This is a genomic window from Sphaerisporangium sp. B11E5 (genome assembly GCF_039871875.1).
Taxonomy (GTDB): Bacteria; Actinomycetota; Actinomycetes; order Streptosporangiales; family Streptosporangiaceae; genus Sphaerisporangium.
In genome coordinates this window covers 1-57122 of record NZ_JBDPMD010000044.1, presented here as the reverse complement: position 1 = coordinate 57122, position 57122 = coordinate 1, and the positions used below count along the sequence as shown (strand labels likewise).

Sequence of the window (57122 nt, the reverse complement as noted above, 5' to 3'; positions counted from 1 at the left end):
CCGTCAGCTCAGCGACCTCGGGCTGCGTGACGTCCAGGTCACCTTCGACGGCGACCGGGCCGAGCACGACCTCATCCGGGTCCGCAGGACCGGGGGCGGCACCTTCGACGACATCGTGCGCAACATGGCCGCGGTGACGGAGGCCACCCCGCTGCGGTGGGGCCTGCGGGTGAACGTCTCGCACCACAACTACGCGGGTGTGGACGGCCTGGTCGAGCGCCTCGCCGCCGGGCTGGACCCCTCGCGGTGCTCGCTGTACTTCGCCCGTGTCGGCGACGTGGGCATCGGCTACGGCAACGACCTGGAGTTCTCCGGCGGGATGGCCGCCAACTTCATCAGGTGGCAGCGCCGCGCGCTGGACCTCGGTTTCCACGTGCCGCGCCCGCGCACGGTCAACCCCTGCCAGGCGTGCTCGTTCGCCGACGGCAGGTACGGCGCCGTGGTGAACGCCGACGGCACACTGTCGAGCTGCTGGGAGACGGCCGGCAAGCCCGGCTGGCAGGTCGGCACGGTGCGCGACGGCTACCTGCCGCGCGAGCGGACCGAGGGCAAGTGGATCTCCTGCGAGGAGTTCTACCAGTACGCCGACGATTTGTCGGCGCTGACCCGGTTCCGCGACACCGTGGACGCCGCGCTGCTCGACTACCTGAGCGCCACCGGACGCCTCGGCGGGCGTGCGCGCCAGGACACGTGAGGAGCACCGTGCGCTACCCGGACGCCCCGCGGCTGGACGCGGCGGACGAGTTCCACGGCGAGGTCGTCGCCGACCCCTACCGCTGGCTGGAGAACCCGGCCGACCCGCGGACCCGCGCCTGGACGGCCGCCCAGGAGGAGCTGTTCGCCTGTGAGCGCGCCCGGTGGGCGGACCTGCCGGCGTGGCACGCGACGCTCGCCGAGCTGAGCCGGGTGCCGCTGAGCTCGCCGCCCCGGCCGCGCGGCGACCGCATGTTCGTCAACCGCCGCGAGCCCGGCGCCGACCACCCGGTGCTGGTGGTGCGCACGGGCGAGACCGAGCGTGTGCTGGTCAGCCCGCTGGCGCTCGACCCCGGCGGCGGCACGGTGCTGGAGGCGTGGCATCCCTCGCTGGAGGGCGGCCTGCTGGCGTACCAGCTCTCGTCGGGCGGCACCGAGGACTCGCTGCTGCGGGTGCTGGACGTCGCCACCGGGGCCGTGGTGGACGGGCCGGTCGACCGGGTGCGGCGCACCCCGGTGGCCTGGCTGCCCGGCGGCGGCGCGTTCTACTACGTGCGGCGGCTGCCCCCCGAGCTGAACCCGGGCGAGGAGCGCTACCACCGCCGGGTGTACCTGCACCGTGTGGGCACCGGCCCCGGCGAGGACGCGCTGGTGTTCGGCGAGGGCCAGGACAAGACCCGGTTCTACACCGTCGCGGTCACCCCGGACGGCCGCTGGCTCAGCGTGTCGGCGACCACCGGCACCGGCCCCGCCACCGACCTGTGGCTGGCCGACCTGAGCGACGGCGCCCTGGACCGGCCGCGGTTCCGCCCGGTCCAGCAGGGCACCGGGGCACGCTCGGCCCTGCGGATGGCGCCCGGCACCGCGCCGGGCGACCCGCTGTGGCTGCGCACCGACCACGACGCGCCGCGCGGCCGGGTCGTCGTGGCGACGCCCGCCGACCCGTCTCCCGCGCGGTGGCGCACGCTGATCCCCGAGCGGCCGGACGCGGTGCTCGAGGACTTCGTCCCGCTGACCGGCGACGGCCTGCCCCGGCCGCTGGCGCTGGTCTCGTGGACCCGGCACGCGGTCTCGGAGATCACCGTGCACGACCTGGCCGACGGCCGCGAGCTCGCCACCGTGCCCCTGCCCGGCAGCGGCACCGTCGGCGCGATCTCCACCCGGCCCGGAGGGGGCCACGAGGCGTGGTTCGGCTACTCCGACCACACCACCTCCCCGGTGAACCTGCGTTACGACGCCCGCGCCGGCGCCGTCGAGCCGTGGCCGCGCCCGGCCGGGCCGCGGTGGTCGGCCCGGGTGCGGACCTCGCACGTGACGTTCCCCTCCAAGGACGGCACGCCGGTGCGCATGTTCGTCCTGTCCTCCCGGGGGGTGCCGGACCGGCCGCGGCCCGCGATCGTGACCGGCTACGGCGGGTTCGGGGTGTCCATGTCGCCCGGGTACATGCCGCAGGCGCTCGCCTGGATCGAGGCCGGCGGAGTCTACGCCGTCGCCTGCGTGCGCGGCGGCGGCGAGGAGGGCGAGACGTGGCACCACGCCGGCACCGGGCCGCGCAAGCAGAACGTCTTCGACGACCTCGACGCCGCGACCGACCACCTCATCGAGCGGGGCTGGACGGCGCCCGGCATGATCGGCGTCACCGGGGAGTCCAACGGCGGGCTGCTGGCGGGTGCCGCGCTGACCCAGCACCCGGAGAAGTACGGCGCCGTGGTCTGCGTCGCTCCGCTGCTCGACATGCTCGGCTACGAGCGGCACGGCATGGGGCCGAGCTGGCGGCCGGAGTACGGCAGCGTGGCCGACCCCGAGGACTTCGCGGTGCTGCGCGCCTACTCCCCCTACCACCGGGTCCGTGAGGGCGTGCGGTACCCGCCGGTGCTGTTCGCCGCCGCCGAGGGCGACACCCGGGTGGACCCCTCCCACTCCCGCAAGATGTGCGCGCTGCTCCAGCACGCGTCCACCGGCCCGGGCCCGGTGCTGCTCCGCGTGGAGCGCGACGTCGGCCACGGCGCCCGCGCCGCGTCCCGCACCACCGCGCTGCTCGCCGACGCCTTCGCCTTCCTGGCCCGCCACCTCGGCCTCGCCACGCCCGCGGTCGCCGCCCCGGCGGCGGCCACGGCGGCCGGGAGCACCGCCCGGGCCGCCACGGTCCCGGCGTCCGCGGGCACCACGCCGGCATGAACGTCCTGCTGTGCCCGTTCAGCGACCCGGGTTACCTGTACCCGGCGCTCGCGGTGGGTGTGGAGCTGCGGCGGCGCGGCCACACGGTCGCCGTGCTCGGCCGCCCCGGCGCGGCGCGTGCCGCCCAGGAGGCGGGGCTGACCGCGCTGGACGCCGCCGCGTACGGCGGGACCGGCGCGTTCTCCGTCGGCCGCTGGATGATGACGGGACACGAGCAGTACCGGGCCGTGGTCGCCGCCGCCCGGGACACCGGGGCGGACGCGCTGGTGGCGTCGGTGCTGAGCCACGGGGCGCTGCTGGCCGGTGAGGCGCTGGACCTGCCGGTCACCGTGCTCGGTTTCGCCGCCCACCTGTGGCCGTACCGCGCGGGCGGGGACGGCGAGCCTGAGCACCTCGCGCAGCGGGAGTGGCGGCTGGGTGAGCTGCTGCGCCACTACCGGGCCCTGCGGGAGCGCACCGGCCTGCCCCGGCGCCACGACCGCCCGGCCGACCGGCCGCTGATCGGCGCCGGCCTGCTGCTGCGCGGCGACCCCGCCCTGGAGTACCCCGGCGCCGTCCTGCCGCACGGGGTGCGCCACGTGGGCCCGTGCCACTGGGAGCCGCGGCCCGCCCCGGCCGAGACGTGCCGGGTGGCGGGGCTGCTCGCCCGTTCCGGCAAGCCGGTGGTGTACGTGCACCTCGGCCGGGAGTTCGGCGGGACGAGCCTGTGGCCGCGGCTCAACGCGGCGTTCACCGGCGGCCCGTACCAGGCCGTGGTGGAGCTCGGCCGCTCCGGCGGCCCGCGGGCCGCCCCGCGGGCCGACATCGTCACGGTCCGCGTGCCGTACATGGGTCCGCTGATCGAGCTGTCCGAGATGGTGCTCACCAGCGGCACCAGCTCCCCCGTGCTCGCCGCCCTGCGCCACGGCAGGCCGCTCGCCGTGGCGCCGGCCGGCTCGGAGCAGCCGCTGCTCGCGGACGCGTGCGAGCGCGCCGGCGTCGCCGTCCGGTTCCCCGGTGAGGGCACCGCCGCCGCGCTCACCGGCGCCCTCGATCGCGCCCTGACCCGCGAGACCGTGCGGCGCCGCGCGCGGTGGCTCGGGGCCCGGCTGCGGGACGCCGGCGGCGCCGCGGCCGCCGCGGGCCACGTCGTCTCGACCGTCTCGAGCGCACCGGCGACCCCGACGGGAGCCCGCCCATGACCACGCCGAAGGCCCGGCCGTCGCCGTTCGACAAGAGCTTCCCCGCCGACCCGTACCCGCTGCTCGCCGGGTACCGCGCGGAGTGCCCGGTGACGCGGGTGCTGACGCCGTCCGGCCGGCCGGTGTGGATCGTCACCCGGGACGCCGACGTGCGGGCCGCGTTCACCGACCCGCGCCTGTCCCTGCAGGGTGACCAGGACCACTCGGGGCCGCGGCGCCGGGCGCTCGACGTCAGCCTCGTCAACTACGACCCGCCGCACCACACCCGCATCCGGCGGCTGGCCGTGCCGTGGTTCACGCCGCAGCGCGTCGAGGCGTACCGGCCGGTGGCCGAGGCGGTCGCGGCCGGGCTGCTCGAAACGCTCGCCGACCGGCCGGTGGCCGACCTGATGGCGGACTTCGCGCACCCCTTCTCCTTCCAGGTCATGTGCGAGCTGTTCGACCTGGACCCCGCGGTGCGCGGCGACCTGTACACCTGGGTCGCCTCGGTGTTCCCTGTGCGGGACCGCGAGGCCGCCACCGCCGGCATGGACCGGCTCGACGCGTTCTTCCACGAGCTGACGCGGCGGCGGCTGGCCGCGCCGGGCGACGACGTGCTGTCCTCGATCCTGCGCGCGTGGGACCCGGCCGGCGGGGTGGAGGAGCGGGAGGTCGTGTCGCTCGGCGCGTCGCTGCTGCTCGCCGCGTACGAGACCACCGCCCAGGTGATCGGCATGTCCCTGCGGGAGCTGCTGACCCGCCCGGCGGACCTGGCCGCGCTGCGCGCCTGCCCGCACGCGCTGCCGAACGCCGTGGACGAGCTGCTGCGCTTCCACCCGCCGGGGCCGTTCGCCACCCTGCGGTTCGCCAGCGAGGACGTCCCGGCCGGGGACGCGGTCATCCCAGCGGGTGCCCGCGTGCTGCTGTCCATCGCCGCCGCCAACCGCGACCCCGAGCGGCACCCCGACCCCGACCTGCTGGACCTGGACCGGGCCGGCGCCGCCAAGCACATGACGTTCGGGCTCGGCCCGCACTACTGCCCGGGTGCCCCGCTGGCCCGGCTGGAGCTCGGCGTGGCGCTGGCCGCGGTGCTCGGCCGCCTCCCCGGCATCACCCTGGTGCCGGGCCCCGCGCGCTGGCGGGGCAACATCCTCAACCGGGGCCTCGCCGAGTTGCTCGTGCGCCCGCACGGGGAGCCCCCCGAGGAGCGCGCCTGGTGAAACGGCACACCCACCGACGAAGGTGACCACATGAGCGAGCTCCCGCCGCTGAGGCGCAACTTCCGCTTCCAGATGTTGTGGATCGGCGCGGCGACGTCGGGCTTCGGCACGACGCTGACCTGGCTGGCCTTCCCGCTGCTGATCCTCGCCATCACCGGCTCCCCCGCGCTGGCGGGTCTGGTCAGCGCGTTCCGCATCACCACCAACCTGCTGGTGTCGCTGCCCGCGGGGGTGTGGGTGGATCGGTGGGACCGGCGCCGCATCCTGATCGCCGCCGAGGCGGTGCGGTTCGCCAGCCTGACCGCGCTGACCCTGGCGATCCTCGCCGACCAGGTGGCGTTGTGGCAGATCGCCGTGGTCGCCGTGATCAACGGCACGGCCGACGCGTTCTTCAGCCCCGCCCGCGCCGCCGCCATCCGCGCGGTGGTCGCCCCCGCGCAGCTCTCCTCGGCGTACGCGCAGGAGGAGGCGCGCAGCCACGCGGCGTCGCTTGCCGGCCCGCCGCTCGGCGGTTTCCTGTTCGCCCTCGGCCGGGTCGTGCCGTTCGCCGTGGACGCGCTGACGTACCTGATCTCGCTGGTGTGCGTCGTGCTCGCCAAGGTGCCCCGGCACCCGGAGGCCGCGGCGCGGCGGCAGAAGACCCGCATGCGGGCCGACATCGCCGAGGCGGGCGGCTGGTTGTGGCGGCAGCGGGGGCTGCGCGCCGGGCTGACGTTCTCCCTGGTGTCCAACCTGGTGGCCAACGCGTTGCTGCTGCCGGTCATCGTGATGATCGAGGCACGCGGCGGCGACCCGACGGTGACCGGGTTGGTGCTGGCCGGCATGGGGCTCGGCGGGCTGCTCGGCGCGATGGTGTCGGCGCGGATCGGCGCGCTGCTGCCGCCGGGACGGCTCATGCTCGCGGTGGTGGGGTTCTTCGCGCTGATGGTGTGCGCGACCGCGCTGCCGTTCGGCGCCTACTGGCCCACGGTCCCGCTGTTCCTCGCGATGGTCGCGGTGCCGGCGCTGAACGTGGCGCTGCAGGTACTGGTCGCCACCATGGTGCCCGACGCGATGATGGGCCGGCTGACGTCGCTGTTCGGCACGGCCAGCATGGGGCTGACGCCGCTCGCGCCGCTGGTCGGCGGCGTGCTGGCGCAGTACGTCGGCGGGCCGGGCGCGCTGCTGGTCATCGGCGGGCTGCTCGCGGTGAACGTCGCGGTCGCCGCGATGGGCCCCGGGCTGCGCAGCCTGGACGGCCCCGCGCCCGGCGGCGACCCGGCTCCCCCTGACGACGGCACCGCTCCCGGTGAGCTCGTGCTGAGCGGCGCCGGGGAGGTCGTGCCGCACGGCTCGCCCGACGAGGAGCCCGTGGCGGAGGGCTCAGGCGCCGCCGACCCGGTGCAGCTCGACCGCGAAACGATGCGCGAGCGGTGACATGGTGTACAGCATGGCGTGCGCCGTCACCTCGTGGTCCGGCACCGAGAGGATGTTGGCCTCCAGCAGCGACTCGATGACCCGCTCGGCCGGCAGCCCGGTGGCGTCCAGGGTGCCGACGAGCTGGTCGTGGCTGAACGGCGGCGGCTCCAGCGCGCCGAGCGTGCGGAACGCCGCCCAGGGTGTCCACGACGGCCGGTTGTAGCCGTCCTCGAAACGTTCCCGCAGCGACAGGTCCCCGGCGACGAACTCGTCCAGCACGCTCTCGGCCCGGCCGAGGCGGTCGGCCAGCCGGGCGAGCGGCACGTGCGGCAGCCCGGCGAACCGGCCGCCGAGCACCCGCAGGATCAGCGGTGACAGGCCGTACCGCTCGAAGATGGCGGTGACGGCGGCCGGGTCGCCCAGCACCCGCTCGGCGCCGATCATGCGGCGCAGGAACTCGGTGCCCTCCTCGGCCGACAACTCCCCGAGGCCGACCCGGGTCACCGACTCCAGCCCGCTGAGCCTGCTGCGGCTCGTCACCAGCACCCTGCTGGCGCCGGCGCCGGGCAGCAGCGCACGGACGCTGGCCTCGTCGGGTGCGTCGTCCAGGATGAGCACGATGCGGCGGTTGGCCAGCCAGGACCGCCACACCGAGGCCAGGACGTCCTCGTCGCGCACCCCGGGCACGCTCACCCCCGCGGCCTCCAGCAGTTCCCGCTGGATCTCCGGGATCGGCCGCGGCGCGCCGCCGCGGCGCCGCAGCGGCAGCACCACCGCGCCGTCGGGGAACATCGGGGCCACCATGTGCGCGACGTGCACCGCGAGCGTCGTCTTGCCGATGCCGAGATCGCCGGTGATCAAGGTGACCGGGGACGGCTCGTCGGCGATGCGGCGCACCTCACGCTCGCGGCCGACGAAGTCCGCGACGTCGCGGGGAAGCTGGTTGACCGCGGCCTGGACCGGCTTCGCCGGGGCGCCGCCGCCCCGGGGCAGGGCGGGTGCGCCCGCGCCACGCAGGATGTCCTGGTAGAGGGACTTCAGCACCGGGCTCGGGTCGATGCCCATCTCGGCGGCCAGGTGGCGGCGCAGGCCCTCGAAGTGCGACAACGCCTCGGAGGTGCGGCCGCAGCGGGCCAGCGCGGTCATGCGGGCCGCGGCGATGCGCTCGCGGGTGGGGAACCGCGCCGCGACCAGATCAAGGCCGTTCAGCGCCTCCACGTGCCGGCCGAGCTCGATCTCCAGCTCGGCCCAGTCCTCGTACACCGACAGGAACAGCTCGGTGAACCGGCCGACCTCCCGGGACACCAGCGGCACGTGGGAGAACTCGGCCAGCGGCTGGTCGCGCCACAGCCTGACGGCCTCGCCGAGCAGCTCGGCCGCGACGCCGGGGGCGCCGCCGCGTACGGCGCCCCGGCCGGTCCGCGCGGCCTCCTGGAACCTCAGCAGGTCCACCTCGTCACGCTCGGCGCGGAAGCTGTAGCCCCAGCCCTGGAAATCGATGCGGTCACCGACGATCTTGCGCAGCGCGGAGACGTACACCTGGAGATTCTTGCGCGCGGTGCGCGGGGGAATATCGCCCCACAACGCGTCGATCAACTGAATGGAGGGGACGACCATATTGACACGGCATAACAATATGGCCAGGAGCAACCGCTGTTTCGGCGCCCCGATGACGGCCCTGACACCTCCGGCCCGGACCTCCAGCGGCCCGAGTATCGAGCATTGTAATGGTGCTCCCTGACTCATGCCTCCCCCTCGATGTGACTACGCGGCGACCGACGGTCACCGGCCCAGGGGGCCGTTCCGGGTGCCCAGCATGAGGAAATCGACGACACCGATCGGCGGCGGCCGGTCCGCGCGCCGTGACGCCTGAAGGTGCAGCTCGCGTACCATCCGCGCGGCGGCGAGCGACACCGCGCGGTCACCCGCCCTCGACTCGTACCACCGCCAGTCGCCGTCCGCGTTGACCTCCAGGAACACCACGTCCTCGCCGTCCAGCAGGACGTCGAACGCTCCAAAGGCGAGGCACCAGCGCGCGGACAGCCGTCGCACCGCCTCGGTGACCGCGGGCGGCGAGGGCACCGGGGCGACGGCCACCGACGCGGCGTCGCGCCACAGGGCGTCCGGCGCGCTCTTGGTCACCGCGTACGCGTGGACGGCGCCGTCGAGGTGGTACACCCGCAGCTCGGCGTCGTGCCGGACGTGCTCCTGCACGATGACGGGGAAGTCGAGCGGCGCCCAGCGCGCGGCGTCCTCCCGCGGCACCACCTCGGGGAACACCCCGACCAGCAGGCCGGGGGCGGTCTCCACGAAGTGCTCGTCCAGCACCTTCACCACGACGTACGGGCCGGGCATCGCGGCGGCGGCCGGGCCGGGGTCGGTGGTGACGACGGTGCGCGGGGTGCGGACACCCTCGCGCGCCGCCCCGGCGAGCTGCTCCAGCCGCCCGGGGGCGCCGCCCGGCAGGGCCGTCGGCGCGAGCGCGCGGAGCTGGCCCACGAGCGCGCGCCAGGAGTCGGCGCGGACCCGGGCGGCGGCGTCCGCCGGGACGGGGCCCGGCGGCAGGTCCCGCGCCCACACGACGGTCGGCGCGACCAGGCGGCCGTCCAAGGTGATCGTGCCGTCCCCCGGCACGACCGACAGGCCCGGCGCCGCGCCCGCCTCGACGTGGACGCTCGGCACGCCGAGCGTGGCCAGGGTGCGCTGGAGCGCGGCGAACTCGGCACGGCCGGCCCGGTCGGCGAGCACGACACAGGGCAGCGGGACGGCAGGGTCGCCCGCCGGGGGCGACGGCCATGACACTGAGGGCCGCGAGGATCGCAGGTCTACGGTGACAGGGGAATCATGGAGCCGGCCGAGCAAGGGGGCCCTAACGGCGCTCAACAAGCCCTCACCGTGAATCTGCGCCGACCGGGCGTGCTTTTCGTACTGGCCGCGGGTAATTGCAGGGAAACCGCGACGGTGATCACTCCCACCCTTACAGCTAACGATGTCACGACTTAAGTGTCAAGAGAACGGGAGTAGGCACCATGAATACGGCGCAATTCACGAAGGGGATAACAGTTATTAACTATTCTCAAACCGGGCACATGGCGGCCCGTTATCCCCGCTCAGCGCGGCGACCGGGGCGGGTGACTCACTCGGGCCAGGCCTCGTAGCGCCGCAACCCGTACAGCAACGGCGCGGCGTCCGGCCGCCACGCCGTGGCGCCGACCACCTTGCCGATCACGAGAGTATGGTCGCCCGCGCCGACCACGTTGTCCACCGCGCACTCCATCGTGGTGTGCGCGTGCTCGGGCAGCGCGGGCAGCGACCAGATCGGGGTGGTGTCCCAGCCGACCACGGCGAAGCGGGACGGGACCGGCGAGGAGAAGACGATCGCCGCCTCCCTGCCGTCCTGGTGCAGGAGGTTCACCGCGAAGACGCCGGCGTACTCCACCTCGGCCAGGGTCTCGCTGCCGCGGCGCAGCGACACCAGCAGCAGCGCGGGCTCCAGCGACAGGCTGCACAACGACGAAACGGTCATGCCGTACGGCGTGCCGCACCGTCCCGCGGTGGTCACCACGGCGACGCCGCTCGGGAACGTGCTCATCAGGTTGCGGAACCGGTCGGAGGCGATGGAGTCGAGCTGGCGCGTCATCGCTTGCCCCCGGGATCAGAGGGTGGGGGCGGACTTGGCGACCCAGCCGTCCCTGTCCTTGATCAGCTCGTCGTGCAGGCGCGGCTCGGCGTCGAACAGGGCCAGCGCCTCCGCCTGCGGCAACGCCTGGCGTACCAGCACGTCGGCCGCGGCCTTGCGGGCCCGCCACCGCTCGATCGGCTCGGCCGAGCGCAGCAGCCGCGTCGGGACCTTCTGTCCGAGCAGCACGCAGTCGACGCCCTCCAGGCCGTAGAAGGTCGGCGCGGTGAGCCCGAGATGGAGCTGGGTCAGCTTGTCGCGCAGCCGCAGCGGGGCGCCGGCGGCGTACACCTCCAGCAGGGGCCGCAGGCCCGAGATGTCGGTGAGGCTGCGCGCCTCCCGCCAGAAGGGGGTGTCCAGGCGCGTGTTGAAGCGGTAGTGCACGGACAGGAACCAGCGGATCTCGTCCCACTTCTTGCCGAGCACCGAGTTGACGACCTCGCGGCCGACCGGGTCGCTCCAGGAGGCGGGCATCGAACGGACCAGGGCCAGGATGCCCTGCGTGATCATCAGCAGCCCGCTGGACTCCAGGGGCTCCACGAAGCCGTAGGAGTTCCCGATGGCCATCATGTTGCCCCGCCACGCCGACTCGTGCCGTCCCACCCGGAACCGCACCAGCCGCGGCGGGGTGACGCCGGGGAAACACCGGGCCAGCTCGGCGGCGGCCTCGTCGTCGCTGATCGCGGCCGAGGAGTAGACGTACCCGAGGTGGTCGCTCTCCCTGGTCGGGATGTTCCAGCACCAGCCCGCGTCCATGGTCCTCGCGGTGGTGTACGGCTTGAGCAGCCCGCCGTGCGGGACGTTGCCGGTGACCGCGCGGTCGGTGAACAAGCTGTCGGAGTAGCTGTGGAACGGGGTGTTCAGCGCCTGGCCGAGCAGCAGGGAGCGGAAGCCGCTGCAGTCCACGTAGAAGTCGAACTCCAGCCGCCGCCCGTCGGTGGTGACCAGGTGATCGATCCAGTCGGGCCCCGCGGGTACCACCTCGGCGATCTTGGCGTCGAGGTGCCCGACGCCGCGGGACCGAGCAAGGCCCGTGAGGAACCGGACGAAACGCTCGTTGTCCAGGTGGTAGGCGAACGCCAGGTACTTCATCAGCGAGACCGGCTCGTCGTCCGGCGCGAACACCGGGGTGCGGTCCGCCGTCATCATCAGCGACTGCAACGTGAAGGCGTTGATGTTCCCCTGCTCGGCCAGCGACCCGAGCATCCCGATCGAGTTCGACCCCCAGTCGAACGGCGCCATGAACCCGTCCGGGTCCGGCCCCCAGTCGAACCGGATGCCGAGCTTCCACGTCGGCCGCACCTCGCGATAAAGCTCCATGGGGTCGATCCCGAGATAGTGATGCAGGAACGTCACCATCAACGGCACCGTCGCCTCCCCCACCCCGATGATCGGCACGGTGGACGACTCGACCAGCGTCACATCCAGCCAAGGCCTCTTCGCCCGCAACGCCAGCGCCGTCAGATACCCCGCCGTCCCCCCACCGATGACCCCCACCCGCCGGACCCCCTGCGGATCCCCCTCCACCGGCCGCCCGAACTCCTGCACCACCCTCTCCCGCCCCGCCCCGAGCCCCCGAGGCGCCTTGACACTCTCCGGCACCAGCCAGGAGCGCACCAGCGCACTCTCCTCCTCACTCAAGGCCCCGGCGAGCCCGTCCAGCAGTCCACTCAAGTTGATGGGGTCGCCAGAACTCATCGCCATGCCCGGACTCCATTCCCCGCCACCGCGTAGTCGCTCGCAGACTAAGATCCCGAAGTTCGGATTCGGTTCAGCCCCGGTATGGAACCGGCCAATCACCCCCCACCCCCGCCCCCGAACCCCCGCAGGCACCGCCACACCCACCACCCCGCACAGCGCGTCACCAGCGCCAAGACACCTCGTGCCGGTCGAGCGGCGCCCCCGCTCCGCCGTGGACAAGGTGCTCAAGACCGACCTGCGCGACACCTGGGCCGTGTCCAGTTCCCAGAAACAGTAAAGCTCAACGTAATCATCAAGTGACGCTCTGTAGCATCGCCTGGTCGGTTCAACGATCAGTTAAGGAGCTGCACATGCGTTACATCCCCGCGGTCATCGCGCTGGCCGCCGCCGGGTTCGTCGTCACCGCGGCGCCGTCCGCGAGCGCCGCCACGATCAGGATCAGCGGCACCGTCGCCCCGGGTACCGAGACGTTCCTCACCCCCGAGCTCACCCCCACCACGCCCTACCGCGGCGTCGTGCTGGTGCAGCTCAGTGACAACCCCGGGCCGGTGGAGATCAAGATCGGCAACTGCCGGGGGCGGTACCTCGGCACCGTCGCCATCCCCGCCGGCGACCACGCCCCGCACGTCGCCGCGGTGACCGGCGCGCCGCCCACGTGCATCCGCTACCGCGTGAGGAACACCGGCACCGCCCCGGTCACCCTCACCGGGACCGGCTACTTCTAGCCGAGCCCGCGACCTGCCGTGGAGCCGGTCGCCTCATCCGAACTCGCGGCCCCGCCGCGAGACCGGCGACTCACGGCCGAGTTCGCGCCCCGCCCGCCAGACCCGCGACACCAGCGGCACCCCAGGCCGGTACGCCAGGTGAACCGGGGACGGCGCGTCCAGCATCACGAAGTCGGCCCGGGCCCCCGGCGTCAGGTGCCCCACATCGGTACGCCGCAACGCCCGGGCCCCGCCCATGGTGGCCGCCCACAGCGCTTCCTCCGGCGTCATGCGCATCTCACGCACCGCCAGGGCGATGCAGAACGGCATGTTGGTGGTGTAACTGGACCCCGGGTTGCAGTCGGAGGCCAGCGCCACGGTCACCCCGGCGTCGATCAGGCGCCGGGCGTCCGGGTACGGCGACCGTGTCGAGAACTCCGCCCCCGGCAGCAGCGTGGCCACCGTGTCACCGGACGCCAGCGCGTCCACGTCCGCGTCGGTCAGATGCGTCACATGATCGGCCGACGCGGCCCCCATCTCGACCGCGATCCGCACCCCCGGCCCCTCCCCGAGCTGCCCCGCGTGCACCCGGAGACCCAACCCTCTGGCCACCCCCGCCTCCAGGATCGCCCGGGTCTGCTCCCCGTCGAACGCCCCCCGCTCACAGAACACATCGATCCACTTGGCGTGCGGCGCGCAGGCGTCCAGCATCTCCCCCCGCACCAGATCGACATACTCGTCCGCCCGCCCCGCGTACTCCGGCGGCACCACATGCGCCCCCAGAAACGTCACTTCCTCGGTGAACCCCCGAGCCACCCGCAGACTCCGCACCTCGTCCGCGACCGTCAGCCCATACCCCGACTTGCACTCGATCGTCGTCGTCCCCGCCCGCCCCGCCTCCCCGGCCAGCCGCCCCACATTCCCCGCCAGCTCCTCATCCGTAGCCGCCCGAGTAGCCCCCACCGTCGTCCTGATCCCCCCCGCGCTGTACGCCCGCCCCGCCATCCGCGCCGCGAACTCCTCCGCCCGATCCCCCGCGAACACCAGATGCGCATGACTGTCCACAAACCCCGGAACCACCGCCCGCCCCCCGGCCTCCACCCTCTCCTCAACCCCCTGAGGCGCCCCCCTCCGCTCCCCCGCCCACACCACGACCCCGTCCTCCACCACAAGCGCCGCGTCCCGCGCCACCCCACCCTCCGGCCCGTTGGTGACCAGCACCCCGATCCCCTCCACCAGCAACGACGCCACCCCGGCCCCCTCGATCACCCGTTCCCGACCATGCCGCCGTACACGCTCTCACACCCCGGCCCGCTCCCGGCGCGCCGACGGGCTCAGCGCACAGACAGACGGGTCAATCGCCTCGGGTCACCTCTTCGACGGCCGCCGACAGCAGGGCCGGGACGTCGCCGGTCAGCAGGTGGCGGCCGTCGGAGACGATGTGGCGGCCGGTGGCGACGACCTCGCGGACGTCGGCGCTCGTGGCGGCGAAGACGAGGGATTCGAGAAGGGTGTTCGGGTCGGCGCCGGCGAGGCGGACCGAGTCCAGGGAGACGGTGACGAGGTCGGCGGGGGCGCCGGGGCGGATCTGGCCCGCTTCTGGCCAGCCCAGGGAGGCGTGGCCGGTTTCTGTGGCGGCGTGGAGGAGGTCGGTGGCGCGCCAGTGGCCGCGGTGGCGGGTCGCGAGGCGTTCGTCGAGCTCTACGGCGCGGGACTCTTCGAAGAGGTCGATGACGGCATGGCTGTCGCTGCCCAGGGACAGGGGGGTGCCGGCGTCGGCGAGGGTGCGCAGGGGGCCGATGCCGTCGGCCAGGTCGCGTTCGGTGGTGGGGCAGGCGCAGACGGTGGTGCCTGAAGTGCCGAGCAGGGCGATGTCGGTCTTGGTCAGGTGGGTCGCGTGGACGGCCGACGACGCGGGGCCGAGGGCGCCGTGGTCGGCGAGCAACTCCGTGGGGGTGCGGCCGTGCGCGGCCTGGCTGGCGTCGTTCTCGGCGGTCTGCTCGGACAGGTGGAAATGCAGCGGCACGCCGCGGGCGCGGGACCAGCCGGCCACGATGCCGATCTCGTCGGCGGGGACGGCGCGGACCGAGTGCACGGCGGCGCCGACCCGGGCGTGACCGCCGAACGCGCCACCGGTGGCCTCGCTCCGGCCGGTGACGTCGTCCAGGAGGTCGTCCACACGGTTGGCCCAGGCGGTGGCGCTGAGGTCGGTGAACCTCGTCTGCGGGCCCACCAGCGGGATGCCGAAGCCGCCGGTGAGGTAGCAGGCGTCCAGCAGCGTGACGCGGATGCCCGCGTCGCCGGCGGCGGCGATCACCGCCTCGCCCATCGCGTTGCGGGAGGCGTAGCGGCGCCCCTCGGCGTCATGGTGCAGGTAGTGGAACTCGCCGACGCACGTGATGCCCGCGAGCGCCATCTCCGCGTACACCGCCGTGGCCAGCCGGTGGTACGTCTCCGGTGTCAGCCGCCCCGCCACCTGGTACATCTGCTCACGCCACGTCCAGAACGTCCCCCGGTCCCGCTGGGTCCGCCCCCGCAACGCCCGGTGGAAAGCGTGCGAGTGCGCGTTCGCCATACCCGGGATCGTCACCCCCCGCAGGTGCACGGCCCCCGGCGGCACCCCACCCGCCTCCTGCCGCACATCGGTGATGACCTCCCCGGCGACCTCGACCACCACCCCCGCCACGACCCCGTCCCCGCCCAGCCACGCATGATCCGCGTAGTACACCGGCACGTATGTCCCCCGCTCACCTTCCGCTACTGCCCGCCGGACGACTACCCCGACAGGACGAAAGTGACCAGCATGCCACGCCTGTCACTCCCGCGACGTCCGGTTGCTCCCTCCCGGCATGGTGGCCAGATCCTCCAGCACAGCCGCCAGCGCGGCGACACCGACAACGCAATCCCCGACGTCGGCGTACTCCTCGGGACTGTGGCTCGTACCGGTGGGGTTGCGCACGAACACCATGGCCGCAGGCACGTAACCGGACAGAATGCCGGCATCGTGCCCAGCACCAGTGGGAAGCACAGGCACACCCCCGACACCCCCCACCAGCCCCTCCCGCACACCCGCTTCCCGGACACCACCGAGACTCCCCACCGAATCATCCGGCACGGCCGCCTCCGGCACACCGCCGAGACTTCCCACCGAACCATCCCGCACGGCCACCTCCGGCACACCGCCGAGACCCCCCACCGAACCATCCCGCACGACCACCTCCGGCACACCGCCGAGACCCCCCACCGAACCATCCCGCACGACCACCTCCGGCACACCGCCGAGACCCCCCACCGAACCATCCCGCACGACCACCTCCGGCACACCACCGAGACCCCCCACCAGACCATCCCGCACGACCACCTCCGGCACACCACCGAGACCCCCCACCAGACCATCCCGCACGGCCACCTCCGGCACACCGCCGAGACCCCCCACCAGACCATTCCGCGCGGCTGCCTCCGGCACGCCGCCGAGGATTTTGGCGATGTGGTCACGCAGGGCCGTGTCGAACTCGACCACGGGGGTGTACGACTCGGGCACCACCTCGGTCCGTACGCCGTGCTCGGCGGACGCGTGCTCGGCGGCACGGGTGACCTCGGAGAGGATGTCCCGCACCGTCTCCTCGCGGGGGGCGCGGGCGTCGAGCCAGGCGTCGACGCGGGACGGGATGGCGTTGGTGCCGTTCGGGGTGACGAGGACCTTGCCGAAGGTTGCCAGGCCGCCGAGCCGCTCGGCCGCGGCGCGGGCGGCGAGCACGGTGGTGGCGAACGGGAGCATGGGGTCGCGGCGGTCGGCGAGGCGGGTGGTGCCGGCGTGGTCGGCCGCGCCGTGGAAGGTGCACCGCCATCGGCCGTGCGGCCAGATGGCCGCCGCCACGCCCACCGGGGCGCCGAGGTCCACCAGCCCGCGGCCCTGCTCGATGTGCAACTCCACGAACACCTCGATGCGGGACAACGCTTCGTCGTCACGCCCGATCGCCTCGGGGTCGGCCCCGGCGGCGCGCATCGCCTCGGCGAGCGTCACACCGTCGCCGTCCCGCAGCGCCCGGGCGGTGCCGGGGGCGAGGACGCCGGTGAGCAGGCGGCTGCCGACGCACGCCACCCCGAACCGCGCCCCCTCCTCGTCCGCGAAGTTCACCACGGCGATCGGCCGGGACGGCGTCACACCACGCGCCCGCAACTCGTCGACGGCGAGGAACGCCGACACCACCCCCAGCGGCCCGTCATACGCCCCGCCCCCCGGCACACTGTCGAGGTGGCTGCCGGTGACCACCGCCCCGGGGCCCGGCTCCCCCCACCAGGCCCACAGGTTGCCGTTGCGGTCCCGCTCGCAGCGCATGTCCCGCGACGCGGCCTGCCGGGCGAACCACTCCCGCAGCTCCAGATCGACGGCCGTCCACGCGAACCGGTGGTACCCGGCGGGCCCGCCGTCCCCGATCGCCGCGAGCTCCGCCCAGACCGCCTCGAAGCTCGCCCGCAGCGTGGTCATCGCGGGTCCGCCATCGGGATGGTGACGCCGCGCTCGGCGGCGACTTCCTCCGCGCGGTCGTACCCGGCGTCGACGTGCCGGATGACACCGGTGGCGGGGTCGTTGGTGAGGACGCGTTCCAGCTTCTGCGCGGCCAGAGGGGTGCCGTCGGCGACGGCGACCTGGCCGGCGTGGATGGAGCGGCCGATGCCGACGCCCCCACCGTGGTGGATGGAGACCCAGGAGGCGCCGGAGGCGACGTTGACCATGGCGTTGAGAAGGGGCCAGTCGGCGATGGCGTCGGAGCCGTCGAGCATGGCCTCGGTCTCGCGGTACGGGGAGGCCACGGAGCCGGTGTCCAGATGGTCGCGGCCGATGACCACGGGGGCGGACAGCTCGCCGGAGGCGACCATCTCGTTGAAGCGCAGACCGGCGCGGTCACGTTCGCCGTAGCCGAGCCAGCAGATGCGGGCCGGCAGGCCCTGGTACGCGACGCGCTCGCCGGCGAGGCGGATCCAGCGGGCCAGGGATTCGTTCTCCGGGAACAGGTCGAGGACGGCGCGGTCGGTGGCCGCGATGTCCTTGGGGTCGCCGGAGAGGGCGGCCCAGCGGAACGGGCCCCTGCCCTCGCAGAACAGCGGGCGGATGTAGGCGGGGACGAACCCGGGGAAGTCGAACGCCCGGGTGTACCCGGCCAGCTTGGCCTCGCCCCGGATGGAGTTGCCGTAGTCGAAGACCTCGGCGCCCTTGTCCAGGAAGCCGACCATCGCCTCGACATGCCGGGCCATGGAGTCGCGGGCGCGCAGGGTGAACCCGGCGGGGTCCTTGGCCGCCTCGTCCCGCATGTCGTCGAACGCCATGCCGAGCGGCAGGTACGACAGCGGGTCGTGCGCGGAGGTCTGGTCGGTGACGATGTCGATGGGTGCGTCCATGGCGAGCATCTCGGGCAGCACCTCGGCGGCGTTGCCGAGCAGGCCGATGGACAGCGGACGGCGCTCGGCGCGGGCCTCGGCCGCGAGCCGCAGCGCGTCGGCGAGGTCGGTGGCCTGGACGTCGAGGTAGCGGTGCTCGATGCGCCGGGCGATGCGCGAGGGGTCGCACTCCACGCAGATGGCCACCCCGCCGTTCATGGTGACGGCCAGCGGCTGCGCCCCGCCCATGCCGCCGAGCCCGGCGGTCAGCGTGACCGTGCCGGCCAGCGACCCGCCGAACCGTTTGGCGGCGACGGCGGCGAACGTCTCGTAGGTGCCCTGCAGGATGCCCTGGGTGCCGATGTAGATCCACGACCCGGCGGTCATCTGCCCGTACATGGTGAGCCCCAGCGCCTCCAGCCGCCGGAACTCCTCCCAGGTGGCCCAGTCGCCCACCAGGTTGGAGTTGGCGATCAGCACCCGGGGCGCCCACTCGTGGGTCCGCAGCACCCCCACCGGCCGCCCCGACTGCACGAGCAGCGTCTCGTCCCCCTTCAGCCCTTGGAGGGTGCGCGCGATGGCGTCGAACGAGGGCCAGTCCCGCGCCGCCTTCCCCGTGCCGCCGTAGACCACCAGCTTGTCGGGATGCTCAGCCACCTCGGGGTCGAGATTGTTGTGCAGCATGCGGTACGCCGCCTCCTGCTGCCATCCGAGGCAGGACAACCCGGCACCCCGCGGTGACCGGATCACCCGGCGACCCTGGTCATTCATGACGTCATCTCCTCAACTCGGTATTCACGATCACCGGGCCAGGAACGGCCCTCACTCGAACGAAACGACATGGCACGTCCCCCGAAACCGCACAGCACGTCCCCGCCGACCGCGCCAGGGCGCCGGACCGGACCGAGGCAGGGCGGGACGGGGCGGGCGGACCGGACGGGGCGGGGCGGGGCGGACTGGGCAGGGCGGTGCGGACCGGGCGGGGCGGACCGGGCGGGGCGGACCGGGCGGGGCGGACCGGGCGGGGCGGACCGGGCGGGGCGGACCGGGCGGGGCGGGGCGTACCGGGCGGGGCGGACCGGACCGGGCGGTGAGGACCGGACTGGGCGGAGGCTGTTGGCCTCCCCGGCTCTCACTTGGGCAGGTTGGGTCGTCCTTGGACAGGTTCGGTCGACGCCCGGCCTTGGTGGCTTCACGCGGGCAGGAACAGCCGGCGTCGTGCGGCGCTGTCCTCGAACTCCTCGATGGTGGCCTGTTCCCGGACGGGGAGCGCGTCGACCATGGAGTGCACCAGCGCGACGCATAACACGGTCGGCGCGGCCTGGGAGTCGAAGGCGAAGCGGGAGCTGACCGGCGCGGCCAGCACCGCGTCCGCCTGCTCGGCGAGCGGCCCCACCGTGTGGTCGGTGACCAACGCCACCTTCAGCCCGGCGTTCCTCGCCCATACCAGCCCCTCGTGCAGCTCGCGGGGATAGCGGGGCAGGCCGAAGGCCAGAGCCCAGGTGGCACCGGCGTCGGCGGCCCGGCTCAGCCGGTCCTCCATCACCGACCCGGGTGTGTCGATCACCCGCACGTCGGGGTGCGCCTTGGCCGCGAGGTAGCCGAACAACTGTGCCAGCGGCGCCGACACCCGTAACCCGAGCACCGGCAACGGCCGCGACCCCGCCAGCCCGGCGGCGACCTCGCTGAGGTGTGTGGTGTCGGCCAGCCCGTCCCGCAGTGACTCCAGGTTACGCACCTCGGAGTCGATCATCGCCTGCACGGGGTTGAGGTCCGACGGCTCCTCCTCGTCCTGCCGCCCGTCCCGCAGCGCTCCCCGCAGGTGGTCCCGGAACTCCGGGAAGCCCCCGAACCCGAGCGCGAACGCGAACCGCGTCACCGACGGCTGGCTGATGCCCACCGCCTCCGCGATCTCGTTCCCGGTGAGGAACACCGCCTCGGCCGGCCTTTCCAGCAGATACCGCGCGATTCTCCGTTGTGACGGCGACAGCCGATGCCCGTCCACGATCTCGCGCAGCCGCGCCGCCACCAGCGACGCGTCCTCAGCCGCTGTGCCCGGCGAACGGTTCATAGCGCTCCCCTCGGCCTGATGAATGAATCTTTTCATGCATCCTCGTCGCCGCAAGTTTTCATGTCAACGCAACCCGGCGCTTTGGCCGCAGCCGGTCACGGAGGTCCGCGACCGGCATCGAGTGACCCCGGCGGACGACCCCGGGGGCCGGTTCCGCGGGTCGCTCCGGCATCACAAAACCCCATGTCACCCCATGTTTCCGCGTATGGTGGGCCAAAGGGGCTCATCCACATGGCGTCACGAACGATCACCTTGGACGGTGTCCGCGCACGCCCGGCCGACATCGCGGACGTCGCGTGCCGCCGTGTGCCGGTGCGGCTTCATCCGGACGGGCTGGATCGGGCCGCGGCGGCACGGAAGGCCGTGGAGGAGGTCGCGGGGCGGCGGCCGGTGTACGGGCGGACCACCGGGGTGGGGGCGAACCGGACTCAGGCCGCGGCGGGGGACGATCACGGGCTGAGGTTGCTCCGCAGTCACGCCGGGGGGATCGGCGCCCTCGTGCCGGCGGAACAGGTGCGGGCCATGCTGACCGTCCGGGCCAATCAGATCCTCGCCGGTGGGGGTGGTACCGATCCCGCGTTCGCCGAGGCGATGGCGGGGGCGCTGAACTCGGGACACCTTCCGGAGGTGCATGAGCTCGGGTCCCTCGGGACGGGAGATCTGACGGCGCTCGCGGAGACGGCGCTCACCCTGATCGGTGAACGGGGCTGGGCCGCCTCCACGGACGCGCACGGCACTTCTCCGGGGCCGGTCACCCTACGGCCGGGGGACGCCCTGGCGTTCTGCAGCAGCGGGGCACTGACCGTCGGCCAGGCGGCGCTCGGCTGGGCGGACGCCGCCGGGCTGCTGCGGGCCGCGCAGGTGGTGGCGGCGTTGTCGCTGGTCGCGGTGGACGCCGGGCACGAGCCGTACGACGTCCACGTGCACGCCATGCGTCCCCACCCGGGTTCCGCCGCGGTCGCCGCCGAGACGCGCCGCCTGGTGGCGGGCGCGTGGCCCGAGCCGGCGCGTGTGCAGGACCCGTTCGCCTACCGTTGCCACCCCCAGGTGCACGGCGCGGCCGTGGAGGCGGCGGCCGAGCTGGAACGGGTGCTGGGCCTGGAGATCAACGCCGCCGCCGAGAACCCTCTCGTGGACGTGCCCGCCGTCACCGTGCACCACCACGGCGGCTTCCACCTGGCGACGCTCACCCTCACGCTGGACCACCTGCGCCTGGCGCTGCTGAACACCGCGCACCTGTCGGCGGCCCGCGTGACGTCCCTCATGGACCCCGCCTTCACCGGCCGGCGCCCCTTCCTCGCCGACGGCCCCGAGGGCAGCTCGGGCCTGATGGTCCTGGAGTACTCCGCCGCGTCCGCCCTGGCCGAGCTGCGCGCCCGGGCCTACCCCGCCTCACTGGGCCACGCCGTCCTGTCCCGCGGCCTGGAGGAACACGCCAGCTTCGCCTCCCAGGCCGCCCGGCAGACCCTGAAGGCCGCCCGCGCCTACCGCCTGGTCCTGGCCTGCGAGCTGGTCACCGCCGTACGCGCTCTGCACGACCGCGCCCCGGGCATCGCCACCCCTCTCAGCAGTGCCTTCACCGTCGTGGCTTCCAGGCTGGACTCCCGCACCGAGGACCGCCCCCTCACCGAGGACGTCCACACCGCCGCCGCCCTGCTCGACCTCCTCGCCGGAATCTGACGCTCAGCGCGGTGGCCGGACAGCGGCCGGGCTGGAGATCGCCTCCGGTCAGCCCCCCTGGACCGCCGTGAGCACCTCGACCCTGTCCCGTTCGGCGAGCAGGGTCGTGCCCCAGGAGGCCCGGGCGACGACCTCGTCGTTGACCGCGACCGCGACACCGCTGGTGACGGCGGTCAGCTCACGCACGACCTCGGCCACCGTCGTGCCTTCCGGCAGGTCGTACGGTGCGCCGTTGATGGTCACGTCCACACGTCAGAGCATGCGGCGGGCACCGGGGCCGGGACTGGTCCAGAAAGGGGGTGTTGTGCGGGGTTATCCGGTCCGCTCGGTGAGGACCGGCACCTGTTACTACAGAGGCGACTCCCCAAGCGGCAGGAGGATCGCCATGAGGCGCGGGACACAAACCACGAGGCGGCCTCGTTGAGCGCCGCGGAGCCGGGGCCGGTGGTGGGGAAGGGGGTCCGGCGCAAGGAGGACGAACGGCTGCTGGCCGGCAGGGGGCGTTACGTCGGACGGGTGCGGCTTCCCGGGATGGCGCATGCCGTCGTCGTCCGCAGTCCCGTCGCGCACGGCCGGGTGGTCCGGTGCGACGCCAAGGCCGCGCGTGCCGTGCCGGGCGTCCTTGACGTGATCACCGCACCGGACGCCGCCGGTGTGTGCCTGCCGTGCATCGTCCTGGCGCCGGGGCAGCGGATCACCTCGTACCCGGTGCTGGAGAACGCCGTCCGCTACGCCGGGCAGCCGCTGGCCATGGTCGTCGCCCGCACGCCCGAGATCGCCGCGCGGGGAGCCGCGCTGCTGGAACTGGACTTCGAGCGGTTCCCCGCGGTCACCGACCCCGAGCACGCCCTCGGCCCGGACGCGCCACGCCTGTACGCGGGCTGGGACGGCAACGTGCTCACCGACCTCACGCTGGGGGACGCCGACTGCGACGAGGTGTTCGCGGCGGCGGACCACGTCGTCGAGATGACGTTCCGCTTCGGCCGGCTCGCGCCGTACCCGCTGGAGCCCCGGGGCGTCGTCGCGTCCTTCGACGGCGCGGACCTCACGATATGGATCTCCACCCAGGTGCCGCACGGCATCCGGCAGCAGGCCGCGGCGGCGGTGGGCCTGAGTCACGACCGCGTCCATGTGGTCGCGGGGGACGCGGGCGGCGCGTTCGGCGCCAAGGACCACCTGTATCCCGACGAGGCGCTGGCCTGCCTGGCGGCTGTGCGGCTCGGGGTGCCGGTCGGCTGGACAGAAGAGCCCGGCGACCGTCTGGCGGCGACGCTGCACGCCCGGTCCGCGGTGCACCGCGGACGTCTCGGCCTGGACGCGCGCGGGCGGTTCCTGGCCCTGCACGCCGACGTGATCGCCGACCTCGGCGCGCATCCGTCCAACATCGGGATCGGCCCGGCCGCCCTCAGCGCCGTCATGCTCCCCGGCCCTTATCGCTTCGAGCACGCGGGCGCCCGGGTCCGCGGCGTCGTCACGACCACGACCCCCACCGGCTCCTACCGGGGCTACGGCCAGCCGGAGTGCACGCTGACCAGGGAACGCCTGATCGACGAGGCGGCTCGCCTGATCGGCCTCGACCCGGTGGAACTGCGGCTCAGCAACCTCGTCACGCCCGGGGAGATGCCGTACCGCAGCCGTGTCTGGCAAACCTACGACTCCGGGGACTATCCCCTGGCCCTGCGCACCCTGCGCGACATGGTCGCTCCCGTCGCCCGCGCCGACGGCAGGGCACGCGGAGTCGGCTTCTCCTGTCACGTGGAGAGCACCGGCCTCGGCCCGTCGATGGAACTGAAGGCCAGCGGCATCAACGCCGGCGGCTACGAGACCGCGGTCGTGCGGATGGAGCCCGACACCTCCGTCGTCGTCGCCACCGGGCTGGCCGGGTTCGGCCAGGGCCTGGAGACGACGCTGGCCCAGATCGCCGCCGACCGGCTCGCCGTCCCGCTGGACCGGGTCCGCGTCCTGCTGGGGAACACCGACGCGACCCCTTACTCCGGCCTCGGGGGTGTCGGCAGCCGCTCGATGGCGGTGGGGGGCGCCGCGGTCGCCCTGGCCGCCGGCCGGCTGCGCGCCAAGATCCTCGCGATCGCCGCGCACCTGCTGGACGCCTCCCCGGACGACCTGGTGGCGGACCGGCACACGATACGGGCCGGCGGCGGCACCGGAGCACAGGTGACGCTGGAGGAGATCGTCACGGCCGCGTGGCGCGGCTGGGACCTGCCGCCGGGTCACTCACCCGGCCTTGAGGAGCGTGTCACGCACGATCCGGCGGCCTACGCCTTCGCCTACGGCGCGCACGCCGCGGCCGTCGCGGTGGACACCGCGACGGGGCAGGTGGAGGTCGAGGGCTACTGGGTGGTCTCCGACTCCGGTGTGCTCGTCAACCCGGCCGTCGTGGAAGGGCAGATCGTCGGAGGGGTGGCGCAGAGCATCGGGATGGCGCTCACCGAGGAGATCGTCTACACCGAGGACGGCCGGCCGGTCCTGGACTACCTGCTCCCCACGGCCCGGGACGTCCCCGCCATCCAGGTCAGGATGCTGGAGATCCCGTCACCGGTGACCCCCGGCGGGATGAAGGGAGCCGGTGAGGCGGGGACGCTCGGACCGCCCGCCGCCATCGCCAACGCCGTCGCGGCCGCCCTGCCGCACATCGCGGGCCGTGTCACCCGCACACCGATCACATCGCAGCGCGTGTGGCGATGGCTGACCGACGACCGTCCGCCCGGCGGAGCGAGTGAGGTGAACGCGGCATGGTGAAACGGGTGTGCGTCGTAGGCGCGGGGATATCAGGGCTGGGCGTCGCGATGGCGCTGCACAACCACCCCGGACGCTTCGACTTCGAGATCTACGAGCGAGAGGACCGGCTCGGCGGGAACGCCTGCACCGTCGACTACCCGCAGGCCTCGGCTCCGCCCGTTCCGGTGGACATCTCCGTGACAGCTTTCTCACCGGAGGCGTTCCCCAACTTCACCGCGGTGCTCTCGGCGTGCGGGATAGCCGAGAGCCCCACGGTCTTCGACTGCTCGATCCACCACGGCGACGACGCCTACGCCCACGACTCGCCCACGCCCCTGCGGGCGAGGCTGGCACGGGACCGCGAAAGATTCGGCCGGCTGATCTCACTGGTCCGCCGTTTCGACGTCCTCAACCGGTCCCCTTCCGTGCTGGTCTCGTTCCTCAATCCCTTCAACCTCGTCAGCATGGGCCGGCTTCTCCGCGTGTCCGGCGTCTCCGAGGAGTTCCAGAACAAGGTGCTCAAACCGCAGTTCATCAACTTCGTGCTGACGCGGGAGACCGTCAGCCTGCCGGCTTCGCTGTTCGCCCTCTACATGAGTTTCTTCGACCTGGACACGGCGACGTGGCGGCGTACCTGGCACGGTGGCACCCGGGCGGTCTACGAGGCGATGTCGGCGCGGTTCCGGCACAAGATCCACCTCGGCCGGGGGGTCACCCGGGTGGTCCGCGACGCCCGGGGGGTGATCGTCAGGGACACGACGGGCGGGGAGACCCGCTTCGACGAGATCGTCTTCGCTTGTGACGCCCGCAGCGCCCTCGCCGTCCTCGCCGCGCCCTCGCTCCGTGAACGCCTGGTCCTCGGCGCGATCCGCTACGACGACGCGGTGCACGGCGAGGCGATCGCGCACACCGACGACTCGATCATCCCGGCCGGCGCCACCCGGGTGGACAAGCGCAGTACGTTCGTACGCCGGCACGGCGACCGGGCGGACAACTACGAGGTCACCCACCTGATGAACACCCAGCAGCCGGGCGCGGCGCGATCGGACCGGCCCTGCCTGGTCACCTGGAACCCCAGCCGGCCGCCCGACCCGGCCAAGACCCTGGCCCGCGTCCGTTTCACGCACGTCGTTCCCAACGTCCTGCACAGCGCGGTGCTGGTCAACCTCTTCCGGTTCCTGCAGGGACGGCGGCACACCTGGTTCTGCGGCGGGCACACGCTGGTCAGCAGCCAGGAACACTGCCTCGTCTCCGGCCTGACCATCGCCTGGCGTCTCGGCGCCGACCACCCCTTCCCCCGGAACAGCGCGGCGATCGCGCTGTTCCGGCTGCACGGCCGCCGGATGCACGGCAGACGTTTCCGCCGGCGAACCCGGCCCGGCGTACCACCGCGGAAACATTTGGAGCGGACACATGACGACGACGGCTCTCATCACCGGCGCCAACAAGGGCATCGGTTTCCAGACGGCCCGGCTGCTGGCCGCGCGGGGAATCACCACGATCATCGGCTCGCGGGACGAGGACCGCGGCCGTGCGGCCGCCGGGCGCCTCGGCCAGCCCTACGTGGCGCTCGACGTCACCGACCCGGCGAGCGTCCAGGCCGCCGCGGACCGGATCGACAAGGAGTACGGCACGCTCGACATCCTCGTCAACAACGCCGGGATACTGTCCCCGGACAAGGGCGCGCCGAGCTCGGTGCCCATGGAGGTCGTGCGCCACGTCTTCGAGACCAACGCGCTCGGCGTGATCGCGGTGACCAACGCCATGCTGCCCATGATCCGCCGGTCACCGGCCGGCAGGATCGTCAACGTGTCGAGCGAGCTCGCGTCGATGACCAACGCCATGATCCGGGAGAGTCATGTCTGGCACCTCAACGACATGCCGTACAACGCGTCCAAGGCCGCTCTGAACATGATCACTCTGTCCTACGCCAAGGAGCTGTGGGACACCGGCATCAAGGTCAACGCCGGCGACCCCGGCTGGTGCGCCACCGACATCCACAACGGCGTCGGGCCGCGCACGGCGGAGCAGGGCGCGGCGATCATCGTTCACCTGGCCACGCTCGGCGCCGACGGCCCGAGCGGCAGCTACGTCCAGGACGCCGGGGTCATCCCCTGGTGAGGCGTCAGGGTGTCAGAGGGGAGGACGCCTCGGCGTAGCGGCGCCGGGGGATCCTGCCGGCCAGGCGGGCCAGGCGGCCCGCCTCCACGGCGTGCCGCATGGCCCGCGCCATCTGGCCGGGCCGCTGGGCGCGCGTCACCGCGCTGGCCAGCAGCACCGCGTCGCAACCGAGCTCCATGGCCTCGGCGGCGTCGCTGGCCGTCCCGACTCCGGCGTCCAGGATCACGGGCACGCCGGCCGCCTCCACGATCAGTTCGATGTTGTGCGGGTTGCGGATGCCGAGGCCTGAGCCGATGGGCGCGCCGAGCGGCATGACGGCGGCGCAGCCGGCCTGCTCCATGCGGCGTGCCAGCGCGGGGTCGTCGCCGATGTAGGGAAGCACCACGAAGCCGTCGGCCACGAGCCGCTCGGCCGCGTCGTAGGTCTCGATGGGGTCGGGCAGCAGGGTGCGCTCGTCGGCGATCACCTCCAGCTTGACCCAGGTCGTGCCGAGTGCCTCGCGTGCCAGCCTGGCGGTCAGGACGGCCTCACCCGCGGTGAAGCATCCCGCGGTGTTGGGGAGCACCTTGATGTCGCGTGCTCTCAGCACGTCGAGCACCGACCCCCGCGTGTCCGGGGCCAGCCGGCGCAGGGCCACCGTGGTCATCTGGGTGCCGGAGGCGGCCAGCGCCTCGTCCAGCACCTCGAACGAGGGCGCGCCACCGGTGCCCATGACGAGCCGGGAGGAGAATTTCTCACCGGCGATGACCAGTTCGTCCACGGTTGTCGCCTCCTGCTCCGGCTGCCGTACGGCTCGTGCGCCCTTCACGATGCGCCGGTCTGCCCGGGTGTCACAGGTCCGGTTCCCAGCGACAATGCATGCCGTTGCGGCTCTTTGCCCGCACTCCCCCTGGAGCCGAAGCTGAAGCGGAAAGCCTTGCGCCGCAGGTGAGACGCGCACAGGCACACTGAACAGGGGAAACGCAGATGCGCGCTTCACATGAGGCACTCGCGTTCCGGCCCACGACGCGGACCGTCCCGGCGCTCCTGGAGAGGATCTCCACTCCATCGGATGTGCGGGCGCTGCCGGCGGACCAGCTCCCCGCGCTGGCGGCGGAGATCCGGTCCTTCCTGGTGGAGAAGGTGAACGCGAACGGCGGTCACCTCGGTTCGAACCTCGGCGCGGTGGAGCTCACCATCGCGTTGCACCGCGTGTTCCGCTCGCCCGACGACACCATCCTCTTCGACACCGGCCACCAGGCGTACGTCCACAAGATGTTCACCGGCCGCCAAGCCGCGTTCGACCGCCTGCGCCGCCTCGGCGGGCTGAGCGGCTATCCGGACCCGGCCGAGTCCCGTCACGATCTCATCGGCCACTCGCACGCCTCGACGGCGCTGTCCTACGCCGACGGCATGGCCAAGGCACGTCAGCTGACCGGGGACGGGGGGAAGGCCATCGTCGCCGTCGTGGGCGACGGCGGCCTGACCGGCGGAATGGCCTGGGAGGCACTCAACAACCTGGGCGCCGCGCGGGACCGCCCCGTGATCGTCGTGCTCAACGACAACGGCCGCTCCTACGCCCCCACGTTCGGCGCCGTCCCCACGCACCTCGCGGCGCTGCGCGCCGGGAGCGCCGGGCAGGCTGTCTTCGAGCTCCTCGGTTTCCGCTACCTCGGCCCGGTCCCCGGGCACGACATCCCCGCGCTGGAGTCGGCGCTGCGGGAGGCGCGCGAGGTGGGGGGCCCGGTCGTCGTCCACTGCCTCACCCGCAAGGGCGCCGGTTTCCGCCCCGCGGAGGAGGACGAGGAGGACCATCTGCACACCGTCGTGCCGGGCGGCGGTGAGCCCTCGCTGACCCAGGTGTTCGCCGATGAGTTGTGCGCGATCGGCGCGAACCGTCCCGACCTGGTCTGCGTGACGGCCGCGATGCCCGGCCCGACGGGCCTGACCGCCTTCGGCCGCCGTTTCCCCGGCCGCCTGTTCGATGTCGGCGTGGCCGAGCAGCACGCGATGGCGTCGGCCGCCGGGCTGGCCCTCGGCGGCCTGCATCCGGTGGTCGCCGTGTACGCCACCTTCCTCAACCGGGCGTTCGACCAGCTCCTGCTCGACGTGGCACTGCACCGCCGGCGGGTGACGATCGTGCTGGACCGCGCCGGGATCACCGGTCCCGACGGGCCCGGCCATCACGGCATGTGGGATCTGGCGATCCTCTCCGCGTTCCCCGAGCTCGCCATCGCCGCCCCCCGCGACCAGAAGCGCCTTCGCGACCTGCTGCGTGAGGCCGTGGAACTGGACGGCCCGGCGGTGCTGCGCTTCCCCGCCGGCGGAGCCGGCCAGGAGTTCCCGGCACTGCGACGGGCCGGAGAGGTGGACATACTCCTGGACACCGGGAACGACGTCCTCCTCGTCGCGATCGGATCGACGGCCGGGGCCTGCCTGGACGCCGCCAGGCGGCTGTCGGCCGAAGGGATCGGTGTCACCGTGGCCGATCCCCGCTGGGTGTCGCCCCCCGCTCCCGGCCTGGTCGGACTCGCCCGGAACAGCGCCCTGGTGGTGACCGCCGAGGACGGCGTGGTGTCCGGGGGCGCGGGTGCCACCATCGCGCAGGCGTGCGGTCCCGCGGTGCGGACCCGCAATCTCGGACTTCCCCGGACCTTCATCCAGCACGGCAGCCGTGCGGAGTTGCTGACGGCGGCGGGACTGACCGGCGCGGGTATCGCGCGAGCCGTCCGCACGGAGTTCGGCGCCTGGTCGCGCACCGCCCCGTACCCGGCACGAGCAGACGCCCCCTGACCACGCCAGCCCACGTGATTTCCCGCGAATGGAGTCCGCGATGACCGACGCACGCTTCTCCAAGGTCTACATCGGTGACCTGCGTGTCCCGATGCGGCAGGTCAACCTGTCCAACGGCACCGGCGTGACCCTGTATGACAGCTCGGGCCCCTACACCGATCCCGCCGTCCAGACCGACGTCAACCGCGGCCTGCCGCGGCTGCGTGAGCAGTGGATCCTTGATCGGGGAGATGTGGCGAGGTACGGCGGCCGCAGGGTCCACCCCGTCGACGACGGCTTCAAGGACCAGGACTCCTGGATGCGCGGCGCGGCCCCGGCCTTCCAGGGGGACGGGCGCCGCCCGCTGCGCGCCACGGGGCGGCCGGTGACGCAGTTCGCCTACGCCCGCCTCGGCGAGATCACCAAGGAGATGGAGTACGTCGCGATCCGCGAGGGCGTGCCGCCGGAGTTCGTCCGGGACGAGGTGGCCGCCGGGCGCGCCATCATCCCGGTCAACGTCAACCATCCGGAGAGCGAGCCGATGATCATCGGCAGGAACTTCCTCGTCAAGATCAACGCCAATATCGGCAACTCCGCCGTGACCTCGTCGGTCGCCGAGGAGGTGGAGAAGATGACGTGGGCCATCCGATGGGGCGCCGACACGGTCATGGACCTGTCCACCGGCCGCGACATCCACACCACGCGTGAGTGGATCATCCGGAACTCGCCCGTGCCGATCGGCACGGTTCCGATCTACCAGGCGCTGGAGAAGGTCGGCGGCACCCCGGCCGAGCTGAGCTGGGAGCTGTACCGCGACACCTTGATCGAGCAGTGCGAGCAGGGCGTGGACTACTTCACGGTTCACGCGGGCGTACGACTGGCGTACGTGCCGCTGACGGCGCGCCGCAAGACGGGCATCGTCTCGCGCGGCGGCTCGATCATGGCGGCCTGGTGCCTGGCCCACCACAAGGAGAGCTTCCTGTACGAGCACTTCGAGGAGATGTGCGAGATCATGAGCGCGTACGACGTCGCCTTCTCCCTCGGCGACGGTCTGCGGCCAGGATCCATCGCCGACGCCAACGACGAGGCGCAACTCGCCGAGTTGCGCACACTCGGCGAGCTCACCAAGGTGGCGCACGCGCACGGCGTCCAGGTCATGATCGAGGGTCCGGGGCACGTCCCCATGCACAAGATCAAGGAGAACGTGGACCTGCAGCGCCAGTGGTGCGACGACGCGCCCTTCTACACCCTCGGCCCGCTGGTCACCGACATCGCGCCCGGCTACGACCACATCACGTCGGGCATCGGAGCCGCCATGATCGGCTGGTACGGCACCGCCATGCTCTGCTACGTCACGCCCAAGGAGCACCTGGGGCTGCCCGACAAGGACGACGTGAAGACCGGTGTGATCACTTACAAGATCGCCGCCCACGCCGCGGACCTGGCCAAGGGCCATCCCAAGGCGCAGGAGTGGGACGACGCGCTGTCCGACGCCCGCTTCGAGTTCCGCTGGGAGGACCAGTTCGACCTCTCACTGGACCCGGACACGGCCCGCTCCTTCCACGACGCGACGTTGCCGGCGGCGCCCGCCAAGACGGCCCATTTCTGCTCGATGTGCGGGCCGAAGTTCTGCTCGATGAGGATCACCCAGGATGTGCGGCGCTACGCCGCGGAGCATGGTCTCACCGAGGCGGAGGCACTGACGGCCGGCATGCACGACAAGGCGGAGGAGTTCGCCGAGCGCGGCGGAAAGGTTTACATCGAGGTGACGGCCAAGCCCTGAGGCACCCGTCCCCGCGGGACACCGGACCCCGCCGGGAGCCGTGGGCGGTGGCTGCCCCCAGGGAGGTCACCGCCGTTCGGCCCTGGCACGGCTCCGGCACCCCGGCCCTGCCGCCCGGTGTGAACCTGGCCGCGCCGGGCATGCGAACCCCGTACGGTGAAGGGGGTGGTCCCGATGATCCTCGTAGGCACCTCAGGCTGGCAGTACGACCACTGGCGCGACGTCCTGTACCGCGACGTCCCGCGGCGTCTGTGGCTGGAACGCTACGCCGAGTCCTTCACGACGGTGGAGAACAACAACGCCTTCTACCGCCTCCCGCCTCGCGAGACCTTCGAGAGCTGGCGCGACCGCACGCCCGGGGGTTTCGTCATGGCCGTCAAGGCGAGCCGCTTCCTCACCCACATCAAACGCCTCAAGGACCCCGAGGAACCCGTCCACCGCCTGCTGACCGCCGCCGAAGGCCTGGGCGCCAAACTCGGACCCGTGCTCCTCCAGCTCCCGCCGACCCTGCGGGCCGACCCCGGCCGGCTCGCGGAATGCCTGCGCCACTTCCCGCCCCACATCCGCGTGGCGGTGGAACCGCGCCACGCCTCCTGGTGGAACGGCGAGACCCGTGACATCCTCACCGCGCACAACGCCACCCTGTGCTGGGCCGACGTCCTGGGCCGCCCCACCGGCCCCCTGTGGCGCACCGCCGACAGGGGCTACCTGCGCTTCCACCAGGGCCGCGCCACCCCGTGGCCGTCCTACGGCGAGCAGTCCCTCCGCTCCTGGCTCCACCGCCTGACCGAGACCTGGCCCATCGGCGACATCTACGTCTACTTCAACAACGACCCCAACGCCGCCGCCCTCCACAACGCCACCCGGTTCGCCCACCTGGCCGAAGCCGAGGGTCACCATGTCACTCCCACCCCCTCCCTGGACCTGTTGAGCGGGACCCGTCAGAAAAGGCAGCCGGCGTAGGCGAGGGCCTGCTTGAGCAAAGTGCCCTGGCCGCCGGTCATCTCCAGTTGCACCGCCGGGGACACGGCCTCCTCGGGGGTGAACCAGACCAGGTCGAGCGCGTCCTGCCGGGGGCGGCAGTCGCCGGAGACCGGCACGAGGTACGCCAGGGAGACGGCGTGCTGGCGGGGGTCGTGGTACGGGGTGACGCCGGGGGTCGGGAAGTACTCGGCGATGGTGAACGGCTGCGGCGAGGGCGGGACGTTGGGGAGCGCCGTCGGGCCGAGATCCTTCTCCAGGTGGCGGAGCAGGGCGTCGCGGACGCGTTCGTGGTACAGGACACGACCGGAGACCAGGGCACGGCTGACCATGCCGTCCGATCCGATGCGCAGCAGCAGGCCCACCCGGGTCACGACGCCCCGGTCGTCCACCCGCACCGGCACCGCGTCGATGTAGAGGATCGGCATCCGGTCCCTGGCCGACCGCAGGTCTTCGGGACTGAGCCAGCCGGGCGTGGTATCGGTCATTTCGGTCATTGACCGATCGTACTTGGCGACCCGCACGGGGTGAGTCAGGCGTCCAGGCCGAGGGCGAGCCGCGGGGCGAGGCCCGTGTGCCTGCGGCGGCCGGTGCGGTGGACGGCCAGTTCGAGCGCCTCACGGTCACCCACCAGCACCACCCACGACTTCGCCCTGGTGACCAGCGTGTACAGCAGGCTACGGCGGAGCATCACGCCGCCCGACTCGGCCACGATGGGCGCGACCACGAACGGGTACTCGCTGCCCTGGGAACGGTGCACGCTGATCGCGTAGGCGTGGGTCAGCTCGTCCAGCTCGCCGAAGGAGTACTGCACGGTCTCCCCCTCGTCGGTGCGGATCTCGATCACTCGCTCCTGCGTGTTCACCGCCGTGACCGTGGCCGTCTCGCCGTTGAACACACCCTTGTCGTAGTTGTTCCGTATCGGCATCACGCGGTCGCCGGCCCGGAAGACCGACGGCCCCGACCAGTGCTCGGCCGCGCCCTCACGGGCGGGGTTCAGCCGCTCCTGCAACCTTCGGCCGAGCTCGGCCGTCCCGGTGACGCCCCCGCGCATCGGGCAGAGCACCTGGACCTGGTCGGCGCCGACGTTCTGCTTGCGGGGGATCGCCACCGTCGCCAGATGCACCACGCGGTCGGCCACCTGCTCGGGGTCCGCCAGCTCCTCGAACCAGAAACCGCCCCGACCGGGCAGATCAGGCAGCTCACCGGCCCGGATGCGGTGCGCGGACCGCACGATGCCGCTGTCCTGCGCCTGCCGGAACACCCGGGTCAGCCGCACCCGGGGGACCTGCTGCACCCGCAGCAGGTCGGCCAGCACGCTCCCCGGCCCGACGCTCGGCAACTGGTCGCCGTCGCCGACCAGCAGCAGGTGGCTGCCCGACGGGATCGCGGCCGTCAGCCGGGTGGCCAGGTGGAGATCGAGCATGGACGCCTCGTCCACCACGACCATGTCGGCCTCGGCCGGGGACCGCTGGAACACCAGCGTGCCCTCCTCGGGCTCCGGCCGCCGCGCGAGCAGCCGGTGCACGGTCATCGCGGGCAGCCCCGTGAGCTCCGACAGCCGCCGCGCCGCCTTCCCCGTCGGCGCCGCCAGGGTGACCGTGCCGCCCATGGCGCGCACGGTCGCCGCGATCACCTTCAGCGTGTGGCTCTTGCCGCACCCCGGACCACCGGTCAGGACGGAAACGGTGCTGGTCAACGCGAGGTTCACCGCGACCCGCTGATCCTCGTCCAGCCCTTCGTCCTCGGCGAAGCCCCGCATCGGGAGCGTCGAGCGGGCCTGGCGAAGCCTGCTCAGGTGCCCCGCGAGCGCGACCTCACGGGCGTGCTGCTCCTTGGCGTACACCACCACCTGATCCGGCACGGACGGCGACGCCTCCACCACGACCCGCCGCTCGGCGGCCAGCGCGTCCACGGCCCGGCGGATCAGGTCGTCGTCCTGCTCGACCAGCTCGGCCACCGACGCGACCAGCGCGGGCAGCGGCAGAAAACAGTGCCCGTCCCGGGCCGCCGCCGCGTCGAGCCGGTCGACGACCGCCGCCTGCACACGCCGGGGACTGGACTCCGGCACCCCCGACCGCAGCGCGATGCGATCGGCCGTGTGGAACGCGATGCCTTTGACCCGCCCGATCAGCCGGTAGGGATCCGAGGCGATGATCTCCTCCGCCTCGCCCCCGTACACCTGGTAGATCTTGGCCGCCAGCAGCGGGCTGACCCCGAACCCCTGGAGAACGACCATCAACGCCGCGATCGCCTTCTGCTCCCCCCACGCCTCGACGATCTGCGCCTGCCGCGTGACCCCGATGTTGATCACTTCGGTGAGCCGCTCAGGCGCGGTGTCGATCACCGTGAGCGTCTCCTCCCCGAAGTGACTGACGATGGCATGGGCGAGCCGCGGCCCGATCCCCCGGATCAGCCCCGACCCGAGATAGAGCCGGATGGCCCGCACCGTGGACGGCACCACCCGTTCACAAAGGCTCACCACCAGCCGCCCGCCGTGACGGGGATGCCGGTCCCACTCCCCCGTCAGCCGCACCGTCTCCCCCGGCTGCACCCCCGCCAGCGCCCGCCCCGAGGCGACGAACTCCCCAAGCCCGTCGGCACTCACCCGCGCCACGGTGTACTCGTCCTCCCGGACGAACACCAGCCGCTCGACCGACGCCTCGACAGCCGTCGCGTGCGGCCTCGCGAGCACGGTCACCGTAGGCTCTCCCGGAAATCAGGTGCGGCACCTCGCCAAGGACACTAGCGGGCACCGCCGACAGTCAGGATCCATCTTCCGTCAACGCCGGATGCGCTGGAGACTGGACGTCATGGCAGAGGCCCTGATGCTGTTCTTCTTCGGCAAGCTCGCCGAAGCGGCAGGCTCGCGCATGGCGGAGATGATCGCCGGCGAGATGCTCGGCATTCAGGCCGCCGAGGTGCAACTGCTCACCGCCGTCCACGAGAGCGTGGACAGTTTGATGGCGGGCCCGCTCAACAGCGGGCTCATGAAGCTGGAGGCCGCGCTGGCCGCGCATCGGCCGGCCAAGGAACGCAGACGTCTGCTCAAGGATGCGCGCAGCAGCTTCATGGATGCCCTCGGACAGGAGACGCGCCCCATGAACCGGTCGCTGGCCCGCTTCAACCTGGCGATCGTCTGGTACCTGCTCGACTCCCCGCGCGACGTCCCGGAGAATCTCCGCCATGCTCATGTGGAGGCGGGCAAGAGCGCCATCGCCGGCGGTGACAGGCAACGCCGTTTCCCCTCGACACTACGGTCCCCGAAGCTGGAGCCTGAGCGCCTGGACTACCTGAACCACATCGCGTTCGTCCGGCGTTCCTGGGGAAGTTGCAGCGTCGGGGCCCCTTACTTCTCCGCTGAGGCGATCGAGGCTCTCTCCTTCCCGGATTCTGGTACGAGCCCGTCGCAGGACCGGCTCGCCCAGGCGGAGGTACGCCAGGCCCGCGACGGCCTGCCGCTCACCCATATCTCTCGCTTCATCGGGGAATCGACCCCGTGCCAGGTCCCGCCTCAGATTCTCCGCTGCGCCTCGCATCCCTACGGGATAGTCACAGCCGCGCCCCGGAAATAAGCTCGACGAGAAGTCCCTCACCGACCCGGGAAACACCACGCCGCTGCCGTCGCCTGGAGAACAGCCGGTCCTACAGCACAGCGACGACGAAGTTCTTCCGGCTCACCGCGAGGCCGCCCCGTCCTTGAGCCGCCAGCATGCCCAGACGGCTTTTCCTGGCGAATCCGCGAGGGGCGCGACCCCCGCCTCGTCCGCGAGGGCGGCGACGATGGCCATCCCGCGCCCGTGCACCGCCTCCACATCGAGCCGGAGCCGGCGGGGCCGGCCCGCGCCGTGGTCGGTGACCCCTACCCAGAGCCGCTCCCCGTCCACCCATAGCGACACCCGCACCGGTCCCTCCCCATGCGTGAACGCGTTGGCCACCAGTTCCCCCACCACACTCACCACGTCGTCCCGCACCCACCGCATCCCCCACCCCTCCACCGCGTCCCCCACCATTCCCCGCAGCTTTCCGGCCACCGCGGGGTCATGAGGAAGGTCCCAGCGGACGGAATGCAAACCGCCCGTCATTTCGGACATGTCACCCCTCCGACGTATTCAGGAAATACAAAGCGAAGCATTTCCCGGGCCACTCACGAACTTTCCGAATCACCGCACAGACTGCCCCGGACCAGCTACGTTATGGAACGGAACCCTGAACACACTGCGGGACAGTTTGTACTGCCGCTGTGCTGGCCGTGCTGAAGGAGTAGCCTTTCTCCATCGGATGGAGTCTCGATATCCGTACCCCCCGCTCCGGACCCACCTCCCAAACCGCTGGCGTTCCTAGGCGCCGAAATGCGCAAGTACCGAAACCGCGCCAATATCACCCAAGACCGCCTGGCCGGCATCATCCAGTTCAGCCAGAGCCTCATCGGCTTCATCGAACGCGGCGAACGCACCCCCAGCCACAACTTCATGCAGCGTTACGACGACGCGGTCCACACGGGCGGCGAACTGGTCCGTCTGTGGGCCCATCTGACAAGGGGCGCGAGCCCTCGATGGTTCCGCAACTGGCTCGACATCGAGCAGGAGGCCCACACGCTGCACGCATGGGAGCCGCTGTACGTACCGGGGCTGCTCCAGACGGAGGAGTACGCGATCACCGTCATCCGGGGAGAGCCCGGCATCTCCGACGCGCAGGTAGAAAAGGCGGTGACCGCCCGGATGGAGCGGCAGGCGATCTTTCTACGTTCCGACCCGCCCATGTACCGTGTGGTACTGGACGAAGGGGTGCTTCAGCGCCCGATCGGCGGAAAGAAAGTGATGCACCGCCAGATCGAACGCCTCATGGAAGCAGCGGAGTCCTCCCGCATCGGCATACAGATAATCCCCGTCGCGTTGGGCGTGACCACGGGGCTGCTCGGCGGCTTCGCCATCGCCCAGATTTCAGGAAGTCCGGATAAGGTGTATATCGAATCCGCGACGAATGGCCATGTGACGGATCACCCCGAGGACGTCGAAGCCATCCACCGCAGATACGACGCTCTCCGCGCCACCGCACAACCGCAACATGTGTCCACTGAGTTGATCAGAGAGATGGAGAAGCTGTGGACCTGAACGACGAACTGAAGACGGCGGCCTGGCGGAAGGCCACCAAGAGCGGGTCCAACCAGGGCAACTGCCTGGAGGTCGCTCCCCTCTCCGGCGGCCGGGTCGGCGTACGCGACACCGAAGCCCCGCACCAGCCCCCATTCGTGGTCAGCGCCTCGGTCTGGGACGCCTTCATCGACGGGGCCAAGAAGGGCGAGTTCGACTTCTGACGTCCCTCATGCGTGTGATCTGACGCGTCACGCCGGGGTCAGGAAGTGGCCGTCGACCCGGACTGCCTCTCCGGTGGTGTTGGTGTTGGCGGTGGAGCAGAGGAAGACGATGACCCGGGCGACGTCTTCGGGGTGGGTGATGTCGCGGGTGGCGGCGGCGGTGCGGGCCTGGGCTATCAGCTCGGGGGGGAAGTCCTTGCCTTCGGGGGTGAAGCCGGGCATGACCACGTTGGTGAGGATGCCGGCGGAGGCCAGTTGGCGGGACATGACCCGGGTGAGGCCGTGGAGGCCGGACTTGGCGGCGATGTAGGAGACGTTGCCGGGGAAGCCGTCCTCGACGAGGCCGGTGGAGACGTTGACGACGCGGCCCCAGCCCTTGGTGCGCATGTCTCCCACTACGGCGCGGGCCAGGAGGTAGGGGCCGACGAGGTTGGCGTTGACCGAAGTGGTGAACCGCTCCACGGGGGCGGTCTCGAAGGTCTCCCCGGGTGCGGGCCAGTCGGGCCAGCGCACGGCGTTGTTCACCAGGACGTCGACCGGGCCCAGTTCGCGGCGGGCGGTGGCGACGGCGGCCTCCAGTGATGCCGGGTCGCCGAGGTCCAGCCGCCAGGTGATCGCCTGGCCGCCGCGCTTCTCCACCATGGCGGCGGTCTCCGCCGCCGCGCGCGCGTCGGAGTGGTAGCCCACGGCGACGAGGGCCTTCTCCTCGCCGAACGCCGCCGCGGTGGCGCGGCCGATGGACGAGCTCGCGCCCGTGACGAGCACTACCTTTCCCGCCAGCCCGAGGTCCATGATCATCTCCTGTTCAGTGGCTGTCCCGGATGACGTTCAGCATCCGGATGAGCTCTAGTGCCTCGTCCTCACTGAGGCGTGCTGTCGTCCGCCGCTCCACGTCGGCCCACGCTTCCTCGACCCCGGCCACGGTCTTCTCGCCGCGCTCGGTCAGGTGGACCCGGATCACCCGCCGGTCCTGCGGGTCGGAGTCGCGCCGGACGAACCCGGCTCGTTCCATCCGCCCGAGGGCCTTGGCGATCGTGGGCTGTTCCAGGCCGATGCGCTGCACCATCTCGGCCTGCGTGGTCCCGGGGTTGCGGTGGATGTCCACGATCAGCAGTTCCTGGCCGAGGTGCAGGCCGAGGGCCGCCACACGGCGCTGCAGCTCCACGCGGTGGGCCTTGGTCGCTTCCGCCAGCGCGTACCCGACGGGGCCTCGCTCGGCGGCCACCTGGCGGCCCGTACGCGCGTCACCTTCCATAGCCGGGAATCATATAGCCGGTTATGGAAAATGTCGAAAAAGAACCCGGCGGTGATCGCGATCACCGCCGGGCGAGGAGGTTACGTCAGAGCTGGTCCAGCAGGGTGGTGAGGGTCTTGCGGGTCTCCGAGACGGGGATGGCGTCCAGGCAGAGGCGTTCCATGACGGCCTGGTAGCGGTCGAGGTCGTCTCGTTTGTCCAGGTAGATGGCGCTGGTGAGCTGCTCCAGGTACACGATGTCGGGGAGGTCCCGCTCGCTGAAGCGCAGGATGCTGAAGGGGCCGCCCGCGGCGGCGTGGCCGCCGGCGCTGAAGGGCATGATCTGGAGCGTCACGTTGGGGAGGGCTATCACCTTGATCAGGTGCTGGAGCTGGCCCCGCATGACGTCGCGGCCACCGAGGGGGCGGCGCAGGGCGGCCTCGTCCACGACCGCCCACAGGTGGGGCGGGGCCGCGCGGTAGAGGAGCTTCTGGCGGGCCATGCGGAGGTCCACGCGGCGCTGGATCTCCTCCTCGGCGCCCTCGGGGTGGCCGAGCTTGACGACGGCGCGGGTGTAGTCGGCCGTCTGGAGGAGACCGGGGATGAACTGGACCTCGTAGGAGCGGATGCGGGTGGCGGCCTCTTCCAGGCCGATGTACGCCTCGAACCAGTTGGGGAGGACGTCGTCGTAGTTGTGCCACCAGCCGGGGCGGTTGGCCTGGTCCACGAGGGACAGCAGGGCCTGGCGTTCGGTCTCGTCGACGACGCCGTACAACGTCAGCAGGTCGCGGACGTCCCGGGCGCGGAAGCCGACCCGGCCGAGCTCCATGCGGCTGATCTTGGAGTGGGAGGCCCGGATGGAGTGGCCCGCGGTTTCCAGGGTGATCCCGTGCTTCTCCCTCAGCCGGCGGAGCTGGGAGCCGAGCAGGATGCGCAGGACCGTGGAACTTCCGCGTTCCCGAGCCATCATGTTGAGCGGGGTCTCGTCCCCTTCGGCCCGGGCTGTGATCATCGCAAGTCCTTCAGGCGGTCGAACTGATCGTGGTCTCACTTCTCGCGGTCTCAGAGAAGTTCACGATACTCCCGACTCCCCAATAGAGATATACCCCAACATCACCCTTAGGCTACGATTTTGAACCCTCCGTAACCCCCGTAGAGGTCATATCGCCAGGTCATCGAACTCGCCGTTCTTCGCACCAAGGATGAAAGCGGCCATTTCTCCGCGACTGTAAATCAGTACCGGGCCGCCCGGATGGCGGGAGTTGCGCACCGCCACCCCGCCGTCGGGGAGCCCCGCCAGCTCGACACAGTTGCCACTCGGGTTGCTGCGGACACTCTTGCGCCAGCAGACCCCGTCGAGGGAGGACGCGGGTATGCCGTTGGAGATCTCGTTCATCTTGCCTCTTCGTTCGCCGTCAAAATCCGACGAAACCCGACGAAACAGACATTAAACCCGTCGGGCCCCCCACCGCCACGAGAACTCCATCCAGGCGCTCCCCGGTGCAGACCCCATCATACTGTCTGTGCGTTTGCACGTGCATCGGTACTTGCATGTGCACAGTGAGGGATAGCACTATGGATTAAGCGGTTCATCGTCCCCCATAGCAACACCAAACCTCACAGGGCCTACCTATGACTGGTTACCGGACAGACCCCCACAAACCCACGACCGTCGGCGACGACAAGTGGGAAACATGGCTGGCGGCGCTGGACCGTGTCCTGTCCCCGGCGGGCCCCTGGGCCGGCAACCGCGACGATCCACCCGCCGAAGTGCGCCTCGCCGTCTGCGACCTGCGCCACGACCCGTACGCCGCCCGCACCGCCCGCCGCTTCACCACCACCACGCTGGACGCCTGGGGCCTCGCCCTGTTACTCGACGACGTCGAGCTGGTCATGGGCGAGCTGGTCATCAACGCCCTGCGCCACGGCCTCCCCGAGCAGAGCCACACCACGCCGCCGCGCCAGCCCGTCCGCATCGTGCTCGCCCTCACCATGGAGTCCCTGCTCTGCGTGGTCACCGATCCCAGCGAGGATCGGCCGGCGCCGCGGGACGTGGACTTCGGCGCCGAAGGGGGACGGGGACTGCGGGTGGTCGAGGGGCTCAGCCACAGATGGGGCTGGGCCCCGTTGCGTTCCCCCGGGAAGGCGGTCTGGGCCGGTTTCCACCTCCCCCAGGTCATCGAGCAGACCCCGAGGCATGCCGCGAGAAGCGACAGATCCGCCGCCGGCCGGACACCGGACCGGTTCAGCATGCAAACCGGCCTCACGTCGTACCGCTGAGCGTGCCGGGCCGATCCGCGGAACCCGAGCCGCCACCCCGGGTGGAGGGATATCGTCGTCCTCACCGGCACGAGGCCGGGTGTACCCGGCGGAACGGGGGGATCGTGGCGGAGACCGGCGGCACGGAACGCCTGGGTTTCGACCCTACCGTCGCTAATTACGCTCGCATGTTCGACTACTACATGGGCGGCAAGGACAACTTCGCCGCCGACCGCGAGGCCGCCCGCCGCATGCTGGAGCTCGCGCCTGAGCTGCCGCTGATCTGCCGCGAGGGGCGCCGCCACGTGGCCAAGGTGGTGCGCTACCTGGTCGGCGCCGGGATACGGCAGTTCATCGACCTCGGCTGCGGGCTCCCCACCGTGGGCAACGTGCACGAGGTCGCCCAGGCGGCGGCGCCAGGCTCGCGCGTCGTGTACGTCGACAACGACCCTGTGGTGGTGCTGCACTCCCAGGCCCTGCTGGAGCAGAACGACGACACCGTCGTCATCGAGGCCGACCTGCGTGACACCAAGCACGTCCTCGGGCATCCGCGGGTGAAGGAGCTCGTCGACCTGACCCGGCCGGTGGGGGTGCTGCTCCACTACACGCTCCTCATGGTGCCGGACGAGGAGGAGGCGGCCCGCGCCGTCGCGGACTACCGGGACGCGGTGGCGCCCGGCAGTCACATCGCCATCTCGCACAGCGTGCGCGACCCGAGACCTGACGTCACCGCCAAGCTGGCCTCGATCTACCGCGACTCCGGCGGCGGCCCGCAACACGGCCGGCTCCGCAGCAAGGCGGACGTGGAGCGGTTGTTCGCCGGCCTGCGGCTGGTCGAGCCCGGCGTGGTGTACATCCCCCGCTGGCGGCCCGAGCCCGGGGAGACGCTGCCCGGCCCCGAGACGGTGTGGTCGGTGGGCGGGGTCGGCGTCGTGGAGCGCTGAGAAGCGCGGGGCGGGGCCGGCGGGAGGCCGGGCGCGGGGCGGGACACGCCGGAGCGTGAAAAAACTTTCCGGACCCGCCGCTCGGCACGACGGCCGCCGGTGCCGCCGGGTGCGTGGGGCGGCCCCTCTCATGATCTCGAATGATTACGGACGGTTGGCACCCGCCGTCGGATCGAGACCCAAAATCCGGCACTAAATCCCGGTCCTGCGGAATCTCGTTGTCACCCACCTCACTGAATCCGACTTAACTTTTGCCCCATACCCCGTAAAATCCGCCGATGTGAACGATGGTCACCACGCTCCACACGAGCTTCCGGTCCGCGGACGCTCGTTCCGTACCACCTCCGGCCGGCACCGCCGGCCGGTGCCGGCGAATCTGCCGCCGGAGGCCCCGGCCCTCGTGCTGGCCGCGCCGGGCACCGAGTGTGACGTGCCTGCGGCCGTCAAGACCATCGTCTGCGTCGATCATCCGCAGCTCGACGTGAAACTGGTCCACCTCGGCGACTCCAAGACCAACCTCGCCGAGACGTTGGCCGACTGCGCCGCCAAGCGGCCCGAGGGCGCGATCGCCGCGATCGTGGTGCCCATGGTCACCGGCCCGCACCAGCAGGTCTACCGCACGGTCCGCGAGGCCGTCGCCGAGAGCGGTGTGCTCACCACCATCGCCGACCCGCTCGGCCCGCACCCGCTGCTCGCCGAGGCGCTGCACGTCAAGCTGGCCGACAGCGGTCTCGCGCGGGCCGACCGCATGCGCCTGTTCAACATCGCCGCCCCGGTGGACGGCATCATCATCGCCACGGTCGGCGGCCAGGAGGCGGTGCGCGCCGCCGACGCGACGGTCGTCCTGCTCGCCGCCCGCCTCACCCTGCCCGTGGTCGCCGCCTCCCTGGACGCCTCGCCCGGCGTCGGCGACGCGGCCCAGCGCCTGCGCAACATCGGCGCGTCCCGCCTGGCCCTGGCCCCGTTCCTCATCGGCCCGGAGATCGACGCCCGCCGCATCACCGCCGCGGCCGAGTCGGTGGGCGCCGGCTGCGCCGATCCTCTCGGCGCCCACAACGCGGTGGCCCAGCTCGTCGCCCTCAGCTACGGCAGTTCCCTCACCGGCCTGGACCCCGACACCCCCTGACCCGGTCTCACCGGGTGCGGGCCGGGGACTCGGCGCGGACGCCGAGGTCCTCCACGGGGTCCGGCCAGGTGTGCACGGGGGCGTGGGTGAACGACAGGGCCCGGTAGTGCTCCAGCATCGCCGCGCGCACCCCCGGCGCGGCGCCGAGGGCGGCGAGGGCGCGGCGCTGCCAGGCGGCGCCGGTGCGGCGCAGGCGGACGCGCTCGGCCACGACGTCCAGCAGACGTGAGGCCTCCGCGGGGTCCACGCCGGACGCCACCAGGCCGTCGCGGGCCACGGGCAGCAGGACGAGGGCCAGCTCGTGCGCGGGGACCCGCCGGTCGAGGCCGGGCCAGGCCAGCTCGGCGTCCAGCCCGCTTCTCGCGGCGCGGTAGAAGTTGCGGTAGGCGTCGGCGAAGGGGAAATCGGCCGTCCAGGTGGGGTCGGCGGCGGTGGCCTGGACCAGGCCGATGAGGAAGGCGGCGTTGGCCGCCATGTCGGGCGCGGTGGGGCCGGCGGGGAGGGCGCGCAGTTCCACGCGCAGGTGGCCACCGCCGGCGGGGTCGTAGACGGGGCGGTTCCACTGCCAGACGGTGCCCTGGTGCAGGCGCAGCTCGGGCAGTCCGGGCACCCGGCCGGCGCGGACCGCCTCCAGAGGATCTTCGTCCGACATCACCGGCATGACCGGCTCGTACTCGTTGACGCTCAGCTCGAACAGTTCCGCGGCGCCCTGGCGCACCCAGCCCGAGCCGAAGCAGACCCGGCCGCCCACCCGCCAGAGCCGCTCTGGGTCGCGATCGTCGGCGGAGGCCTCGAACAACGCGATGCGGGTCTCCTCCCACAGCTCCCTGCCGAGGAACGCCGGGGAGTTGCCGCTCGCCGCGAGCACGGGCCCGATGGCGAGCTGCGCGGCGTTGTACGCGGCGGCGAAGTCGCCCGGCGGGGTGCGCAGGTGCACCTGCCAGGAGGTGTTGGCGCTCTCCAGGATGACGTCCTCGACCTCCAGGTCGAGCCGCTCGACCCCGGCGATCCGCACCCGGAACGGCTCCTCGCGCACCCGCCGTATGCCGCTGCTCAGCGCCTTGTACCTCTTCTCGTCGCTCATCGCGTCCGGCCCGAAGTCGAACTCGGTGAGCGTCGGCAGGATGCCGATCGGCACCACCCGCCCGCCCTGCGTGCCCGCCGCCTCGTCCAGCCGGGCCATGGTGTCGCGGATCTCCGCCTCCATGGCCGTGAACGGCCGCCCGGCCAGCGGCAGCGGCGTGAGGTTGACCTCCAGGTTGAAGCTGCCGAGCTCGAGCACCACCCGCTCGTCGTCCGCGGCCTCCCGTACGGCCTTGTTGCGGCGCAGCGGCCGGGCGTTGCCGTCGATGAGGAACAGCTCGAGCTCGGCGCCCACGGTGGCGGGGCCCGCGCCGAAACCCGGCCGGGCGAGCACCTCGTGCAGCGCTGTCAGCGAGTCCTTCAGGCGCGCCCCGAAACGGGCGAACTCCGCCTCGGAGAACCGCTCCTTGGCCACGTGCTGTCCCATCGGTGTCCTCTCCCGTTGATGCCGGAGTGACCGCTGTGCCGTCGCCTCGTCTCTGTCCAGGGGGACGGTTTTCATGCTCGCACCTCGCGGCCGGGGGATGACAACCGGCGTGCCCGGTTGTGCGCACCGCATTGACGTGACCGTAGTGAATGGGTATGCCTGGACAACGCCATTTGTAGGTGAGGGCCCGTAGTGGGAGGCGATGGCTGATGCGCGTGCTGGTGCACGCCTACCCGTGGGACATCATCGGTGATCCACTGTTCACCGGACGGGTGCAGGCTCTTGGCTGCGACGGGGTCAACCTCGCCGCGGCCTATCACACGGTGCGGGCGGCGACGCCCTGGCACCCCGAGCGGGCGTACCTCGACGCGAGGCACGCCGCGCTGTACCGGCCCGTCCGCGCGGGGGCGTGGTCCGGGCGGCGGCTGGTGCCGGGTGCGGCTCCGTGGATGGACACCCCCGACTCCTTCGGCACGGCCGCGACGACCCTCGCCGAGGCGGGGGTGCCGGTGACGGCGTGGGTGGTGCTCACCCACAGCAGCCGTCTCGGCGAGGCCAACCCGGATGTCAGCGTTCTCAACTGCTTCGGCCAGCACTACCCGTGGGCGCTGTGCCCGTCGTGGGCCGAGGTGCGCGAGTACGCGGCGACGCTGGCGGCCGAGTCGGTGCGCGACCTGCCGCTGGCGGGCGTGCTGCTGGAGGCGTGCGGGCAGCTCGGGGCCGACCACGGCGGCCACCACGACAAGACCGACGGCGCGTACGACGCCCGCGCGCGGCGCATGCTCTCGGTGTGCTGCTGCGCCGCCTGCACGGCGGGCTGGGCGGACCGCGGCATCGACCCCGAGCGGGTGGTGCGCGACCTGCGGGCCGCGGTGCGGTCGCGGGAGCACGACCTGGACCCGGCGACGGCCGCCGCGCTGCTGGCCGTGCGGCACGAGGCGGCGGACGAGCTGCGGCACGAGGTGATCGCCGCGCTGCCGCCCGGGCTGCGGGTGACGTTGCACGCCACCCCCGACCCGTGGGCGACCGGCGCCAACCCGGGCCTCGGGCCGCAGGCGGGCAAGGACGTGGACGCGGTGGTGGTGCAGTGCTGGCCGCCCGGGCAGGACTCGGCCGAGCGGGTGCGGCAGGCGCGCCGCGCGCTGCCCGAGCACGTCGCGGTGGGGTCGTACGTCACGGTGCTCCCGCCGATCCGCCCGGAGGAGATGGCGCCCCACGTGCGGCGGCTGGTGGAAGCGGGGGCGCAGGAGATCCACCTGTACCACGCGGGCCTCGCGGGCCCGTCCCGCCACGGCCTGCTCGCCGAGGCCGTCCACGCGGCGCGGTGCTGACTCCGCGCCGGCCCGTGGCGGCGGGCCGGCGCGGGTGGTGTTCCCAGCGGGGGATCATGGCGGGCGCAGGGTGCCGGCCCGCGCGGACCGCCCCGGCACCGGAAAAGCGGACGTCCCTCCGATATCGTGATATATCAGGATATCGAGGAGGGTTCGTGGACCGTCTGGCACCCGAGCAGTTGCGCAGCCACCGGTGGTACGGCACCGAGACCGTGCGGTCGTTCAACCACCGGGCCAGGACCCGGCAGCTCGGCCTGTCCGCCGAGGAACACCTCGGCAAACCGGTGATCGGCATCATCAACACCTGGAACGAGCTCAACCCCTGCCACATCCACCTGCGCGAACGGGCCGAGGACGTCAAGCGCGGCGTGTGGCAGGCGGGCGGCTACCCGGTGGAGCTGCCGGTCATCTCGCTGTCGGAGAGCTTCCAGAAGCCGACGACCATGCTGTACCGCAACCTGCTGGCCATGGAGACCGAGGAGATGCTCCGGTCCTACCCGGTGGACGGGGCGGTGCTCATGGGCGGCTGCGACAAGACGACACCCGCCCTGATCATGGGTGCGACCAGCATGGACCTGCCCGCCATCTTCGTGCCCTGCGGGCCGATGCTCCCGGGCGACCTGCGCGGCGAGGTGCTCGGCAGCGGCACCGACGTGTGGCGCTACTGGGCCGACAGACGCGCCGGGCTGGTGCCCGACAGCGTCATGCGCGACCTGGAGGAGGGCATCGCCCGCTCCCCCGGCCACTGCATGACCATGGGCACCGCGTCCACCATGACGTCGGCCGCCGAGGTGCTCGGCATGACGCTGCCCGGCGCCGCCGCCATCCCCGCCGTCGCCTCCGCGCACGTCCGCATGGCCGCCGCGAGCGGGCGCCGCGTCGTCGAGATGACCTGGGAGGACCTGCGGCCGTCCCGGATCCTGACCGCGGAGGCGTTCGCCGACGCCGTCACCACCGTGCTCGCCCTCGGCGGCTCCACCAACGCGGTCATCCACCTGATCGCCATGGCACGCAGGCGGGGCGTGGACCTCACCCTCGACTCCTTCGACGCGGCGTCCCGCCGGGTGCCCGTGCTGGCCGACCTGCGGCCGAGCGGCACGTTCCTGATGGAGGACTTCTACCTGGCCGGCGGGCTGCCCGCGCTGCTGTCCCGCATCACCGACCTGCTGCACCCCGACCGCGTCACCGTCACCGGGCGCACCTTCGGCGAGGGCATCGCCGACGCGCAGGTGTACGACGAGAAGGTGATCAGGCGGCGCGACGACCCGCTGTCGGAGGAGGGCGGACTCGCCGTGCTGCGCGGCAACCTGGCCCCGGACGGCGCGGTGATCAAGCACGTGGCCGCCGACCCCAGGCTGCTGCGCCACACCGGCCCCGCCGTGGTGTTCGACGGCCACCGCGACCTGATGCGGCGCATCAACGACGAGTCGCTGCCCGTCACCCCCGACTCGGTGCTGGTGCTGCGGGGCGCCGGGCCGCGCGGCGGGCCCGGCATGCCGGAGCAGGGCATGCTGCCGCTGCCCGACCGCCTGCTCAAGGCCGGGGTGCGCGACATGGTGCGCGTGTCGGACGCCCGGATGAGCGGCACCAGCTACGGTGCCTGCGTGCTGCACGTCGCGCCGGAGTCGCATGTCGGGGGGCCGCTGGCGCTGGTGCGGGACGGCGACCTCATCACGCTGGACGTCGAGGCGCGCCTGCTCACGCTGGACGTGCCCGAGGAGGAGCTGGCGCGGCGCCGCGCGGAGTGGACCGCCCCCGAGACGGTGTTCCGCCGGGGGTACGGCTCGCTGTTCGACGCCCATATCCTGCAAGCTGATCAGGGCTGCGACTTCGACTTCCTGACCGGGTCGGGAGGCGCCCCGGAACCCGACACCGAGTGACCACGCGGGAGCGGTGAGTGCGCGACCATATATCGGTGCAGAACATGTCAGACGAGCCGGCCCTGCGGCCGGTGGCCCGGTCCACCACGCGTACCGATCTGGTCGCGGACTCCATCCGTACGGCCATCCTGTCCGGGCGGCTCAAACCGGGCGAGACGCTGGTGGAGCGGCGCCTCGCCGAGCAGCTCGGGGTGTCCAAGACACCGGTGCGCGAGGCCCTGATCGGCCTCGCCACCACCGGTCTGGTGGTGATGAGCCCCAACCGCGGGGTGAGCGTGCGGGTGCTCGACGCCACCGACCTGCGCAAGGCCGGCGAGCTCCGGGTGCTGCTGGAGCCGTGGGCGGTGGCGGGCGCCACCCGGCTCGGGCATCCCGAGATGATCCGCGCCGCCCGGCAGGCGCTGGACGAGGCGGGCGACCTGCTGTCCGGCGAGGACCCCACGGCGCTCAGCCTGGCCAACCGCCGGTTCCACCGCGCGCTCTACTCCGGGTGCGAGAACGAGCTGGTGACCGCCCAGCTCGACAACCTGCAGGACCTCACCGCCCTCGGCACGGTCGCGGTGTTGTGGCCGCGCTGGCCCACCTGGCGCGAGGAGTACACCGAGCACGAACGCATCCTCGCCGCCGCGCAGGCCGGGGACGTGGAGCTGGCCGAGCGGCTGACCCGGTCGCACGTCGAGCGGTCCGTCACGCTGCTGGAACGGCAGGAGCACACCGCGTTGTGAGCGCGCACACCCCACGGGCTCCCGGTCCGGTGTGCTCCCGGAGCCCGTGGGTGGCGTGATCCGCGTCAGTCCCTGCGGCGGTAGGCGCGCAGGGTGTCCTCGTCGGGCGGGTAGGTGCCCCGCAGCGGGGCGCCGTCCTCCACGAGCCCCTGGATGTACTCCTCCAGCCGCTCCTGCTCCAGCGCGTCCCTCGCCACCTCGGCGGCCAGGTGGCGCGGCACGCACACCACGCCCTCGGCGTCGGCCACGATGACGTCCCCCGGGTACACCGCCACCTCGGCGCAGCCGATGGGCACCTGCAGGTCCACCGCGTGGTGGCGGGCGAGGTTGGTGGTGGCGCACACTCCGGCGGCGAACGCGGGCAGCGCGAGCTCGGCGAAGAACGGGGAGTCGCGCACCGCGCCGTCGGTGACGAGGCCCGCCGCGCCGCGCCGCAGCAGCCGGGTGGCGAGGATGCCGCCGATGGACGCGGCGCGGGTCTCGCCGCGGCAGTCCATCACCAGCACCTGCCCGGGACCGACCGACTCCACGGCCCTGCGCTGCGGGTGGTCGTAGTCACGGAACACCGACAGGACGTCGAGGTCCTCACGCGCCGGGATGTTGCGGAGCGTGAAAGCTTCACCGACCATGCGGGTGCACGAGGGGTTGAGCGGCCGCAGCCCCGCGAGGTAGGCGTTGCGCAGCCCGCGGGCGAAGAGCTGGGTGGTCACCGTCGCGGTGGACACCTGCCGCAGCGCGGAGAACACCTCCGGGCCCAGGGTGCCGACGTTCTCCTCCATGCCCCCCTTGTCCCCCTCCACGTGCGCGGTCACGCCGCACCGAGCCGCAGGCCGGAGAGGACGGCGGCCACCTCGGCGCGCTCGGGGCCGGGCAGCGTCGAGATGGGCGGCCGGACGTCACGGCCGCACACCCCGAGCTGGGCCAGGGCCTCCTTGAGCACCGACACGTTGTTGCCGCCCGCGTGCCGGGCCCGCAGGTCCTCGATGGGCTTGAGCTGCCGCCACAGCTCCATCGCGCCCTTCATCTCGCCGTCGCGCAGCCGCGCGTGCAGGGCCAGCGACAACGCGGGCGCGACGACGGCCAGCCCGGACGTGAAGCCGCGTGCCCCGCCCGGCCAGAAGAACGGCGCCCAGCCCTCGGCGAGGCCGCACACCCAGACCAGCTCGGGCAGCGCGTCGGCCATCTCGGCCAGACGCGGCGGGTCGGGCACCGCGTACTTGACGCCCACGACGTTGCGGCTCGCCGCTGCCAGCCGCCCGACGGCCCGCGCGGTGACCAGCGGGGACCGCACGTAGCAGACGACCCCGAGGCCGGGCACCGCGTCGGCGACGGCGCGGTGGTGGTCGACCCAGCCGTCCTCCGACTGGTAGGGGTGCACGGGCTGGTGCACCATGACGGCGTGCGCGCCGAGCCGGGCCGCCTCGCGGGCGAGCTCCGCCGCCCGCGCCGTGTCGTGCCCGACCCCCGCGATGATCACCGCGCCGCCCGCCGCCTCCCTGGTGAGCGCGACGACGCGGTTCAGCTCGGTGTCCGACAGCGAGTAGAACTCCCCGGTGTTGCCGTTGGGCGTGACCGCGCCGATGCCGGCCGCCACCATGCGCGCCACCACGGCGGCGCAGGCCGGCTCGTCGACGCGCCCTGTCTCGTCGAACGGTGTCACCGGTACCGACACCACCGAGGCGAGCGCCTGTCTGACCTCATCGAGCATCTGAGAGCTTCCCTTCATGGACCGCTGCCGGTATCTGGTATATCAGCACATCGCCATGCAGACCTATTGACATATTTCACACGCGTTTCCATTCTGGTGTGCGCGATGGGTGGCGCTTCGCAGCGGGTACGACTTGGCGCCGCCGCCGGCGCATGACCTCACGTCCGCGGCGCCCGGCCGCCGGCGTCGAAGGAGGACCATGAGATCTCCCCGACTCTCCGTGCTCGCCGGCTGCCTGCTCCTCGGCGTCCTGGCCGCCTGCGGCGCGCCGGAACCCGGTGGCGGGACCGCGGGAGGCGCCGCGTGGGCCGACGAACCGGCCGCCGCCGACGTCACGATGCCGTCCGAGCCGGTCACCCTCAACATCGTGGACGTCGCGGGCAACCTGCAGCTCACCCAGCAGATCTTCGACAACTACAAGGCCGCCAACCCCAAGGCCGTCAAGAACATCACCTACACCAAGGTCACCTCCCCCGAGCTCGCCGGCAAGGTGAAGGCGCAGCAGGACGCCAAGCGCCTGGACATCGACCTGGTGCTCACCGGCACCGACGGCCTCGCCGCCGGCCTGCAGCAGGGCCTGTGGGTGGACCTCAAGGGCAAGTACGCCGACAAGCTGCCCGACACCAGCCAGTACCTGGAGCCCGCCGCGGCGATGCTGGAGCTGGCGCAGGGCCGGGGCGTCATCGTCACCTACTACCCGTCCGGGCCGCTGATCGAGTACAACCCGGCCACGGTGACCGACCCGCCGAAGACCGCCGAGGAGTTGCTCGCCTGGGCCAAGGCGCACCCGAAGAAGGTCGGCTACGCCCGCCCGGCCAACTCCGGCCCCGGCCGCACCTTCCTCATGGGGTTGCCGTACATCCTCGGCGACAAGGATCCCAAGGACCCCGTGGCGGGCTGGGACAAGACCTGGCAGTACCTCAAGGACCTCGGGCAGTACGTCGAGTACTACCCGACCGGCACCTCGCAGACCATGAAGGAGCTCGGCGAGGGCACCCGCGACATCATCGTCACCACCACCGGGTGGGACATCAACCCGCGGGTGCTCGGCCAGGTGCCGAAGGACTTCAAGGTCGGCACGCTGGACGGCTTCACGTGGGTGACCGACGCGCACTACATGGTGGTACCCAAGGGCATCACCGGCGAGAAGCTCGCCGTGGTGGCGGATCTGATGAAGTTCGCGCTCACCCCGCAGCAGCAGGCGATCACCTTCGACAAGGGCTACTTCTACCCCGGGCCCGCCGTGAAGGGCGTCACCGTGGACATGGCCCCGCCGGAGAGCCGCCAGGCCATCGCCGACTTCGGCCGTCCCGAGTACGACCGGCTCATCGAGCAGAACCCCAAGGCCGTGCCCCTGGACGCCGAAGCGCTGGTGGCCGCGTTCGACAAGTGGGACAAAGAGGTCGGCGGCGACAAGGTGAAGAAGTCATGACCCCGGTGAACGCCGCGAGGGGCGCGTGACGCGGCAGGAGGCACCGTCCGGCGGCTTCCGCACCTTGCGGCTGGACGGGGTGTCCCGGCGGTTCGGCACCACCAACGCGCTCCACCGCCTGGACCTCACGATCGAGGGGGGCGAGTTCATCGCCCTCCTCGGGCCGTCCGGCTGCGGCAAGTCGACCGCGCTGAACTGCCTGGCCGGGCTGCTCCCCCTCACCGGGGGGAGCATCTGGCTGGACGACGAGCGCATCGACGGGCTGCCGCCGGAGCGACGCGGCTTCGGCATGGTGTTCCAGAACTACGCGCTGTTCCCCCACCTGACCGTGCGCAGGAACGTCGGGTTCGGGCTCGCCATCCGCGGGGTGTCCAAGCAGGAGACGGCGCGGCGGGTGGACGAGGCGCTGGCGCTGGTCGAGCTGACCGACCAGGCGCACAAGCTGCCCGGCAAGCTGTCCGGCGGGCAGCAGCAGCGGGTCGCCATCGCGCGGGCCGTCGTGATCCGGCCGCGGCTGGTGCTGATGGACGAGCCGCTGTCCAACCTGGACGCCAAGCTGCGGCTCCAGATGCGCACCGAGATCCGCAAGCTGCACCAGTCACTCGGGCTGACCACGGTGTACGTCACGCACGACCAGGAGGAGGCGCTCGCGCTGGCCGACCGGGTCGTGGTGCTGCGCGGCGGGGTCGCCGAGCAGATCGGGCCGCCGGAGGACGTGTACACCTACCCGCGCAACACCTACGTCGCCGGGTTCATGGGGTACCGCAACCTGCTGCGGCTGCCGGTGACCGCCCGCGACGACGGCACGGTGACCGTGGCGGAGCCGGGACTGCGGCTCACCGGCACGGCCCAGGAGACCCTCACCGGGGACACCGCCGTGGCGGCGATCCGGCCGGAGGACTTCGTGGTCGGGCCCGTCGGGTCCAACACGGTGCGCGTCTCGGTGGAGGTCGCCGAGTTCCACGGCCGCGAGATGGCCGTGGAAGGGGTCACCGAGTCCGGGCGCGTCATCCACTTCCGGGTGCCGGACCGGCTCCACCCGGGCGAGAAGGTGGAACTCGGGGTGCCGCCCGGGCGGGTACTCGTGTACGGCGACGACCTGCCGGAGCCGGAATGACGGCGCGTCCCCCTGCCCGGGGAGGGCACTGATGGCGGCCACCGCCGGGACGTCCCCGGCGCTGCGGCACCGGCTGGCGGAGCGCGGCATCGACCGGTCGCTGCTGCTGCTGGTGCCCGCGGTCGCCGTGCTGGTGGCGTTGTTCCTCTACCCCATGCTGTACGGCGTCGGGCTGTCGCTGCAGCCGGCCGAGGGGGGCGGGGTGCTGGCCAACTACGCGGCGTTCTTCCAGGACTCCTACCAGAGCGGCACCGTGTGGCGCACCATGCGGCTGGCGCTGCCCGCGGCGCTGATCAACGTGGGCGCGTCGGTGCCCATCGCGTACCGGCTGCGGGGACGGTTCCGCGGTCGCAGGCTGCTCACCGCGATCCTCGTGCTGCCGGTGACGCTCGGCACGGTGCTGGTGGCGGACGGGCTGCTGCGCTACCTCGGGCCCAAGGGGTGGTTCAACCGGGTGCTGCTCGACCTCGGGCTGGTCGACGAACCGGTGCGGCTCATCTACAACTACTGGGGCGTGCTGTTCTCGCTGATCATCACGGGGTTCCCGTTCGCGTTCCTGCTCGTGCTGTCGTACATGTCGGGCATCGACCCGACGTTGGAACGGGCCGCCGCCACGCTCGGCGCCGGGCCACGCCAGCGGGTCCGGTACATCACGCTGCCGCTGCTCGCCCCCGGGCTCGCCACCACGTTCATTCTCGCGTTCGTGCTGGCGTTCTCGGTGTTCCCGTCGGCGAACCTCGTCGGCGAGCCCGCCGACGAGACACGGGTGATGGCCATCGCGGCCTACCAGGCGGCCTTCGAGAAGTACGACTACTCGATGGCCTCCACCATCGCCGTCCTCATGGGCGTGTTCGAGCTGCTGGTCATCGCCCTGGTGCTGCTGTGGCGCGGCCGCCTGTACACCGGTTCGACGGGAGGCAAGGGAGCGTGACGACTCGTGGGAAGGCACCGGACGCATGACCGCGCTCGACCCTGACCCCCCTGCCGCCGCCGTGCCCGCGCCCGCCAAGGCGCGCCGGCCCGGCATCCCGGGCCGGTGGGGGCGGCCGTACGCCTGGCTGGTGTGGGGGGCCGTCGCGTTCTTCCTGGTCAACCTCGGGGCGCTGATCCTGTCCGTCGTCGTGGACTCGTTCGCGACGACGTGGTTCGGCACGTGGCTGCCCGACGGGTACACGCTGGACTGGTACGCCGACGCCTGGCGGGAGTTCGGCCTGGCGCAGGTGCTCCAGGTGACGCTGGTGGTCGCGCTGGCCGTGGTGGGCGTCTCGCTGCTGTTCGGCGTCCCCGCCGCGTACACGCTCGCCCGGCGCGACTTCGCGGGCAAGCGCGTCGTGATGCTGCTGCTCCTGCTGCCGGTGCTGCTGCCGCCCATCACCTACGGCATCCCGCTCGCCACCGTGCTCTACAAGTTCCAGCTCGCCGGCACGCTGTTCGGCGTCATCGCGGCCAACCTGGTGCCCGCGCTGCCGTTCGTCGTGCTGGTCATGACGCCGTTCATCGAGCAGATCGACACCAACATCGAGTCCGCGGCCCGCATGTGCGGCGCCCGTACCCGTCAGGTGTTCACCCGGGTGCTGGTCCCGCTGCTCGTCCCCGGCATCCTCGCGGCCGGCATCCTGGTGCTGGTCCGCACCGTCGCCATGTTCGAGCTGACGTTCCTCGTGGCCGGGCCGGACAGCCAGACCCTCATCGTGGCGTTGTACAGCGCCGCCTTCACCCCCGGCATCCGCGCCGCCCAGGCCATCGACGCCATGGCCGTCATCTACACCGCCCTGTCCGCCACCCTGCTCACCGTCGCGCTGTTCTTCGTCAACCCCACCCAGATCGTCGCGCAGGTCCGCGAGACACCGGCCGACTGAGACCGGGACGTCCCGGTCGTGCCCAGTGACGGCCCGGGACGGGCCCTTGGTCCCTGCCCCGCGGCTCCGCCTCGCCCGAGAGTGAGGCAAAGGCGGGTCAGCGGATGGAGGGAGACGGCGATGAGCGGGATGCCGGCGGTGCGGCGAGGCGCGGTGGCGCGGTGGATGTACCGGACGGGGCGGCCCGGCCGGCTGGCGCGACTGCTGAACAACGGGTGGAAGCACGTGGGGAAGCTCGGGTTGTGGCCGCAACGGCTGGTCACGCTGGAGGTACGCGGCAGGCGCACCGGGCGTCCCATCGCTTTTCCGCTGGTCGTGGCCGACCACGACGGTGAGCGCTACCTCGTCTCGATGCTCGGGGAGAACACGTCGTGGGTGGCCAACGTCCGCGCGGCCGGCGGCCACGCGGTGCTGTGGGACGGGCACCCCCACGCGGTGCGCCTGGAGGAGGTCCCCCCGGGCCTGCGGTCCCCCATCCTGCGCCGCTACCTGCGGAACGCCCCGGGCGCCCGCGCGCACATCCCGGTGAACCGGCACGCGCCGGTCGCGGACTTCAGCCGGGTCGCCGCCGACTACCCGGTCTTCCGCATCCGGGCCCACTGACCCGCCGGGACGCGTCACGCCCGGCCCACGGCGTGCGGCGCCTCCTGATCATCGGGGCCCCGCTCAGGGACGCGTGGGGCGGTGGTGGCGAAACTGTTTGGAATTCCGTTTGAACCGGGGGTGGGGCGGGCGCGTACCTGTGGCCGTACGCACATGCAGACGACATAGGAGGCCTTGATGCGGCCACGCATCGTCACGCTCTGCGCTGCGGCACTCGTCCTGGGCATCACCACCGGCACGATCCCCGCGCAAGCTGATTCCACCGCCCGTCCCAAGGAGTCCACGAGATCCACCACTGGAAGCATTCGGTTCACCTCGGTCCCCTTGATCTCGGACGTGGCGGGTAAGGCCGACGTCACCGACCCCAAGGTGGTCAACCCCTGGGGTCTGGCCATGGGCAAGACACTCTGGGTCTCCAACGCGGGCACGGGCACGGCCACGGTGTACTCCGGCGGCGCCGGGCTCATCACCAAGGAGAAGACCGAGGTCTGGATCCCGGGCGGCACGCCCACCGGGCAGGTCTTCAACAGCACCGACGGGTTCGAGATCTCCTCGAAGGGCAACTCCGGACCGGCGCAGTTCATCTTCGCCAGCCCGAGCGGCGCCATCACCGGGTGGAACGCCGAGGTGGACCCGAAGAACGCCATCATCGCGGCGTTCACGCGGAACGCCGACTACAAGGGCCTCGCCATGATGCACACCAACCGCGGGTCGTTCCTGCTCGCGGCGGACTTCGGACGCAACCGGGTGGACGTCTACGACAGCGACTTCCGCAGGGTGCGGACCTCGCGCTCGGCGTTCCGCGACCAGGCCCTGCCGTCCGACTACCACGCGTTCAACGTCGAGATCGTGGGCACCTCGGTCTACGTCGCGTTCGCCAAGCGCGACCCCGAGACCGGCAAGTCCATCGCCGGCCGCGGCCTCGGCTTCGTCAGCCGCTTCTCCGCCACCGGCCGCTTCCTCGGCCGCGTCGCCGCCCGCGGCGCGCTCAACGCCCCCTGGGCCATGATCTCCGCTCCCCGCGGCTTCGGCGGCCTCTCCGGCGCCCTGCTCGTCGGCAACTTCGGCGACGGCCGCATCAACGCCTACAACGCCCGCACCGGCCGCTACCTCGGCCCGCTGCGCAACGCCACCGGTCAGGCCCTCGCCTTCGAAGGCCTGTGGGACCTGGAGCGCGGCACCGCGGAAAGCGGCGGCGAGAGCTCGGTGTGGTACTCCGCCGGCATCCAGAAAGCCCAGCACGGCGTGGTCGGCCTGATCATGCCCGCCGGCGCCAACCGCGGCACCCCCACCCCGACCTCGTCGGCCACCCCGTCCCCCAGCTCCTCCCCCACCAGCAATAACAACAACAACTACTAAGGATCCAGCACGTATCCGCACGAACAAGCGGAAGTCGGCTGCGGGGTGGCGCGCCCCGCAGCCGTCTTTCGCGTGTTCGGACCCTTTCGTCAAGGGCTACCGGACGGCGAACGCGACGCTCGCGATGCTGGCGATGACCGTGGACAGGACGATCACCACGACCAGGGTGTCGAGGGGATGGCGGCGTTTGGGTGGTGGTACGACCGGGCGTTTCCGCAGGTGGATCTCCAATGGCTGGGGGGTGGGACGCACCGCGGACGGTGACGGGCTGGGCGCCGGTGTCTCGCTGGGACGTGGCGGGCGGGGCGCCGCGAGAGGCGGCCTCGGCCCGGGGGGAGCCGGAGCCGGGGGACGCACGGTCGGCACCGCGGCGGGAGGCGGGACCGGCTGCCTGGTGGGACGAGGACGCGAGGACGCGGTGGGCCGTGCGCTGGGCTGCGGCGGCGGCGCCGCGGTGGGAGCGGGTGCGGTGGGTGATGGGGG

50 protein-coding genes and 1 pseudogene (1 of these 51 running past the window's edge) are annotated in these 57122 nt (G+C 72.2%); 28 read left to right on the top strand and 23 right to left on the bottom strand.

Going from position 1 to position 57122, the window contains the following annotated elements; genetic code table 11:
• The 5 genes in view from ABGB17_RS30275 to ABGB17_RS30255 are tightly spaced (at most 30 nt apart) and all read left to right on the top strand, a layout consistent with a single transcriptional unit that may run on beyond the window.
• Window positions 1-694: the 3' portion of a radical SAM protein gene (locus tag ABGB17_RS30275; RefSeq protein WP_347635616.1), read on the top strand. Its footprint begins 521 nt before the window's first position; only the last 694 of its 1215 coding nucleotides appear in the window; the start codon falls outside the window, past its left edge; it ends in the stop codon at window positions 692-694.
• A complete protein-coding gene (locus ABGB17_RS30270; protein ID WP_347635614.1) occupies window positions 691-2871 on the top strand; it encodes a prolyl oligopeptidase family serine peptidase in 2181 nt (726 codons plus the stop codon). The genes ABGB17_RS30275 and ABGB17_RS30270 overlap by 4 nt, the downstream gene beginning before the upstream one ends.
• Window positions 2868-4052, top strand: a complete 1185-nt coding sequence (locus tag ABGB17_RS30265) for a hypothetical protein (RefSeq protein ID WP_347635612.1) — start codon at window positions 2868-2870, stop codon at window positions 4050-4052. The genes ABGB17_RS30270 and ABGB17_RS30265 overlap by 4 nt, the downstream gene beginning before the upstream one ends.
• Window positions 4049-5251 (top strand): cytochrome P450, encoded by a 1203-nt coding sequence (locus ABGB17_RS30260; RefSeq protein ID WP_347635610.1) that lies wholly within the window; start codon window positions 4049-4051, stop codon window positions 5249-5251. Before ABGB17_RS30265 ends, ABGB17_RS30260 begins: the two co-directional genes overlap by 4 nt.
• A 30-nt stretch (window positions 5252-5281) precedes the next feature.
• Complete coding sequence (locus ABGB17_RS30255; RefSeq protein ID WP_347635608.1) at window positions 5282-6667, top strand: MFS transporter; 1386 nt, start codon at window positions 5282-5284, stop codon at window positions 6665-6667.
• Here the strand turns inward: ABGB17_RS30255 and ABGB17_RS30250 are convergent.
• From ABGB17_RS30250 to ABGB17_RS30235, 4 genes are all read right to left on the bottom strand, one after another.
• Window positions 6614-8395, bottom strand: a complete 1782-nt coding sequence (locus ABGB17_RS30250) for a BTAD domain-containing putative transcriptional regulator (RefSeq protein WP_347635606.1) — start codon at window positions 8393-8395, stop codon at window positions 6614-6616. The two genes, ABGB17_RS30255 and ABGB17_RS30250, sit on opposite strands and share 54 nt — an antisense overlap.
• Window positions 8396-8431: 36 nt before the next feature.
• Complete coding sequence (locus ABGB17_RS30245) at window positions 8432-9451, bottom strand: hypothetical protein (RefSeq protein ID WP_347635604.1); 1020 nt, start codon at window positions 9449-9451, stop codon at window positions 8432-8434.
• 334 nt (window positions 9452-9785) lie between these two features.
• A complete protein-coding gene (locus ABGB17_RS30240; protein WP_347635602.1) occupies window positions 9786-10289 on the bottom strand; it encodes a flavin reductase family protein in 504 nt (167 codons plus the stop codon).
• A 15-nt stretch (window positions 10290-10304) separates the two neighbouring features.
• On the bottom strand, window positions 10305-12032 hold the full coding sequence (locus ABGB17_RS30235) for a tryptophan halogenase family protein (RefSeq protein WP_347635600.1): 1728 nt from the start codon (window positions 12030-12032) through the stop codon (window positions 10305-10307).
• 347 nt (window positions 12033-12379) lie between these two features.
• On the opposite strand from ABGB17_RS30235, the gene ABGB17_RS30230 reads away from it, so the two are divergent.
• A complete protein-coding gene (locus ABGB17_RS30230) occupies window positions 12380-12754 on the top strand; it encodes a hypothetical protein (protein WP_347635598.1) in 375 nt (124 codons plus the stop codon).
• Between the two features lie 33 nt (window positions 12755-12787).
• On the opposite strand, the gene hutI is transcribed toward ABGB17_RS30230, so the two are convergent.
• The 5 genes from hutI to ABGB17_RS30205 all read right to left on the bottom strand — a co-directional run bounded on the left by hutI (window position 12788) and on the right by ABGB17_RS30205 (window position 20183).
• Window positions 12788-14002: an imidazolonepropionase gene (gene hutI / locus ABGB17_RS30225; RefSeq protein WP_347635596.1), complete on the bottom strand. Its 1215-nt coding sequence runs from the start codon at window positions 14000-14002 to the stop codon at window positions 12788-12790.
• Window positions 14003-14087: 85 nt separating this feature from the next.
• Window positions 14088-15467 carry a formimidoylglutamate deiminase gene (locus tag ABGB17_RS30220; RefSeq protein ID WP_347635594.1) on the bottom strand — a complete coding sequence of 460 codons (1380 nt, stop codon included), beginning with the start codon at window positions 15465-15467 and terminating at the stop codon, window positions 14088-14090.
• Between the two features lie 81 nt (window positions 15468-15548).
• A complete protein-coding gene (locus ABGB17_RS30215; protein ID WP_347635592.1) occupies window positions 15549-17222 on the bottom strand; it encodes an allantoate amidohydrolase in 1674 nt (557 codons plus the stop codon).
• Entirely contained in the window at window positions 17219-18883 is a 1665-nt protein-coding gene (gene hutU / locus ABGB17_RS30210) for a urocanate hydratase (protein ID WP_347635590.1), read from the bottom strand. The genes ABGB17_RS30215 and hutU overlap by 4 nt, the downstream gene beginning before the upstream one ends.
• Before the next feature lie 421 nt (window positions 18884-19304).
• Window positions 19305-20183 carry a MurR/RpiR family transcriptional regulator gene (locus ABGB17_RS30205; protein ID WP_347635588.1) on the bottom strand — a complete coding sequence of 293 codons (879 nt, stop codon included), beginning with the start codon at window positions 20181-20183 and terminating at the stop codon, window positions 19305-19307.
• Window positions 20184-20414: 231 nt separating this feature from the next.
• Here ABGB17_RS30205 and ABGB17_RS30200 point away from each other — a divergent pair, with 231 nt between their 5' ends.
• The gene (locus tag ABGB17_RS30200) at window positions 20415-21863 is read left to right on the top strand and encodes an aromatic amino acid ammonia-lyase (protein ID WP_347635586.1); all 1449 of its coding nucleotides are present in this window, start codon (window positions 20415-20417) and stop codon (window positions 21861-21863) included.
• 48 nt (window positions 21864-21911) lie between these two features.
• Here the strand turns inward: ABGB17_RS30200 and thiS are convergent, their stop codons facing one another.
• Window positions 21912-22112 carry a sulfur carrier protein ThiS gene (thiS, locus tag ABGB17_RS30195; protein ID WP_347635584.1) on the bottom strand — a complete coding sequence of 67 codons (201 nt, stop codon included), beginning with the start codon at window positions 22110-22112 and terminating at the stop codon, window positions 21912-21914.
• Between the two features lie 171 nt (window positions 22113-22283).
• Between thiS and ABGB17_RS30190 the strand changes: the two genes are divergently transcribed.
• Window positions 22284-24620 (top strand): xanthine dehydrogenase family protein molybdopterin-binding subunit, encoded by a 2337-nt coding sequence (locus ABGB17_RS30190; protein WP_347635582.1) that lies wholly within the window; start codon window positions 22284-22286, stop codon window positions 24618-24620.
• A 362-nt stretch (window positions 24621-24982) separates the two neighbouring features.
• Here ABGB17_RS30190 and ABGB17_RS30185 read toward each other — a convergent pair whose 3' ends face one another.
• Entirely contained in the window at window positions 24983-25609 is a 627-nt protein-coding gene (locus ABGB17_RS30185; protein ID WP_347635580.1) for a hypothetical protein, read from the bottom strand.
• Window positions 25610-26012: 403 nt separating this feature from the next.
• Here ABGB17_RS30185 and ABGB17_RS30180 point away from each other — a divergent pair, with 403 nt between their 5' ends.
• Complete coding sequence (locus tag ABGB17_RS30180; RefSeq protein ID WP_347635578.1) at window positions 26013-26720, top strand: SDR family oxidoreductase; 708 nt, start codon at window positions 26013-26015, stop codon at window positions 26718-26720.
• Window positions 26721-26724: 4 nt separating this feature from the next.
• On the opposite strand, the gene ABGB17_RS30175 is transcribed toward ABGB17_RS30180, so the two are convergent.
• Entirely contained in the window at window positions 26725-27528 is an 804-nt protein-coding gene (locus ABGB17_RS30175; RefSeq protein WP_347635576.1) for a thiazole synthase, read from the bottom strand.
• A 158-nt stretch (window positions 27529-27686) separates the two neighbouring features.
• Between ABGB17_RS30175 and ABGB17_RS30170 the strand changes: the two genes are divergently transcribed.
• The 3 genes from ABGB17_RS30170 (at window position 27687) to ABGB17_RS30160 (ending at window position 32217) form a co-directional block, all read left to right on the top strand.
• Window positions 27687-29492 (top strand): 1-deoxy-D-xylulose-5-phosphate synthase, encoded by a 1806-nt coding sequence (locus tag ABGB17_RS30170; RefSeq protein ID WP_347635574.1) that lies wholly within the window; start codon window positions 27687-27689, stop codon window positions 29490-29492.
• A gap of 40 nt (window positions 29493-29532) precedes the next feature.
• Complete coding sequence (thiC, locus tag ABGB17_RS30165) at window positions 29533-31254, top strand: phosphomethylpyrimidine synthase ThiC (RefSeq protein WP_347635572.1); 1722 nt, start codon at window positions 29533-29535, stop codon at window positions 31252-31254.
• A gap of 174 nt (window positions 31255-31428) precedes the next feature.
• On the top strand, window positions 31429-32217 hold the full coding sequence (locus ABGB17_RS30160; protein WP_347635570.1) for a DUF72 domain-containing protein: 789 nt from the start codon (window positions 31429-31431) through the stop codon (window positions 32215-32217).
• Here ABGB17_RS30160 and ABGB17_RS30155 read toward each other — a convergent pair.
• Window positions 32196-32732, bottom strand: a complete 537-nt coding sequence (locus ABGB17_RS30155; protein ID WP_347635568.1) for an NUDIX hydrolase family protein — start codon at window positions 32730-32732, stop codon at window positions 32196-32198. The two genes, ABGB17_RS30160 and ABGB17_RS30155, sit on opposite strands and share 22 nt — an antisense overlap.
• 35 nt (window positions 32733-32767) lie before the next feature.
• Complete coding sequence (locus ABGB17_RS30150; RefSeq protein ID WP_347635566.1) at window positions 32768-34936, bottom strand: ATP-dependent RecD-like DNA helicase; 2169 nt, start codon at window positions 34934-34936, stop codon at window positions 32768-32770.
• Window positions 34937-35048: 112 nt separating this feature from the next.
• Here ABGB17_RS30150 and ABGB17_RS30145 point away from each other — a divergent pair, with 112 nt between their 5' ends.
• Entirely contained in the window at window positions 35049-35810 is a 762-nt protein-coding gene (locus ABGB17_RS30145; RefSeq protein ID WP_347635564.1) for a hypothetical protein, read from the top strand.
• 102 nt (window positions 35811-35912) lie between these two features.
• On the opposite strand, the gene ABGB17_RS30140 is transcribed toward ABGB17_RS30145, so the two are convergent.
• The gene (locus ABGB17_RS30140; RefSeq protein WP_347635562.1) at window positions 35913-36329 is read right to left on the bottom strand and encodes an ATP-binding protein; all 417 of its coding nucleotides are present in this window, start codon (window positions 36327-36329) and stop codon (window positions 35913-35915) included.
• 258 nt (window positions 36330-36587) lie between these two features.
• Here ABGB17_RS30140 and ABGB17_RS30135 point away from each other — a divergent pair, with 258 nt between their 5' ends.
• Together ABGB17_RS30135 and ABGB17_RS30130 are read left to right on the top strand one after the other, a co-directional pair.
• The gene (locus ABGB17_RS30135) at window positions 36588-37349 is read left to right on the top strand and encodes a helix-turn-helix transcriptional regulator (protein ID WP_347635560.1); all 762 of its coding nucleotides are present in this window, start codon (window positions 36588-36590) and stop codon (window positions 37347-37349) included.
• Window positions 37340-37552 carry a DUF397 domain-containing protein gene (locus ABGB17_RS30130; protein ID WP_347635558.1) on the top strand — a complete coding sequence of 71 codons (213 nt, stop codon included), beginning with the start codon at window positions 37340-37342 and terminating at the stop codon, window positions 37550-37552. Before ABGB17_RS30135 ends, ABGB17_RS30130 begins: the two co-directional genes overlap by 10 nt.
• A gap of 27 nt (window positions 37553-37579) precedes the next feature.
• On the opposite strand, the gene ABGB17_RS30125 is transcribed toward ABGB17_RS30130, so the two are convergent.
• The 4 genes from ABGB17_RS30125 to ABGB17_RS30110 form a co-directional block, all read right to left on the bottom strand.
• Window positions 37580-38344, bottom strand: a complete 765-nt coding sequence (locus tag ABGB17_RS30125) for an SDR family oxidoreductase (RefSeq protein ID WP_347635556.1) — start codon at window positions 38342-38344, stop codon at window positions 37580-37582.
• A 13-nt stretch (window positions 38345-38357) separates the two neighbouring features.
• Window positions 38358-38807 carry a MarR family transcriptional regulator gene (locus ABGB17_RS30120; RefSeq protein ID WP_347635554.1) on the bottom strand — a complete coding sequence of 150 codons (450 nt, stop codon included), beginning with the start codon at window positions 38805-38807 and terminating at the stop codon, window positions 38358-38360.
• Window positions 38808-38892: 85 nt separating this feature from the next.
• Entirely contained in the window at window positions 38893-39798 is a 906-nt protein-coding gene (locus tag ABGB17_RS30115; protein WP_347635552.1) for a helix-turn-helix transcriptional regulator, read from the bottom strand.
• A 147-nt stretch (window positions 39799-39945) separates the two neighbouring features.
• On the bottom strand, window positions 39946-40182 hold the full coding sequence (locus ABGB17_RS30110; protein WP_347635550.1) for a DUF397 domain-containing protein: 237 nt from the start codon (window positions 40180-40182) through the stop codon (window positions 39946-39948).
• Window positions 40183-40418: 236 nt separating this feature from the next.
• Here ABGB17_RS30110 and ABGB17_RS30105 point away from each other — a divergent pair, with 236 nt between their 5' ends.
• The 3 genes from ABGB17_RS30105 to ABGB17_RS30095 all read left to right on the top strand — a co-directional run bounded on the left by ABGB17_RS30105 (window position 40419) and on the right by ABGB17_RS30095 (window position 43115).
• Window positions 40419-41066: an ATP-binding protein gene (locus tag ABGB17_RS30105; protein ID WP_347635548.1), complete on the top strand. Its 648-nt coding sequence runs from the start codon at window positions 40419-40421 to the stop codon at window positions 41064-41066.
• 2 nt (window positions 41067-41068) lie between these two features.
• A complete protein-coding gene (locus ABGB17_RS30100; RefSeq protein ID WP_347635546.1) occupies window positions 41069-41989 on the top strand; it encodes an SAM-dependent methyltransferase in 921 nt (306 codons plus the stop codon).
• A gap of 364 nt (window positions 41990-42353) precedes the next feature.
• Window positions 42354-43115: a hypothetical protein gene (locus ABGB17_RS30095; RefSeq protein WP_347635544.1), complete on the top strand. Its 762-nt coding sequence runs from the start codon at window positions 42354-42356 to the stop codon at window positions 43113-43115.
• A 7-nt stretch (window positions 43116-43122) separates the two neighbouring features.
• On the opposite strand, the gene ABGB17_RS30090 is transcribed toward ABGB17_RS30095, so the two are convergent.
• Window positions 43123-44625, bottom strand: coding sequence for a glutamate--cysteine ligase (locus ABGB17_RS30090; protein ID WP_347635542.1), 1503 nt, complete (start codon window positions 44623-44625; stop codon window positions 43123-43125).
• Window positions 44626-44834: 209 nt separating this feature from the next.
• Here ABGB17_RS30090 and ABGB17_RS30085 point away from each other — a divergent pair, with 209 nt between their 5' ends.
• The 3 genes from ABGB17_RS30085 to ABGB17_RS30075 all read left to right on the top strand — a co-directional run bounded on the left by ABGB17_RS30085 (window position 44835) and on the right by ABGB17_RS30075 (window position 48561).
• Window positions 44835-45956, top strand: coding sequence for a hypothetical protein (locus ABGB17_RS30085; RefSeq protein WP_347635540.1), 1122 nt, complete (start codon window positions 44835-44837; stop codon window positions 45954-45956).
• A 155-nt stretch (window positions 45957-46111) separates the two neighbouring features.
• Entirely contained in the window at window positions 46112-47836 is a 1725-nt protein-coding gene (araD, locus tag ABGB17_RS30080; RefSeq protein WP_347635538.1) for an L-arabinonate dehydratase, read from the top strand.
• Window positions 47837-47880: 44 nt separating this feature from the next.
• Entirely contained in the window at window positions 47881-48561 is a 681-nt protein-coding gene (locus tag ABGB17_RS30075; RefSeq protein ID WP_347635644.1) for a GntR family transcriptional regulator, read from the top strand.
• Between the two features lie 65 nt (window positions 48562-48626).
• Here ABGB17_RS30075 and ABGB17_RS30070 read toward each other — a convergent pair whose 3' ends face one another.
• Both ABGB17_RS30070 and ABGB17_RS30065 read right to left on the bottom strand, forming a co-directional pair.
• Entirely contained in the window at window positions 48627-49373 is a 747-nt protein-coding gene (locus ABGB17_RS30070) for a ribonuclease activity regulator RraA (RefSeq protein ID WP_347635536.1), read from the bottom strand.
• Window positions 49370-50269, bottom strand: a complete 900-nt coding sequence (locus tag ABGB17_RS30065; RefSeq protein ID WP_347635534.1) for a dihydrodipicolinate synthase family protein — start codon at window positions 50267-50269, stop codon at window positions 49370-49372. Before ABGB17_RS30065 ends, ABGB17_RS30070 begins: the two co-directional genes overlap by 4 nt.
• Window positions 50270-50468: 199 nt before the next feature.
• On the opposite strand from ABGB17_RS30065, the gene ABGB17_RS30060 reads away from it, so the two are divergent.
• The 6 genes from ABGB17_RS30060 to ABGB17_RS30035 all read left to right on the top strand — a co-directional run bounded on the left by ABGB17_RS30060 (window position 50469) and on the right by ABGB17_RS30035 (window position 56639).
• Window positions 50469-51701 (top strand): extracellular solute-binding protein, encoded by a 1233-nt coding sequence (locus ABGB17_RS30060; protein ID WP_347635532.1) that lies wholly within the window; start codon window positions 50469-50471, stop codon window positions 51699-51701.
• A gap of 25 nt (window positions 51702-51726) precedes the next feature.
• Window positions 51727-52818 carry an ABC transporter ATP-binding protein gene (locus ABGB17_RS30055; RefSeq protein ID WP_347635530.1) on the top strand — a complete coding sequence of 364 codons (1092 nt, stop codon included), beginning with the start codon at window positions 51727-51729 and terminating at the stop codon, window positions 52816-52818.
• 31 nt (window positions 52819-52849) lie between these two features.
• On the top strand, window positions 52850-53749 hold the full coding sequence (locus ABGB17_RS30050) for a sugar ABC transporter permease (protein ID WP_347635528.1): 900 nt from the start codon (window positions 52850-52852) through the stop codon (window positions 53747-53749).
• 25 nt (window positions 53750-53774) lie between these two features.
• Window positions 53775-54677 carry an ABC transporter permease subunit gene (locus ABGB17_RS30045; RefSeq protein WP_347635526.1) on the top strand — a complete coding sequence of 301 codons (903 nt, stop codon included), beginning with the start codon at window positions 53775-53777 and terminating at the stop codon, window positions 54675-54677.
• 120 nt (window positions 54678-54797) lie between these two features.
• Window positions 54798-55280, top strand: coding sequence for a nitroreductase family deazaflavin-dependent oxidoreductase (locus ABGB17_RS30040; RefSeq protein ID WP_347635524.1), 483 nt, complete (start codon window positions 54798-54800; stop codon window positions 55278-55280).
• A 177-nt stretch (window positions 55281-55457) separates the two neighbouring features.
• Complete coding sequence (locus tag ABGB17_RS30035; protein ID WP_347635522.1) at window positions 55458-56639, top strand: TIGR03118 family protein; 1182 nt, start codon at window positions 55458-55460, stop codon at window positions 56637-56639.
• A 96-nt stretch (window positions 56640-56735) separates the two neighbouring features.
• Here the strand turns inward: ABGB17_RS30035 and ABGB17_RS30030 are convergent, their stop codons facing one another.
• Window positions 56736-56891, bottom strand: coding sequence for a hypothetical protein (locus ABGB17_RS30030; RefSeq protein ID WP_347635520.1), 156 nt, complete (start codon window positions 56889-56891; stop codon window positions 56736-56738).
• Here ABGB17_RS30030 and ABGB17_RS30025 point away from each other — a divergent pair.
• Window positions 56881-57122, top strand: a pseudogene (locus ABGB17_RS30025) (hypothetical protein); the annotation flags it as partial. The gene ABGB17_RS30030 and the pseudogene ABGB17_RS30025 sit on opposite strands and share 11 nt — an antisense overlap.

Excerpts from the sequence above, each read along its gene's own strand:
- ABGB17_RS30265 (WP_347635612.1), top strand. The coding sequence starts at position 2,868 with ATGAACGTCCTGCTGTGCCCGTTCAGCGACCCGGGTTACCTGTACCCG.
- ABGB17_RS30260 (WP_347635610.1), top strand. The coding sequence starts at position 4,049 with ATGACCACGCCGAAGGCCCGGCCGTCGCCGTTCGACAAGAGCTTCCCC.
- ABGB17_RS30255 (WP_347635608.1), top strand. The coding sequence starts at position 5,282 with ATGAGCGAGCTCCCGCCGCTGAGGCGCAACTTCCGCTTCCAGATGTTG.
- ABGB17_RS30250 (WP_347635606.1), bottom strand. The coding sequence starts at position 8,395 with ATGAGTCAGGGAGCACCATTACAATGCTCGATACTCGGGCCGCTGGAG.
- ABGB17_RS30240 (WP_347635602.1), bottom strand. The coding sequence starts at position 10,289 with ATGACGCGCCAGCTCGACTCCATCGCCTCCGACCGGTTCCGCAACCTG.
- ABGB17_RS30235 (WP_347635600.1), bottom strand. The coding sequence starts at position 12,032 with ATGGCGATGAGTTCTGGCGACCCCATCAACTTGAGTGGACTGCTGGAC.
- ABGB17_RS30230 (WP_347635598.1), top strand. The coding sequence starts at position 12,380 with ATGCGTTACATCCCCGCGGTCATCGCGCTGGCCGCCGCCGGGTTCGTC.
- ABGB17_RS30215 (WP_347635592.1), bottom strand. The coding sequence starts at position 17,222 with ATGACCACGCTGCGGGCGAGCTTCGAGGCGGTCTGGGCGGAGCTCGCG.
- hutU (WP_347635590.1), bottom strand. The coding sequence starts at position 18,883 with ATGAATGACCAGGGTCGCCGGGTGATCCGGTCACCGCGGGGTGCCGGG.
- ABGB17_RS30205 (WP_347635588.1), bottom strand. The coding sequence starts at position 20,183 with ATGAACCGTTCGCCGGGCACAGCGGCTGAGGACGCGTCGCTGGTGGCG.
- ABGB17_RS30200 (WP_347635586.1), top strand. The coding sequence starts at position 20,415 with ATGGCGTCACGAACGATCACCTTGGACGGTGTCCGCGCACGCCCGGCC.
- ABGB17_RS30180 (WP_347635578.1), top strand. The coding sequence starts at position 26,013 with ATGACGACGACGGCTCTCATCACCGGCGCCAACAAGGGCATCGGTTTC.
- ABGB17_RS30170 (WP_347635574.1), top strand. The coding sequence starts at position 27,687 with ATGCGCGCTTCACATGAGGCACTCGCGTTCCGGCCCACGACGCGGACC.
- thiC (WP_347635572.1), top strand. The coding sequence starts at position 29,533 with ATGACCGACGCACGCTTCTCCAAGGTCTACATCGGTGACCTGCGTGTC.
- ABGB17_RS30160 (WP_347635570.1), top strand. The coding sequence starts at position 31,429 with ATGATCCTCGTAGGCACCTCAGGCTGGCAGTACGACCACTGGCGCGAC.
- ABGB17_RS30155 (WP_347635568.1), bottom strand. The coding sequence starts at position 32,732 with ATGACCGAAATGACCGATACCACGCCCGGCTGGCTCAGTCCCGAAGAC.
- ABGB17_RS30145 (WP_347635564.1), top strand. The coding sequence starts at position 35,049 with ATGGCAGAGGCCCTGATGCTGTTCTTCTTCGGCAAGCTCGCCGAAGCG.
- ABGB17_RS30140 (WP_347635562.1), bottom strand. The coding sequence starts at position 36,329 with ATGTCCGAAATGACGGGCGGTTTGCATTCCGTCCGCTGGGACCTTCCT.
- ABGB17_RS30135 (WP_347635560.1), top strand. The coding sequence starts at position 36,588 with ATGCGCAAGTACCGAAACCGCGCCAATATCACCCAAGACCGCCTGGCC.
- ABGB17_RS30125 (WP_347635556.1), bottom strand. The coding sequence starts at position 38,344 with ATGGACCTCGGGCTGGCGGGAAAGGTAGTGCTCGTCACGGGCGCGAGC.
- ABGB17_RS30120 (WP_347635554.1), bottom strand. The coding sequence starts at position 38,807 with ATGGAAGGTGACGCGCGTACGGGCCGCCAGGTGGCCGCCGAGCGAGGC.
- ABGB17_RS30115 (WP_347635552.1), bottom strand. The coding sequence starts at position 39,798 with ATGATCACAGCCCGGGCCGAAGGGGACGAGACCCCGCTCAACATGATG.
- ABGB17_RS30110 (WP_347635550.1), bottom strand. The coding sequence starts at position 40,182 with ATGAACGAGATCTCCAACGGCATACCCGCGTCCTCCCTCGACGGGGTC.
- ABGB17_RS30105 (WP_347635548.1), top strand. The coding sequence starts at position 40,419 with ATGACTGGTTACCGGACAGACCCCCACAAACCCACGACCGTCGGCGAC.
- ABGB17_RS30090 (WP_347635542.1), bottom strand. The coding sequence starts at position 44,625 with ATGGGACAGCACGTGGCCAAGGAGCGGTTCTCCGAGGCGGAGTTCGCC.
- ABGB17_RS30085 (WP_347635540.1), top strand. The coding sequence starts at position 44,835 with ATGCGCGTGCTGGTGCACGCCTACCCGTGGGACATCATCGGTGATCCA.
- ABGB17_RS30075 (WP_347635644.1), top strand. The coding sequence starts at position 47,881 with ATGTCAGACGAGCCGGCCCTGCGGCCGGTGGCCCGGTCCACCACGCGT.
- ABGB17_RS30065 (WP_347635534.1), bottom strand. The coding sequence starts at position 50,269 with ATGCTCGATGAGGTCAGACAGGCGCTCGCCTCGGTGGTGTCGGTACCG.
- ABGB17_RS30060 (WP_347635532.1), top strand. The coding sequence starts at position 50,469 with ATGAGATCTCCCCGACTCTCCGTGCTCGCCGGCTGCCTGCTCCTCGGC.
- ABGB17_RS30050 (WP_347635528.1), top strand. The coding sequence starts at position 52,850 with ATGGCGGCCACCGCCGGGACGTCCCCGGCGCTGCGGCACCGGCTGGCG.
- ABGB17_RS30045 (WP_347635526.1), top strand. The coding sequence starts at position 53,775 with ATGACCGCGCTCGACCCTGACCCCCCTGCCGCCGCCGTGCCCGCGCCC.
- ABGB17_RS30040 (WP_347635524.1), top strand. The coding sequence starts at position 54,798 with ATGAGCGGGATGCCGGCGGTGCGGCGAGGCGCGGTGGCGCGGTGGATG.
- ABGB17_RS30035 (WP_347635522.1), top strand. The coding sequence starts at position 55,458 with ATGCGGCCACGCATCGTCACGCTCTGCGCTGCGGCACTCGTCCTGGGC.